This is a genomic window from Demequina ureilytica, assembly GCF_048553575.1.
Taxonomy (GTDB): Bacteria; Actinomycetota; Actinomycetes; order Actinomycetales; family Demequinaceae; genus Demequina.
In genome coordinates this window covers 1-40,800 of the sequence record NZ_JBLZIE010000001.1, presented here as the reverse complement: position 1 = coordinate 40,800, position 40,800 = coordinate 1, and the positions used below count along the sequence as shown (strand labels likewise).

The window sequence follows — 40,800 nt, the reverse complement described above, 5'->3', positions numbered from 1 at the left end:
GGGTCGCTCAGGCGACCCGCGGCCTCGTTGCTGTCTGGGCGCCGCTGCTGTGCGGGAGCGGCTGCCGGGACACCTGTCGTCGTCGGGACACGTTGTTGAGGGAGGCCGCGCGCGCTTCACGTCACCCGCGTCGATCCGGGCGCGCCTCGCGTGTGCGTGCCACACATTGCCCGCACCGCTGAGACAATCGCAGGCGTGAGCGCCCCCACCCGTCCCGGCGCGCCGCGGCCCGCCCCTCGGGCCCCGCGGCGCACTGCTGACGCGCGCGCTCCGCGGCGTCAGGGTCCCACGACGACGGCTTGGCGGACCCAGACCAGGCCCGGCGGACCGTCCGGCCCGGGTCGCTCCGTGCCCACTCCCGCTCCCGCGCTCAACCCGGCGCGGCCCCGCGGCTCCTGGACCGCCATGCTCACGTGGCGAGCCGCAGTGATCCTGCTGGTGGTCGCGCTCGCTATCGCGGTGGTGGCGCCGTCGGTGCGCGCCTACGTGGACCAGCAGTCCACGCTCGCCGAACTGCGCGAGGATGCCACCGTGGCTCAGGCCGAGGTCGACGACCTGAATGCCGAGCTCGCGCGCTGGGACGATCGCGCCTTCATTGTGGCCCAGGCGCGCGAGCGGCTCGCCTACGTGTTCCCAGGCGAGACCCCGTTCCGGGTGGTCGATGCGGAAACCGTCGACGGTCCCGCTGCGGGCTCGCCTGCGGCGGAGCGGCAGCCCGAGGTCGCGGCCGGCGCGCCCTGGTACGACAGGCTGTGGGACTCCGTCCTGGTAGCGGGCGGCGATGCCCCTGTCAAAGATGTTGAGCAGACGGAGCGCCCGGACGGCGCAACTGGCAGCGGCGAGGGCGAGGAAGAGGTCGGGGAGAGCGAGCCGCTCACCGACGTAGACTTCGGAGGGTGAGCGACACCCCTGCCACCGAGGCCGATCTGACCGTGTTGGCCTCCCAGCTGGGGCGTGAGCCGCGCGGGGTCGTCGCGATTGCCGCGCGCTGCGTGTGCGGCAACCCGACCGTGGTCCACACCGCCCCTCGGCTGCCCGACGGCACTCCGTTCCCCACCCAGTACTACCTCACCCATCCCGAGGCTGTCGCGGCCGTGTCGACGCTCGAGGCGCGCGGCACGATGCGCGACATGAACGAGCGGCTCGCGGAGGAGCCCGACCTCGCCCAGCACTACCGGCGGGCGCACGAGTCGTACCTCGCGGAGCGAGCCGAGTTGGGCGAGGTGCCCGAGATCGACGGCATCTCCGCAGGCGGCATGCCCGATCGTGTCAAGTGCCTACATGTGCTCGTGGGCCATGCACTGGCGGCGGGACCGGGCGTGAACCCCCTCGGCGACGAGGCCCTGGAGATGATCAGCGGCCACTGGCGTCCCGATCGGTGCACGTGCCCCGCGATGGAGACCGACCCGGACTCCGCTGTGTCCGCTGACCCCGACGCCTATGCCCAGGAGGCCTGATGCCCCGCGTTGCCGCCATCGACTGTGGGACCAACTCGATCCGCCTGCTGATCGCCGATGTCGACCTTGAGTCGAGCACCCTCACCGACGTGGTGCGCCGCATGCTCGTCGTGCGCCTCGGCCAGGGCGTGGACCGCACGGGGGAGTTCGCGCCGGAGGCGCTCGAGCGCACCCTCGCCGCAACTGCGGAGTATGCCGAGCAGTGTCGCGAGCACGGCGTCGAGTCGATCCGCTTCGTTGCCACGTCCGCCACCCGTGACGCGCGCAATCGTGACGCATTCATCGAGGGGGTGCGCGAGCGGCTGGGCGTTGCGCCCGAGGTGATCACAGGGAGCGAGGAGGCGCAGCTGTCTTTCCGCGGCGCCCTGAGCGCCCTTGATGCCTCGCGGCCGGGACCATACCTGGTGGTCGACTTGGGCGGCGGCTCGACCGAGCTGGTGCTCGGTGATCTCGCTCCCGAAGCCGTCCATTCGATGGACGTGGGCTGCGTCCGGATGACCGAGCGCCACCTGCACGACGACCCGCCGACCGCGCCGCAGATCGAGGCAGCGCAGGCGGACGTCCGGGCCGCTCTCGACGCCGCACTGGCCGAGGTTCCCCTCGGCGGCACCCGCACCCTCGTGGGTCTCGCCGGCAGCATCACCACCGTGACCGCACATGCGCTCGACCTCGACGAGTACTCGCGCGACGCGATCAACGCCGCCGAGCTGTCGATCGACGCGGCGGCGAGGTCGTGCGAGGCGCTGCTCGCCGCGAGCCACGAGGAGCGCGCCGCGATGCCCTTCATGCACCCGGGGCGTGTGGACGTTATCGGTGCCGGGGCGCTCGTGTGGCGCGAGGTCATGCTGCGGGTGAGGGACGAGGTCGCCGCTCAAGGCGGCACCCTCGACACCGCGGTCACCAGTGAGTACGACATCCTGGACGGAATCGCCTTCTCGGCCGCCGAGGTTCTCTGAGCCGTCGGTTGGCCTGAGCCGTCACGAGACCCGAGCCGCGCGTCTCGAGTCAACCCGGCCCGCGCATCGGGCGCCCTTCTTGTCGCCCCAGTCCCGTGTGAAGCCGACGGGCCGGATCAGTTGAGCCCGGCGGTGAGCGCCGAGCACGCCCCCCGCAGGCGCGACCGAGTTCATCCGGCCCGTCGAACGCCCGCCGGCCGTCTACCCGAGGCATGCCCCTCTTAGCAGGGGACCTCCGGCGATAGTTTTACCTAGACGAAACACAAGTGCGGTCTCGTACGAAACCTTCGTTGCCTAGCGTGGCAACGGCATCGCCCTCGGGGGCCCTAGGGGCCACTGCGGTGCCTCCCCTGATCACCATTCGAGGAAGAGGACCGCCGTGATGGCATCCATTTCTACCCGCTGGCGCGCGCTCGCCACGGGTGCCCTGGCAGCAACACTGCTGCTGCCCCCACTATCCGCCTCGGCTTCGGAACCCGCTGCCGCAGGCGCTCTCGTTACCGACCCTGTCGCCGCTGCTCTTGACGCCGGCAGCATTCCGGACCCGCTGGACCGCGGGCCCTACGCCCCCAGCACCATCCAGGAGACCAAGCTCGGGCTGGTGGACCTGCAGGAGCCGAACTCGTCGGGCGACGCGCCCACCGAGGGCACCTCCCAAGAGGCAGTGAGCCTCGAGATTCGCGGAGCGCTGTACGCGCCCGCCGACCGCACGGAGCCCTCGCCGGTCCTGCTGTTGGTGCACGGCAATCACGGCTCTTGCGACCAGGGACAGGACCGATCGACAGCCACCTGCGAGGTGTACAAGCGCAACGAGGCTGGCTACGCGTACCTGGGTGAGAATCTCGCCAGCTGGGGCTACACCGTGTTCTCGGTGACGCAGGATCAGCTGATGATGCGCCAGGACGGCTCCAGCGGCAAGGGCATGCACCAGCGCCGGATGCTCATCGCCGCGACCCTCGACGCGCTGAGCGCCGCCAACGAGCCCGGCGGGCTCGCCGACGACGAGCACACCACCATCGGCGACGCGGTCGCAGGCAAGCTCGACATGACCCGCATCGGCCTCATGGGTCACTCGCGTGGCGGCGACGCCGTCTCGAGCTTCATCGACTACAACCGCATCCGCACGGACGGACCGCGCTATCCCATTCGCGGCGTGATCTCCCTCGCACCGGTGGACTACGAGCGCAAGGCTCCGTACGGCGTGCCGTACATGACGATCCTGCCGTTCTGCGACGGCGACGTGTCGAACCTTCAGGGCGCGCGCATGTTCGAGCGCAGCCAGTACATCAATGGCGACAACCCGTTCCCCTCCATCCAGGTGTCCCACCAGGGCGCCATCCACAACTGGTACAACACTGTGTGGTTTGCGGACGGCATGGACGGAACGAACTCCAACGATGCCGCGTGCGGCGACAGCCGCCCCGTGAGCGACCAGAACGTGCGCGACAACAACCTGCGCCTGAGCGGTGCAGCGAGCTACGACCCGGCGTCATACGTGATCGACAACAGCGACACCTTCAACCCCGAGGTCAACACCAAGATCTCCGGCGACCCCGACCTCATGGGTGCGCAGGAGAAGCTCGGACTCGCGACCATGTCGGCGTTCTTCCGTCGCTACGTGGGCGGTGAGGGCGCATTCGAGCCCTACATGACCGGCGAGCTCTCGGACACGGAATCGCACCTGCAGATCCCCGCGTCAGCGTGCCCCGACATCACCGAGGGCGACACCGCCATCGCGTGTGAGGACCGCGTGCAGACCTCGTACTTCGCCCCCTCGGGCGAGCGAGTCGACATCATCCGGCCCGAGGTGGAGAACCCACTGGCACTCAACGCGCAAGGCGGGGCCCTGAGCGGCACCGGATTCGCCAACCCGTATCCCGACAACGGCGGTGTCGACCCGCGGCCGACGCCGGAGACGGGTTACGACTGGTGCAACCCCGAGCCCGATCAGTTCGCGCCCGGTGTGCTCGGCATCTCCGGCAACCCGGACGCGGAGAAGGCGTGCCCGCTCCCGAACCCCGACGCTGTCGGAGGACAGAACGGCATGCGCGAGAACTCGCCGGTGAACCTCTCCTACGGTCGCCAGTTGGCGCTCGCGTGGGAGGAAGGCACGCCGGCTTCTCTCACGGCGCAGATTCCCGCTGCATCGAAGGACGTCAGCGGACTCAAGGCGCTGACGCTTGCGGCAGACGTCAACTTCTTCGACTCACGCAACCCCGGCTACGTGGTGCGTGAAGCGGATGACCCTGCGTACAACCCCGAGGCCGAGGTGCTGTTCGACCCCGCCGCTTCCACGCAGGACTTCGAGATTGTGCTGACCGACACCGACGGCCACGAGGCGACGGTGAAGGCGGGGGACCCGCGTTGGGGCAACGCCCTGCACATGTCGACTGGTGACAAGACGCGGCACACGCACATCGTGCTCGAGCAGATCCGGGTGCCCCTCACGGAGTTCTCGGGCCAGGGCATCGACGTCTCGTCTTTGGCCAGCCTGGAGTTGCGCTTCGGAACCGAGGGCATGCCCGCCTCGGGATCGATCCAACTTGCGGATGTGAGGTTCCAGGAGGCTGCCTCCGCTGAGCCGCTCATCCTCTCCGACGGTATGACCCCGAACGCGGGTGCCGGCTACGGCGCCCCCGCGACCGGACCCGACCCGGCGGTGTTCCTCGCCGCATCGGACAACACCCCCGGTGAACTGAGCCTGCCCGACACCGTCGCCGACCCGGCTGCGAATGTCACGTGGACCGTCGACGACGACCGCTTGGAGTGCCCGAATGCTCAGTTCACGGGTATCCAGGAGGCCGTGGACTACGCCTCTCCGTGGGACACGATCGTGGTCTGCGAGGGTACATACGAGGAAAGCTCGACCCCGGTCGTCAGCCCTCGCATGCCACTCGCGGAGGGTGCGATGAACGGCCTCACGATCCGCAAGCCGCTGAAGATCAAGGGCGCGGGCGCCGACAAGGTGACGATCATGCCTGACCAGAGCATGACGACGTTGGCCGGCACCGCACCGTATCTACGCGACGGCGGGGGCAACGTCATCACCGTCTCGCGCCAGTCGCTCGGTTCGACCGACACCAATGAGCTCTTCCTTGACCTCTCTGGGGTCACGGTGACCTCTGGGTCGGTGTACGCGGAGGCTGGCATCGCCTTCCTCAACACCGCAGGACGGGTGTCGGACAGCATTGTCGGTCCGCTCAAGGTGGGCGCGAACGAGGACGAGCGCACGGCGAACCCGCACGGGTGGGGAATCGTGAAGACGAACTACCTGCAGGGCGCGGGGTCCGGCACGGTCGAGACCGAGCTCACGGTGGCCGACAGTGTGGTCACCGGCTACCAGTCGGGCGGCATCCTGTTCGACGGCGGTCGCGGTCCAGACGGCGACCCCGGCAATGACGCGGATGCCGGCATCCGTCAGCACGGTTACGTGAGCGACACCGTGGTCACCGGATCGGGCTCAGATGAGTTCGGACAGGTGGGCGTGGAGTTCCGTCACGGCGTGGACGGCTTCGTGAAGGAGAGCCGGGTGACCGGCAACTCGACCGAGCAGGTTCTGCTCGTCGAGGCTCCTGACGTCACCGTCTCCGAGCCAACGGCGAACGCGCCGGAGGGCGTGGGCACCGTCGTCGACGAGGCTCCCTCGGGCGCGATTATCGACCCGGGCGCCGACCTCACGGTCGGCCCGGGCACCGAGATCGAGCCGCTAGTGCGAGCGAAGGACGACTTCGCGGTCCTGTCGGTCGAGCTGCTGGCCGATGGCGAATCGGTGGCAACCACGAGCACGTCTCCGTACGCGTTCACATGGACGCCGTCCGAGGACCAGGCCGGCACTGACGTGGTCCTGACGGCTGTCATCACGGACTCGGCGGGACAGACGGTGACCACCAGCGAGTACGTCGTCACGGTCACCGGTGAGGACGAGCCCGCGCCATCGTTCGTGGATGTGGACGACTCGCTGGAGCACTACGAGTCGATCATGTGGCTGTCCACTCAGGGCATCACGAAGGGGTGGGAGACGGAGTCGGGTATTGAGTTCCGTCCGTTCAAGTCGATCACTCGTGATGCGATGGCGGCGTTCCTCTACCGCTATGCCGGGTCTCCGGATGTCACCCTTCCTGAGGAGTCTCCGTTCGTGGACATCACCACGGGCAACACGGAGTTCTACACGGAGATCATGTGGTTGGAGTCCACGGGCATCACCGAGGGCTGGGAAACCGCGGACGGCATGGAGTTCCGTCCGTTCGAGCCCATCACTCGTGATGCGATGGCGGCGTTCCTCTACCGCATGGCGGACGAGCCCGTGTGGGAAGACCCGACCGAGTCTCCGTTCGAGGACATCACGTCCACGAACACGGACTTCTACACGGAGATCACATGGCTGGAGTCCACGGGCATCACCGAGGGTTGGGAGACGTCCACGGGCGCCGAGTTCCGGCCCTTCGGCGAGACCACCCGTGACGCCATGGCCACGTTCCTCTACCGCTATGACCGGCTCGACAAGTAAGGGCTGAGCACAATCGAGGGCCCCGACACCGTGAACACGGTGCCGGGGCCCTCGTCGCGTCCTTGCCGCCGCCGATGGGCCGGATCAGCTGAGCCCGGCGGTGAGCGCCGAGCACGCCTCCCGCAAGCGCGACCGAGTTCATCCGGCCCGTCGGACGTCCGCCGGGGTAGGGGGAGCAGAGCACAGGGGTCAGCGGTCGGACACGTGTTGACCGGGGGCTGCACCGATGAGGCGATCCCCTGATTCGCCAACTCGGGCGCCGTCGCGGGATGATCGACCCCACGCCCCCGTAGCCCAACCGGCAGAGGCAACCGGCTTAAACCCGGTCCAGTACGGGTTCGAATCCCGTCGGGGGCACCCAGATTCGTCCATTCGGACGACGCCAAAGCGTGCGCGCTCGCAGTTATGATGAACCGGACCTAATCGAGGAGGACCCTGTGGCCAGCCCCGCCTTCAGCACCAACAGCGCTTTCAAGCCCGGCGCGACGTACGACCAGAACGGCAAGGCCGTCTCGGCCGCCGATCTGGACCACCAGTTCGGCCAGCCCGTAGCGGGCCCGGGCGACACCGGCCGCATGAGCTACGAGGGCGTGATCTCGAAGACCGCCGGCATGGTGGTGCTCGCGGGACTGCTCGCGATTCCCGGCTACATGTTCCCCAGCCTGCTGCTCACGATCGCCGCAGGCGTCATCGGCTTCGTGCTGAGCCTGGTGCTGATCTTCAAGAAGGTCACGCCCCCCGCGCTCGCGATCGCCTACGCGGCCGTCGAGGGCTACTTCCTGGGTGGCATCACCACGTACATCGAGACAGCGTTCGAGGCGCCCGGCGCGGGTCTTCAGGCCCTGATCGCCACGGCGTGCACGTTCGCGGTGTGCCTGTGGCTCTACCACTCGGGCCGCGTGCGCTACACGCCCAAGATGCAGAAGTTCCTGCTCATCGGCGGCATCTCGTACATCGCCTTCTCGCTGGTCAATGTCGGGATGATGATCTTCGGCGGCACCGACTCTGCATGGGGCCTGCGTACCGAGATCGAGATCTTCGGCATCCCGCTCGGCGTCCTGATCGGCGCCTTCGCGATAATCCTCGCGTGCGTCTCGCTCATCGGTGACTTCGACTTCATCGAGAACGGCGTGAAGAACGGCCTGCCCGCGCACTTCGACTGGAAGGCCGCCTTCGGGATCGTCCTGACGCTGGTGTGGCTGTACATCGAGTTCCTGCGCATCATCGCGATCCTGCAGGGTCGCGAGTAACGCACACCTGACACGGCCGATGCGGTGACCGCCGCATCGGCCGTTGCCACGCCGGCACCGCCGGCAAGTATGAAGCGCATGGAGGCGCCATGGCCCTGTTCGACCTCCCTCGGGACCAACTCGAGACCTACCGGCCCGAGATCCGGGAGCCCGCGGACTTCGACGAGTTCTGGCGTGAGACCCTCGCCGACGCCCGCGGCCGCGAGATGAGCGTCTCCCTCGCGCCTGGGCCCATCGCCATGGGCGCGATCGAGATCCAGGACGTCACGTATCCGGGATTCGGCGGCCACCCCCATCAAGGCGTGGTACGCCCGTCCCGCGGGAGTTGACCGCCCGCTGCCCTGCGTGGTGGAGGTCAATGGCTACGGCGGGGGCCGCGGGCTCGCGATCGAGCGCACCGTGTGGGCCGCCGCCGGCTACGCGCACCTCTACATCGACACCCGAGGCCAAGGCGCCGGGTGGGGCAGCGGCGGCGACACTCCGGACCCCGTGGGTTCGACGCCCGCGACGCCCGGGTTCATGACGCGCGGCATCACCGACCCCGCGGACTACTACTACCGCCGCGTGTTCACGGACGCGGCGCGTGCGTGCGACGCGGCGCGCAGCTTGCCCGGGGTGGACGCCGATCGCGTGATCTTCGCAGGCGCATCCCAGGGTGGCGGCATCGCGCTCGCGGTTGCGGGCCTGGTGCCCGATCTGGCTGGCGTGATGGCCGATGTGCCGTTCCTGTGCCACTTCGAGCGGTCCCTGGACCTCTCGAGCGAGTTCCCCTACGCCGAGGTCGTGCAGTACCTGGCCGTCTTCCGTGGGGAGCGCGAGCGCACGCTCGACACCCTGTCGTACTTCGACGGGGTCAACCACGCCAAGCGTGCGCAGGCGCCCACGCTCATGTCCGTCGCGCTGATGGACTTCGTGTGTCCGCCATCGACCGGCTACGCGGCGTTCAACTGGTATGGCGGCCACGCGGCTCCGGACGTCCGCAAGGAGATGGCCGTGTATCCGTACAACGGCCACGAGGGCGGCCAGGCGCACCAGACCACGCGTCAACTCGAGTTCGTGCAGTCGCTTGTCGGCTGAACTGACGTGAACTGAGCCGGGCACAAGCCAAGCGGCCGATGCGCGGGTCACCCGCGCATCGGCCGCTCGCTTAGTTCGGGCCTTCTTAGGCGGGGGAGTACCCCACCTGGCAGAAGCCGTGGTTGCAGTAGCCGCCCGGGTTCTTATACAGGTAGCCCTGGTGGTAGTCCTCGGCGTAGTAGAACGTGCCGTCGCCCGCGTCGCGGTCGCGCACGATCTGAGTGGTGGCCTCGCCGTAGCCCTTGTCCCGCAACAGCGCGTCGTACCGGTCGCGCGAGGCCTCGGCGGCTGCGAGCTGTGCGTCCGTGGTGGCGAAGATGGCGCTGCGGTACTGCGTGCCCACGTCGTTTCCCTGGCGGTTGAGCGTGGTCGGGTCGTGGTTCTCCCAGAACGCCGCGAAGAGCTCATCGAGAGTGACGGCAGACGGGTCGTAGACCACCTGGACAGCCTCGGCATGGCCGGTGCGCGCGGTGCACGTCTCGTCGTACGTGGGGTTCGGTGTCCAGCCGCCCATATAGCCGGCGGCCGTCGAGTACACGCCCGGGATCTGCCAGAACACCCGCTCCGTGCCCCAGAAGCAGCCCATCGCGACGTAGATGACCTCGTGGCCCTCGGGCCACGGGCCCTTCAGTGGCGTGCCGAGCACCACGTGACGGTCCGTCACCTCTATCGGCTGGTCACGGCCGGGCAGTGCCTCGTCCTTGGAAATCATGCTGGTCTTTGAACTTCCGAACATCGGTGACTCCTCTCCGAGCAGTGAACGCTGGCCGACACCCGCATGTTCCGCCTCGCGGCGAGGTGCAGGTTAGGCTCGCGTCATGCCCGAGAACTCCACTGAGAAGCGGCCCAAGTCGAGCGTGCTCTACACGAGCGAGGCTTCGGTGCTGGACAAGGTGCCCCTGACGCTGCGCGTGGCCGCGGCATGGTCCTGGCGCGCGATCGTGGTCGGCATCATCGTGGTCGCGGGCGTGTGGACATTCACGAGCCTGACGGCGCTGTTCGTGCCGCTCGTGATCGCGCTGATCATCGCCGCTCCACTCGAGCGACTCGTGACGCTGCTGGAACGCATCAAGTTCCCGCGTGCGCTCGGCTCCCTTGTCGCAATCCTCGTCCTGATCTCGGTGGCGGCTGGGTTGGGCACACTCGCCTCGACCGCCTTCATGTCCGAGTACGACGATCTCCGTGAAGCGGCCGTCGAGGGATTTGACACCTTCATTGATTGGCTGGTGACGGGGCCCCTCAGCGTGGACCAAGCCCAAGTGGACGAGCTGGTGGGCACCCTCCAGACGTTCTTCGAGGACAACGCACAGGGACTCGCCTCGGGCGCACTGTCCGTGGGATCCGCAATCGGCACCATCTTCGCCGGCATCGTCATCGCCCTGGTGGCCCTGTTCTTCTTCATGCGCGATGGTCGCCAGATCTGGCACTGGACCGCTGGGCTCGTTCCCGATGCGGCCGTCGAGCGCGTGGAGAAGGCCGGGCTGCACTCGTGGATCACCTTGCGCCGCTACACGCAGACCACCGTCTTCGTGGCCTTTGCCGATGCCGTCGGCATCGGCCTTGGGGCTTGGATCCTGGGTGTACCGCTCGCGCTGCCCATCGCGATCCTGGTGTTCCTGTTCTCGTTCATCCCGCTCATCGGTGCCACGCTGTCCGGCATCATCGCCGCGTTGGTCGCGCTTGTCGACGGCGGCTGGACCACGTCGCTGCTGATGCTGGGCGTGGTGCTGCTGGTGCAGCAGATCGAGGGCAACGTGCTGTACCCGTGGCTGTTCGGCAAGGCGGCGTCGATCCACCCGCTCGCGGTGCTGCTGACCATCTCTGCCGGAACCTTGACGCTCGGCCTCATCGGCGCGGTGATCGCCGTGCCCGTGGTCGCCACGATCTACGCATTCAACCGTGGGCTGCACCGCAAGCCCGACGAGGATGACGATGACGATCGTCCTCCCATCACGTCCCAGATCCCGGTGCTTGCGGAGCGCTCCAAGGAGGCCATCCAGCGTGCCCGCGGAGCGATGGCGCACACCGGTGAGGCCCGGGCCAGGCCCCAAGGCGCGTCGGAAGCGGGGGCGTCGGGGCACTCCGCAGCGGGATCCGAACCCGAGCCGCACAGCGAGCAGATCCCCACCCGAGGGCCCGACTCTCCCGACCGCTGAGCGAGAACGTGCCCACTGACGCCCCTCGTCGCGAACTGCCGCTGTACCAGGCCATCCGGTGCGACTATCACGCCGCAGGGCTGTGCGGCTCGTGCACCATCCTCGAGACCCCTTATGAGCAGCAGCTCGGAGACAAGCAGCAGCATGTCGCCGCTCTGCTCGGGCCTCTCGCCGCGAAGCTCGAGTGGTTGCCCGCGGTGTCCAGCCAGCAGTCGGGATTCCGCACGAAGGCGAAGATGGTGGTGGCGGGGACCGTCGAGTCGCCGACCATCGGCATCCTCGATGCGCGCGGTGAGGGCCAGGACCTGCGGGGCTGCCCGCTGTATCCGGCCGCTCTCGGGGCGGCCTTCCCCGTCCTGGCCGAGTTCGTGACCCACGCCCGCCTCGAGCCGTACTCGGTGCCCCACCGGCGCGGAGAGCTCAAGCATGTGCTGGTGACGCTGGCACCCAACGGTGATCTGCTGGTGCGATGGGTGCTGCGCTCCACGGAGTCGCTGTCCCGGATCCGCAAGCATCTGCCGTGGCTCCTCGAGCGGCTGCCGAGCCTGACGGTCGCGTCGGTCAACGTTCAGCCCGAGCACAAGGCGGTGCTCGAAGGGGACGCCGAGATCGTGCTGACCGAGCGCGAGACGCTGACGATGACCGTGAACGGCATCGATCTCCACCTGCGCGCTCAGAGCTTCTTCCAGACCAACACGGGGGTCGCGGCGGCCCTGTACCGCCAGGTCGCCCAGTGGATCGAAGATGCGCGCCCGGACAGCCTGTGGGACCTGTACTGCGGCGTGGGCGGGTTCGCACTCCACTGCGTGGGGTCGGACGGTGCCGGTGGCTACCGCGCGGTGACGGGCGTCGAGACGAGCGCGCAGGCGGTGGCGAGCGCTCAGCGCAGCCGCGACGATCTGCTGGCCGCCGGCGACGCGGCCATGGCGAGCGTCGAGTTCGTTACGGCCGATGCGGTGGCGTGGGCCACGCGCCAGGCAGAGGCTCCGGCGGCCATGGTGGTGAACCCGCCCAGGCGCGGGCTGGGTGAGGAGCTGTCGCGGTGGATCGACGCCAGCGGCGTCCGGACCCTCGTGTACTCCAGCTGCAACCCGACCACGCTCGCGCGCGATCTCGCGTGGATGCCGTCGATGACCGCTCGCGAGGCGAGGCTGCTGGACATGTTCCCGCACACCCGCCACGGCGAGGTGGCGGTGCTGCTCGAGCGTCGCTGACCCTCACCCCCACACCCCTGTCCGGCACTCATTGTCGTCTACGAGACGTGAGGCACCCCTATCCGGCACTCACCGTCCTTGAGGACGCTAAGGCGGGGAGAGGGGCGGCGTGGATCAGGGAGAGAAGGGCTCCACGGCGATGACCTTCACGGTGATGTTGCTGCCGTTCGGAGCTTCGTAGCTGGTCTCCTCGCCGGGCTTGAGTCCCATCAGCGACTCGCCAAGCGGCGACTGTGCGCTGAAGACCTGGATGTCGGTGCCCCCCGCGACCTCACGTGAGCCCACCAGGAACTTCATCTCGGAGCCGCCAACCTCTGCGGTCACGACGGTGCCGGAGGAGACCTCAGCGGTGCCGGAGGCCTCGCCCACGGTCGCGGTCTCGAGGATGCGCCGCAGCTGATCGATGCGCGCCTCCTGCTTAGCCTGCTCCTCGCGAGCGGCGTGGTAGCCGCCGTTCTCCTTCAGGTCGCCTTCCTGGCGACGCTCGTCGATCTCCTTGGCGATCGATGAACGGCCCTCGGTCACGAGGTGGTTGTACTCGGCCTGGAGGCGGTCGAACGCCTCCTGGGTCAGCCAGGTTCCAGTCGTCTCAGTCACGGGTGCCTCCTTGTGGACAGAATAGGACACCGTACCAAGGCCCCACGAACAAGTGAAATGCCCCGTATCCCGCGGATCGTCCGGGCGAGGCTACCGGGGTGTGCAGCCGCGCAGCAGGGCGGTGTTCGCCTCTTCGACGGTGGGGATCGTGAGGGTGAAGCGTTGCTCGTCGCCATCGGCGGGGTCCACGTCGACCTCGGCCACCCCTACCTCGGCATACTGCACGTTCATGGCGTGCGCGTAGCAGGTGACTGGCTCGTCCGCGTAGAGGTACACGTCGAAGGTGACCTCGGTCTCGGTGGCGGAGTTGACGGAGAACCCGACGTCCTGCCAGCGGACGGGCTGGTCCGCGGAGTCGAGGGCGAACCAGGCCACCAAAGCTGTCAGGACGGCGAGGCCGGCCACCACCAGCGCCCACCGGCCGCGCGACAGGCGTGGACGCGCGCCGCCGGCGTCGCGCTCGTCGGCGGCGCGGGCATCGGCGGAGGGATTGCTCATCATGAGGCAGGATAGTTCACAGACGAAAGGGAGTGGACGTGGCTGACTTCACAGGCGGGCCCGGGCTGCTCGCATTCATCGCGACCTTCGCGATGGTGGGCGCCGCGATTCTGTTGTTCCGATCGCTCGGCAAGCACCTTCGGAAGGTGCGCACCCATCCGCCGGCCGATGCTGGGGCCGGCTCGGTCTCCGCGTCGCCTGGCGGCGGGGCGGCCAGCGCGGGAAGCCCGAGCGAGGACGAGCCGCACGACACCGCGCAGAACGACACCGCGCAAAACGACATTGCGCTGAACGAGATCCCGCCACGTGACCAGGACGACGGGGACGCTCGAGCCTGACGCGCATCGGGCGCCTGTCGCGCCCGTCCGTCTCGCTGCTCCGTCTCGCCTGCGAGGCTAGCGCTCGACGGCGAAGATGACGATGGCGATCGCGATGTAGTGCGCCGTGAATCCGGCGATCGTGAGCGCGTGGAAGATCTCGTGGAAGCCGAAGTAGCGTGTGGATCCTCGGGGCCATTTGGTACCGTAGACGACGGCGCCCACGGTGTAACACAGGCCTCCCGCGATGATCAGGCTCACGACGGACGTACCGCCTGCGGAATAGAACGGGCCGATGAATCCCACGGCCACCCAGCCCATGGCCAGATACAGGGGCACGTACGCCCAGCGCGGCGCATTCAGCCAGAACACCCTCAGCAGCGTGCCCACGATCGCGCCCACCCACACCAGCGTCAGCACCACCGTACGGGTGGTGCCGTCGAGCAGCATGACCGTGAGGGGCGTGTAGGTGCCCGCGATGATGAGGAAGATGTTCGCGTGGTCCATGCGTCTGAGCACCGCGAGTGGCCGCGGCGCCCAGTTGCCGCGGTGGTACACCGCGGACGTGCCGAACAGCATCACTGCGGTGAGCGTGAAGATCGCGGTCGAGACGCGGCCGGGGAGTGTGGGGGCGAACACCACGAGCGCCATGCCGGCGATGAGGGCGAGGGGTGCGGCACCGAGGTGGAGCCAGCCCCTCAGGAGCGGCTTGCCGGGTGTGGGAAGGTTCTCAACCATGAACCTACGTTACCGTAGGTTAAGGTCGCTCACCGCTGACCGGGTATACCGTAGAGCCATTCGGTGTTCGCCACTGTGAGGAGACGGATGGGCCTGCGCAGCCTGCTCTACGGGCCGTACGAGCGGCAGCTGTCACGCACCCTCCGCGAGAAGGGCAACCCGCCCTGCCATATCGGTGTGATCCTCGACGGCAACCGGCGCTGGGCGCGGCAGTCGGGCGCCCCGGCCGCTCAAGGTCACCAGCGGGGAGCTGACAAGATCTCCGAGGTGCTCGGCTGGTCCGAGGAGGCCGGCGTGCAGGTGGTCACGCTGTGGATGCTCTCCACCGACAACTTGGAACGCGAGTCGGACGAGCTCAATGATCTGATCGAGATCATCTGTGCCACCGTCGAGCGGCTGGCGGACGACGGACGGTGGCGCCTCCAGCACGTGGGGTCCACCGACATGCTCCCGCCCGACGCGGCCGCGCGGCTGGCGGCCGCGGTCGCGCGCACGGAGACCGCCACCGGTCTGCACGTCAACGTCGCGGTCGGGTACGGCGGCAGACACGAGATCGCCGACGCCGTCCGGTCGATCCTGCGCGGCGGGGTCGACGCCGGGCACTCGCTCGAGGAGGTCGCCGAGTCCTTCTCCGTCGAGCACATCGCCGAGCACCTGTACACCAAGGGCCAGCCGGATCCCGATCTGGTGATTCGCACGTCGGGGGAGCAGCGGCTGTCCGGGTTCCTGATGTGGCAGTCCGCCCACTCGGAGTTCTACTTCTGCGACGCGTACTGGCCCGACTTCCGTCACGTCGACTTCCTCCGCGCGCTGCGCGCCTTCTCGCAGCGCGAGCGGCGCCACGGGCGCTGACCTCTCGTTCGCCATGCACCGGCGCTGAACCCCTGCCTGACGACGGCCGATGCGCGCGCTTGTCACGCACGTATCCCGGGGCGTACGTGACGACGGGCCCACGGGGCCCAGGTGACGAACATGTGACGCGCGGCGTGTCGCTCTCCGCCCCGCGCGGGCGGGCGTAGCGTCACTTTCGTGGGAACAGCACAACGCCGGCCCGACCCGGTACCGGCCTGACCTGAACGCCAAGGGGCGTTCGGTGCCCTGCGGCCTGACACGCGGGGAGCACTTGTGACCATCACTCAGCCCGACACCACACCGTCCATCAACGCCGCGATGGCAACCGAGCTCCGCACGTTCGTGCTGGACACGTCGGTGCTGCTGTCCGATCCGCGCGCGCTCAAGCGATTCGCGGAGCACGCGGTGGTGCTGCCGGTGGTGGTGATCACCGAGCTCGAGGCGAAGCGTCACCATCCTGAACTGGGCTACTTTGCGCGCTCCGCGCTGCGCATGCTCGACGACCTGCGTATCAAGCACGGCCACCTCGACCAGCCGGTCCCCTCCAATGAGTGGGGCGGCACGGTCCGGGTCGAGCTCAACCACAGCGACCAGAACGTGCTGCCGAGCGGCTTTCGGCTCGGAGACAACGACACGCGGATCCTGGCGGTAGCGGCGAACCTGAAGGCCGAGGGGTTGGCCGTCACGGTGGTCTCGAAGGACCTGCCCATGCGCGTGAAGGCATCCGCGTTGGGCATCGAGGCCGAGGAGTACAAGGCCGAGCTGGCCGTCGACTCCGGCTGGACGGGCATGCGCGAGATCCAGCTCAGCGATGAGCAGATGTCACAGCTGTACGACACCGAGTCGCTGGCGGCCCCCGCCGAGGAGCACTGCGGCGAGGACGTCACGAGCCTGCCCGTGCACACGGGGCTCACGATCCACTCGGCACGTGGCGGGGCACTCGGTCGCGTGACCAGCGACGGCGCCATCAAGCTGGTGCGCGGCGACCAGGAGGTGTTCGGCCTGCACGGCCGCAGCGCCGAGCAACGCATCGCGATCGACCTGCTGCTCGACGAGACCGTGGGCATCGTGTCGATGGGCGGCCGCGCCGGCACCGGCAAGAGCGCGCTCGCGCTGTGCGCGGGCCTCGAGGCCGTGATGGAGCGCCGTCAGCACAAGAAGATCATGGTGTTCCGGCCGCTGTACGCCGTGGGCGGCCAGGACCTGGGCTACCTGCCGGGTTCGGAGGCGGAGAAGATGAACCCGTGGGCGCAGGCGGTCTTCGACACGCTGGGCGCCATCGTCAGCTCCGAGGTGGTCGAGGAGGTGATGGCGCGCGGCATGCTCGAGGTGCTGCCGCTCACGCACATCCGCGGCCGCAGCCTGCACGACGCCTTCGTGATCGTCGACGAGGCGCAGTCGCTCGAGCGCAACGTGCTGCTGACGATGCTGAGCCGCATCGGCCAGGACTCCCGGGTGGTTCTCACCCACGACGTCGCCCAGCGCGACAACCTGCGGGTGGGGCGGCACGACGGCGTGGCCGCGGTTATCGAGGCTCTCAAGGGCCACGACCTGTTCGCCCACGTCACGTTGGAGCGTTCGGAGCGGTCCGCGGTCGCAGCTCTGGTCACCGACATGCTGGAAAGGCTCGACCTCTAGCGCTGAGAAGCCAAGCGGCCGATGCGTGGGTGACCCTCGCATCGGCCGCTTGGCTGTGTGCGGGGCTGGCTACAGCCCGAGTTCCTGGAGGTAAGGCTCGAGCTCGAGCCAGTTGATCTCATCGGGACGGTTCTCGTCCCAGATCTCCATGTACTTGTCCTGCTGCTCAGGAGTCAGCGCGTTCCACTTGCGCATGATCTCCTCCTGGTCGGCGTGCCAGTAGCCGACGATGCGGTACAGCTTGTGGTGGCGCGTCCACTCGCGGCGGATGAAGGCGCGAGCCTTGCGCGAGTGCGCGGATTCGCACGCGAGCCACACGTACGTGTCGCCCTCGGGGACGGGCAGGCGCTCCATGCAGGACAGCAGCGCGGACGGCCCGCGGCCGTTGCCCGATACCTTCCACTCGACCTCCACGGTCGCGGGGGAGGGCAGCGCGATGGCGTCGTCGAGGCTGATGAGCTCCACCACGACGTCGAAGTGCTCCTCGGGGCTGGCCTCCTCGAGGATTCGCGCGATGGCGGGCAGCCCGGTGGCGTCCGCCATGAGGAGTCGGCGCGTCGAGCCCTCGGGAGGTCCGTAGTACCCGTGCGCGGTGCTGATCGCGACGGTGTCGCCGATGGTCGCCTCGCGCGCCCACGTGGCGCCCCGGCCGTGGCCGTGAGTGACGATGTCGAGCTCGACGCTCGGCGTCTGGGGGTTCCAGCGCCGGATCGTGTAGTGCCGAGCGATGTCGTGGTCGTCCTCCCAGCCGGGCGCCGGGGCCTCGTCCGGAATATGGACGTGCACGAACTCGTCGGGCTGGCCGGTGGACTCCCAGGTGCGAAGGGCGTCGCCGGTGAGGGTCACGCGGCGCAGGTTGGGGCTGATCTGTTCTGCGGCGGCCACGTGGACCACGTATGAGTCGCTCATGTGCGTCTCCTCAGTCGAGGGGGAGGGGCCGATGCGGGAGGCGCCGGGTACGGCCCCGGCGCCTCCCCGGCGGGGTCAGCCCGCGTTGGTAGAGGTGGGAACCTCGGTCGCGGGGTCGCCGTCGAGCGCCGCCTCGAGCAGCGGCACGAAGCCCTCGAGCGTGTAGTGCACGGACGACGGTGAGTTCGCGAAGAACGCGCCCTCGAGCACGGGGTCGCCGAGCCAGATGTTTCCACCGGTCTCGGTCGAGGTGAGGGAGTCGAACAGCGGCAGGGCCTCGAGCTCATCCTTGGCCTCGGGGGTGGTGGCCACCTGCCACACGACCGAATCCAGGTCACTCAGCACGTCGAGCTGCTCCGCGCTGATCTGCAGCCATGCCTCGTCGGTGTTGTCGATCGCCGAGACGTCCAGGCCCAGGTTCGCGAGGAACTGGTTGCGAGTGTCATTGACGGCATAGACGAAGGCTTGGCCCTCGTAGTAGCCGCCCACCTGAGAGGTCATGCCCTCCCACTCGGGGTGTGCGTCGCGGACCTCGGCATACGCCGCGTCGATCTCGGTGATGATCTCCTCGGCCTTGTCGGTGGTGCCCGTCGCCTGCGCGAGCAGGGTGAGCTCGTCAGCGAGCGACACGCCCCACTCGGCGGTCTCGTTGCCCTCCGAATCGGTGGCCGGACGCGTCACGACGGGCGCGATGCCCGACAGGAGGTCGAACTCCTCCTGCGTCATGGTGTGGTTCGGGTACGTCGCGACGATGAGGTCGGGCTCGTACGCCGCGATGGCCTCAGCGTCGTAGGTCGAGGTGCCCGGCTCGAAGGTCTCTGGCTCGGCGCCAGCGGCGATCCGATCCTCCTGGGCCCACGGGCCGGTGCCCAGGTCGTAGCCCTGCCAGCTCACGGGCACCGCCACCGGGGCGACGCCGAGCGCGTACAAGTACTCGTGCTCGTGAGAGCCGAGCGTCACGACGCGCTCGGGTGCGTCGTCGATGACGACGTCGCCCATCACGGTGTCGAGCGTGACCGGGAATGCCTCGGTCGAGGTCTCCTCGGTGGTGGGGGCGGCTGAGCCGGTGGGCTCCTCAGTCGGCTCCTGGTCGTCGGTGCCGGAGGAGCAGGCGGCGAGGAGGAGGGCCGCGGCGGCCGTGACTCCTGCGGCGCCTGCGCGGCGCTTGGAGAAGGTGAACATGCTGTTCCTTTCGTAGGGAAGGGGGTCAGAGACGTGCGTGGGTCGGTGAAGAGGGGCCTGGCGAGGTGGTGGTCATCGGACGCCGCTGGGTCATCGAACACCGCTGGGTCATCGAACACCTCCGGGGCCGTGAGCAGGCACCACCATGGGCGTGCCCGTGACCGGGTCAGTGAGGACCCGGGCCTCGAGGGAGAAGACGCGTCGGATCAGGTCCTCCGTGAACACCTCGGCCGGTGCGCCCGCGGCCGCGATCTCGCCGTCGTGCATCGCCACCACGTGGTGGGCGTAGCGCGCGGCCTGGTGGAGGTCGTGAACCACCATCACGATGGTGCGTTGTTGGCGGCTGTTGAGCCGGTGCAGGAGGTCCATCACGTCGTACTGGTGGGCGATGTCGAGATACGTCGTGGGCTCGTCCAACAGCATGAGCGGCGTGTCCTGGGCCAGCGCCATCGCGATCCACGCACGCTGGCGCTGGCCACCGGAAAGCTCGTCCACGATCGAGTCCTGGATCTCGGTGAGCGCCGTCGAGTGCAGGGCCGAGAGCACGGCGGTCTCGTCGGTGTCGCTCCACGGCCGCAGGATCTTCTGGTGTGGCGTGCGGCCGCGCGCGACGAGCTCCTTGACGGTGATGCCGGCGGGCGCGATCGGAGACTGCGGCAGCAGCCCCACGCGGCGCGCCACCTCCTTCGTGTGGGTGCGATGGATGTCCTCGCCGTCGAGCAGGACCGTGCCCGAGCGGGGGGAGAGCAGGCGAACCAGCGACCGCAGCAGCGTGGACTTGCCGCACCCGTTCGGCCCGACGATGGCGGTGATCTGCCCGTCGGGGATGGCCACGTCGACGCCGCGCACCACGACGTGATCGCCGTAGCCGAGCACCACGTCCCGTGCCTCGAGCCTGCTCATGACTGTCCTCCTCGGGATGCGCGCCACACGAGCCACAGCAGGTACGGCGCGCCGACGGCGGCGGTGAAGATGCCCACTGGGAATTGGAGGTCGGGAGGCATCAGCTGAGATGCCTGGTCGGCGGCCAGCAGCAGCACGGCGCCCATGAGTGCGGACGGGACGAGGGCGACGCCGGCCGAGCGGGTGGTGCGGATGGCGAGAGCGGGCGCGACTAGCGCGATGAACCCGATGGGGCCCGCGACTGCGGTGGCTCCCGCTGCGAGCAGCACGGAGCACACCGCAAGCACGGAGCGCGAGCGCCCGACAGAGATGCCCAGCGCTCGCGCGGTGTCATCACCCATCTCCATGGTGCGCAGCGCTCGTGCGTGCCACAGCAGGACCGGGACCAGCACCGCCAGCGCCACCGCTGCAAACGAGACATGGGTCCATGTGCGTCCGGTGGTGGAGCCCACGAGCCACCCAAGTGCGTTGCCCGCGTCGTGGACGTCCATGCGGGTCAGCAGGTACTGCGTGGTGGCCTGAGCGACGAACCCGAGGCCGATGCCCGCGAGGATCAGTCGCAGCGGCACGATCACGCGGCGCCACGCGAGGATCAGGATCAGCGCGGACGTCACCAGCGCCCCCGCGGCTGCGCCCGCTGCGGTGATCCACAAGGACGTTGCGCTGACGAGCCACAGGGTGAGCACCGCGCCGGTGCCCGCCCCCACCGTGATGCCGATGAAGTCGGGGGACGCCAGGGGGTTGCGGGTGAGGGACTGCAGGATCGCTCCGGACAGCCCGAGCATGGCACCGATGAGGATCGCGGTGAGGGCGCGAGGCGCGCGCACCTGGCCCACGATGAAGTCTCCAGGAGGGCCGACCGAGAAGCCTGCCGCGGCACGGATCGCGTCCCAGACGGTCACGTCTGCCTTGCCGACGACGAGCGCAAACACGAACAGCGCCGCCAGCACGGCAGCGAGCAGCAGGCCCACGGCGAAGGTGCGGCGGTGGGTGGTGATGCCGAGCGGGCCGAGCGTCAGGGTCCTCACAGTTCCACCACCTTCATGCGGCGTGCCATGAGGGCGAAGATGATCCCGCCGATGAGCGCAGTGGTGATGCCGACCCCGATCTCGGAGGGAGGTGCGATGATCCGGCCGACCACGTCACACACGAGCACGAGCGCAGCGCCGCCCAGAGCGCTGACGATCAGCAGCCACGGCAGCGAGGCGCCGACCAGGGCACGCGCCAGGTGAGGCACGGCGAGGCCGACGAAGACGATCGGACCGGCGGCGGCGGTGGCCGCAGCGGCGAGCAGGGTGACGACGACGATGGTGAGCGCACGGATGCCGCCGATGCTGATGCCGAGCGCGCGGGCGGCGTCCTCCCCGAGCGCCACGGCCTGGAGCTGACGGGAGGCGAGCAGCGCCACGGCGATGGCGATCACGACAACCGGGATCAGAGCCGTGACGTCCTCCGACTGACGTCCCGTGAGCGACCCCGCGACCCACAATCGGTACTGCTCGAGCGTGGCCTCGTCGACGAGCAGCACGGCGTAGGTGATGGAGGTGATGAGCGCGGTGAGCGCCACCCCGGCGAGAGCAAGCCGCACCGGGGCGCCGGCCGCGGCTCCGCGAGCGCCGATCGCGTACACCACCACCGCCGCGATCCCCGCGCCGAGGAACGCGATGGGAACCTGCGCGGCGAAGCCGCCGCCCACGCCGAGAGTGAGGGCGATCACGACCGCGAGAGACGCGCCGGCGTTGATGCCGAGCAGCCCCGGATCCGCGAACGGGTTGCGTGTCAGCGACTGCATCAGCGCGCCCGCGACGCCAAGGGCGGCCCCGGCGAGCACTCCGATGAGCGTGCGCGATGCGCGCAGCTCCCGCACGATGAGCTGCTCGGGGTTCTCGGGGTCCAGATCGGTGAGCGCCACCCAGACAGTGCCGAGATCGATGGCGCGCGACCCGACGGCGAGCGACAGGGCGACGGTGACCAGCAATACCGCTGAGGCGGCGATCGCGATCAGGGCGCGCTGGCGCATGGGTCTCCTTGTGGGGGGCGGCGCGCACGTCCCGGTGCGCGAGTGAGGCTCGCCTAACCTAACCGAAGTCGCGCGATTAATACAACGCGCGGGTGTGGTAAATACGCCTCGGAAGCGAGGGGCGGCGCAGTCGCGAGGGGCGCCGGTACGGGATGACGACGATCAGCGATCGCCGACGAGACCGCGCCGGTGGCTATTCGGCGGGACTCGGGGAGGCCGCGGATCCGGGGCGCGTGTGGTCCGCGTCCATCTCCGGGGCCGGGCACGCATCGTCCTGGATGTCCACGTCGATGCCGTACAGCGCGCGGATCGCGGCGAGATACCGGTCGGACTCGCCCGCCTGCGCGTGCTCGCGGGCGCGGACGGTGGGGACGTGCAGGAGCGTCTTGGCGAACCGGCGCAGCGCCTGTTCGGTGGCGTCCGCCTGTGCGATGGTCTGCTCGGAGGCTCCCGCAGGGGGCTGCACCCGCGCGAGCTCTCTCTCCAAGAGTCCGAAGACGTGCTCGCGGAGCGCGACGACGGCGGGGTCGATGGACCGTGCGTGCTCGCCGTCGCCGAACCGAGCGACGGCGTGAGCGACGATCGAGCGCGCAGCGTCGATGGCTCCGACCGACTCCTCAGGTGCGTGGGCACCCACGGACTCGAGGTTGACGACGGTCACGCCGCGCATCTGCGCGACCCCGGGGGCGACGTCGCGGTGAAGCGCGAGGTCGACGATCGTCAGCGGGCCGTCATTCATGGCGCGTGCGGCGGTGACCATGGCGGGCGTCAGCACGATCGATTCGCCGCCCGAGCACGCGAGCACGAGGTCGACCTCGCTGAGCGCGCGGCGCATGCCGTCTCGGTCGAGGGCGGTGAGCCCATGGCGTGAGGCAAAGTCCTCGGCGCGGCCCGAAGGCGAGAACACGCCGTCGATCAACACGCCGCGGCTCAACAGCGAGCCCACACCCGTCTCGGCGAGGGCGCCCGTGCCGATCACGAGAGCGCGCGCACCCGGCCAGGTCACGGTCTCGGACGCGAGGTCGAAGGCGACGGACACCACCGAGCGGCCTGACGTGCCGAGACCGGTGGAGGAGGAGACCACGCGCGACGTGCGCAGCGCGGACTGGAAGAGCCGGTCGAGCAGGGGAGTGAGGTGGGCACCCGCCTGCGCGTCGATGTGGGCGCGGCGCACCTGCCCCGAGATCTCGCGCTCGCCGACCACCATGGAGTCGAGGCCGGTCGCCACCGACAACAGGTGCTGAACGGCGTCGTCTCCCTCGTAGGTGGCGAGAGCAGCCTCGATCGCGTCCCGCTCGAGCGCCGTGGACTTCTCGAGCTGGTCGATGATCGCCGCGCGGCCCGCCGCAGGATCGTCCGTCTCGAGGTACACCTCGAAGCGGTTGCACGTGGGCAGGACCACGGCACCGCGCACGGGGGACCCGCTCGCCGCAACAGCTGACCCGAGCACGTCGGATCCGACGCTCAACTGCTCCAGCAGAGTGAGGTCGCGGTTGCGGTGGCTGGCCACGAGAGACATGAGAACCACCTCTCCATTCTGACACGGCGCGGGAACAAGGCAGAATCGGGGCATGACGTCATCCGCGCTGCCCGCTGACCACCCGCTCGTCGATGGAAGGACGGCCGACTCCGCGCTCGTGGCCGCGCTGCGGGGAAGCCGGCCCGCGCATCGGCCCGTGTGGTTCATGCGCCAGGCCGGACGCTCCCTTCCCGAGTACCTCGAGGCGCGCGCAGGCACCGGCATGCTCGAGTCCTGTCTGACTCCCGCGCTCGCGTCGGAGATCACCCTTCAGCCGGTGCGGCGCTACGGCGTGGACGCCGCCATCCTGTTCTCGGACATCGTGGTGCCGATGCGCATCGCCGGCGTGGACGTCGACATCCAGTCGGGCGTCGGGCCGGTGTTCGGACGCCCCGTGCGGACCATGGCGGACGTCGAGGCGCTGCCTTCGCTCGGGATCGCAGGGGACCGCGGGTCCTTCGACCAGGGCCTCGACGCCATTCGCTCCGCCGTCGCCATCACCGTGGACGAGCTGGAGCACGTGCCGCTGATCGGATTCGCGGGCGCCCCCTTCACACTCGCGGCCTACATGGTCGACGGGCGGCCTTCGCGAGACCACATGGGCGCCCGCGAGCTCATGCACTCCGCGCCCGAGGTGTGGGACGCGCTCGTGTCCTGGACCTCGCGTGCGGCAGGACTGTTCCTCCGCGCCCAGGTGCTGGCCGGCGCCTCGGCGGTGCAGCTGTTCGACTCGTGGGCCGGCTCTCTTAGTGAGGCCGACTACGTGGAGCACTGCGCTGCAGGATCGCGAACCGCCCTGATGGCCGTGGCCGACCTGGCCGTACCGCGCATCCACTTCGCGGCGAACGCGGGACACCTGCTTGAGGCGATGGGTGCGGCCGGGGCGACCGCGCTCGGCGTCGACTACCGCACCCCGCTCGACGCGGCGTCGCGTATGACGGGCGGGCGCTTCGCGCTGCAGGGCAACATCGACCCCGCGATGCTCGCGGCCCCGGTTGATGCGCTCACCCGGCACGTCAAGGATGTGCTGGCGCGCGGGACGGAGGCACCGGGCCACGTCGTCAACCTCGGTCACGGGATGCCGCCGCACGCGGACCCGGACGTCGTCAAGCGAATCGTCGACTTGGTGCACGAGCGTGGCTGATCCGCAGCGATGGATTGTCGTCGGTGCCGGCATTGCGGGCCTGCTGGCGGCACGCCGGCTTGCGGTCGCGGGCCACGATGTGACGCTGATGGAGGCCGACGACCGCGTGGGCGGTCGCATCTCGACGGTGACGGTCGACGGCCTCGTACTCGACGCGGGCGCGGAGTCGTTCGCTACGCGCGGTGGTCATGTGGCTGCCCTCGCGTCCGAGCTAGGACTTGCCGACCGCATCGTCCACCCCGAGCGCCGCCCGGCGTGGGTGGTCACGCCTGACGATGCCTATCCGCTGCCGCGTGCGGGCTGGCTGGGGGTGCCCACCTCGGTGTTGGCACGCGACCTGCATCGCGCGATCGGATGGCGGGGAATCGTCCGGCTGCTCGGCGACCGGCTCACGCCGGTGCGCGGCGTGGACGACTCGACGAGCCTCGGAGAGCTGGCGCGTGACCGGCTAGGTGCGCGGGCCGCCGACCGCCTGGTCGCGCCGGTGGTTCAGGGAATCTACTCGCGACCTGTGGATGACATCGCGCTCGGGGACGTCGCCCCCGGCCTCGGCGTGGAGGTGGCCCGCAAGGGGGGCCTCGTGCGGGCGGCGGCCGCGAGGCGCGCCGCTTCTCCCGCCGGCGCCGCAGTGCAGGGCCTCGCTGGCGGCATGGCAACGCTCGTCGATGCGCTCGCGGCCGACGCCCGCGCCCGCGGCGTCGACATCGCCCTCGAGACGCCGGTGGGGGCACTGGAGAAGGCCGGGGACGGCTGGAAGGTGTGGACCGAGGGCCAGGCGCACCCGGTCGATGGCGTGGTGCTCGCGGTGCCGCGCCCCGTGGTCTCCGCACTGGTGCCGCACGTGGCCTGGGCGGAGGACCGCCAGGTGGCCATCGTGACATTGGTGCTGGACGCGCCTGAGCTTGATGCCGCGCCGCGCGGCACGGGCGTGCTCGCAGTGGGCAACGTCTCCGGCGCGAAGGCGCTGACGCACTCGACCGCCAAGTGGCGCTGGCTCGCCGAGCGCACGGGCGGTCGGCACGTTGTCCGGCTGTCCTACGGCATCGACAACGCCCGCGATGCGAGCGAGCACGCGCTCGCGGACGCCTCCGCGTTGTTGGGCGTCTCGCTGGGGGACAGCCAGCTGCGCGACATCGAGCGCGTGCAGTGGGCGGACTCGGCGCCCGCAGCGGTCGAGGATCGAGAGCCGATGCCGGGCCTGCACCTGGTGGGTTCCGCCGCCGGCCTCAGCGGCATCGCGGCGATCGTCGCGGCCGATGCGGCCTCGGGCCTGGGGAAGGCCAGCTACCGGTAGCAGGGCGCGGCACCGACGGATTTCCTTTCCGCCCTCTCGAGGACGAGAATGAGTCCATGGCTGATCAACCGCACGGATTCACCCTGTTTTCTGTTCTGGATGGGCTGCTCGACGCCCCCGACGAGGAGCTTCCGGAGGTCGTCGAGCATTTCGATGCCGCCGTCGAGGAGCTCGCGGATCACGACGTCACGCTCCGGGGCATCTACGACGTCTCCGGGCTGCGTGCCGACGGGACCGTGATGCTGTGGCTGCACGGCCCCGACCTCGCGGACCTGCAGCTCGCGCTGCGCGAGCTGCGCGCGACCGAGCTGCTCGCAGACACCAAGCTGACCTGGTCCGCCGCAGGCGTGCACCGTGCGGCGGAGTTCAACAAGGCGCACGTGCCCGGATTCCTGCGAGGAGAGCGTCCCCGCGACTGGCTGACGGTCTACCCGTTTGTGCGCTCGTACGAGTGGTACCTGCTGAGCGACGAGGAGCGCGGCACGATGCTCCGCGAGCACGGCATCAAGGGATCCGCCTTCAAGGGAGTGGTCGCGAACACGGTGGCTGCCTTTGCGCTGGGCGACTACGAGTGGCTGCTGCCCATGGAGTCCGACGAGGTCACTGACCTCGTGGACATGATGCGCGAGTTGCGATACACCGAGGCCCGTCGCCACGTGCGTGAAGAGGTGCCGTTCTATACCGGTCGCCGCGTCGAGACGGCCGAGGCCGTCGAGGTGCTGGCGTCATGACTGAGACAGCGCCCACCCTCGCCGCCTCCACCCGTACGCGGCCGGCCACCACGTACGACTGCATCTTGCTTGCCGGGTTCGGTGGGCCGGAGGGGCAGGACGATGTGATTCCGTTCCTGCGCAACGTCACCGCCGGTCGCGGAGTCCCGGACGAGCGCCTCGAAGAGGTCTCGCACCACTACCGCCACTTCGGTGGAGTCAGCCCGATCAATCAGCAGAACCGCGACCTCAAGGCCGCGCTCGAAGGAGAGATCGCGAGCCGTGGACTGGGGCTACCCGTGTACTGGGGCAATCGGTTCTGGGCGCCCTACTTCGCCGACGCTCTGCGCGAGCTGCACGCTGACGGTCACCGCAAGGTGCTGGTGCTGGTGACGACCGCGTTCTCCTCCTACTCGGGATGCCGCGCGTACCGCGAGGACCTCGCCACGGCGCTCGACGAGGCTGGGCTGACCGGCGAGCTGGAGCTCGACAAGGTGCGGCAGTACTTCGACCACCCCGGCTTCGTCGAGCCCAACGTTGACGCCGTGCGCGGCGGGCTCCGCGAGCTCGCGGCCGCGGGCAAAGGCGAGGCGCCGCACGTGATGTTCGCGACCCACTCGATCCCCTCGTCCGCGGCGGACGCCTCTGGCCCCCGCGAGACGCTTCCCGACGGCACCCCGGTGCCGGCCGGGGGCGGTGAGGAGTGGCACGCCGGCGGCGGCTGGTACGCCGCACAGCAGCGCGCCGTCTCCGCGCTCATCATGGAGCGCGTGGCCGACGAGTTCCCCGACGTGCCGTGGAGCCTGGTCTACCAGTCGCGCTCCGGCGACCCGTCTGTGCCATGGCTAGAGCCCGACATCAACCTCGCGATCGAGGCGCTGCCCGAGTCCGTCACTGGGCTCGTCGTCTCGCCGGTGGGCTTCGTCTCCGATCACATGGAGGTGGCCTGGGACCTCGACAACGAGGCGCTCGAGACCGCGGAGGGCCGCGGGCTGCCGATGGTCCGTGTCCCCACCGTAGGGGTCGACCCGGCCTTCGTGTCCGGCCTCATCGACTTGGTGGAGGAGCGCCACATGACGAGCGAGGGCGACGTGCCGCGCGCGCGCCCTGCGCTTACCGACATCGGGCCGTGGCAGGACGTGTGCCCCACGGACTGCTGCCTGGGACGGACGGCTAAGCCGACCATCGCATCGGCCGGCTGAACGCCCCTCTGCCCGACAGTCGGAACCAATCGACGGCCAAGACACCGCGCTCTCGCGCCCGCCACTTCTGCACACACATGTGACGCATGGGGCCAGCGAGGAGCGTGTGCCTGCGCTCCAGGCACTCGCCCCTCTCCTGTCACCGCCGTGTGCAGAAGTGGTGAAGCGACGACTCAGGCCGGTGCGGGCGCCGGCTCCAGCGTCCGCAGTCCATCGCGCCACGTGAGGTAGCCGCCGTCGAGATTGACGGCGTCGTAGCCCAGTTGACGCAGCAGCCGCGTGGCCGTGTGCCCGCGCTGACCCACCTGGCAGTGGACCACGACGCGGCGGTCGCGAGGCAGTTCCTGGTGGCGCGCGCGTAGCTCGTCGACGGGGATGTTGACCGGCTCGCCCCACGGCGGGACCACGGTGCCGCGCGAGTGCTCTCCGGCGGACCGCACGTCCACCACCAGAGGGGCGTCCTCCGATGCGGCCAGCTCGTGCCACTGGATCGACGGCGACTCGCCCATCGCGGCATTCTCGGCGACGTACCCGAGCATGTTGACGGGGTCCTTCGCGGACCCATATGCGGGAGCGTAGGCGAGCTCGAGGTCCGCCAGCTCTGAGGCGGTGATGCCGCCCACGATCGCCGTGGCGATTACATCGATGCGCTTGTCCACACCACCCTCGCCGACGCCCTGGGCGCCCAGGATCTGGTCCGTCTCCGGGTCTACGAGCAGCTTGAGCGCCATGGCCGATGCGCCCGGGTAGTACGCGGCATGGTCCATCGGGTGCGTGTGGATGGCTCGGTAGGCACGGCCTTCGCCGCGCAGGCGGCGCTCGGTGCGCCCGGTGACCGCGGCGGTGAGGCCGAACACGCCCACGACGGCGGTGCCGATGCTGGGGCGGCCGCGGCCGGCGTGGCCGGTGATCACGTCCGCGACGCGCCGACCGTGTCGGTTGGCGAGGTTGGCCAGCGGAATCAGCGCGGGGCCGTCGGCGAACGCGTCTCGCTTGGCGGCGGCGTCGCCCACGGCGTAGATGCCTGGCACCGAGGTGCGCATCTCGTCATCCACGAGGATCGCTCCGCGCGGGCCCAACTCGGCTCCTGCGGCGCGCGCGAGGCTCGAGTCCGGGAGCACGCCGATGGACGCCACCACCATGTCGGCGGGCAGCGTCTCCTCGCCGTCGGGACCGACCACGACCGCCGAATCTGGGCTGATCTCAGTCACCTGCGCCCTTGTCAGCACGCGCACGCCGTGGCTTTCGAGCCGGTCCTGCACTCGCACGGCAATCTCGGCGTCGAGGGCGCTGAGGACCTGAGGTGCGAGCTCGACCACGGTCACGTCGAGGCCGCGGTGACGGAGGTTCTCCGCGACCTCGAGCCCCACGAAGCCGCCGCCGATGACCACGGCCGTGCGCGCATCGGCCGTCTGCTCCGCCATGCGGTCCACGTCTGCGACATCGCGAAGCACGAGCGTGCGCTCGGCGCCCGGGATGTCAGGAACGATGGGGCGAGCGCCCGGGGACAGGACCAGGTGGTCGTAGGTCTCGAGGTAGGTGTCCCCGGTGACGGTGCGGACGGTGACGGTGCGCGACTCGGCGTCTACGTCGACGACTCGGCTGCGGGTGCGCACATCGAGGTTGAAGCGCGCATGGAGCGAAGTGGGTGTCTGGAGGAGCAGCGACTCACGCTCCGGGATGACACCGCCCACGTAGTACGGCAGACCGCAGTTCGCGAACGAGACGTGCTCGCCGGCCTCGAGTACGACGATCTCCGCGTTCTCGTCGAGGCGGCGCAGGCGGGTGGCGGCGGACATTCCGGCGGCGACCGCGCCGACTATGACGACCTTCATTGATGACCTCCAAGTTCGGGATGTGTTGCGATCACAATACCCCCCGGGGTATAGTTTTGTCATCTGGACGCGGCATGGGGTCGCGTCCGTCTTGAACGAAGGGAAGTTCCATGTGCTCACCGATCACCTGCCGCGAGTGCGGCAAGACCACCTGGACCGGCTGCGGACAGCACGTCGACTCAGTGAAGGCTCAAGTGCCCGCCAGCCAGTGGTGCGACGGGCACGAGGCTCCTGCGGGACGTAGCATCTTCCCGTGGCTGCGTCGCTAGACCCGGCCCCGGCGAACGGAGCGATCATGGCAGAACCCGAGACAGCACGCGCGGCCGTCAATCGACTCAAGCGCGCGCGTGGACAACTCGATGCAGTGATTCGCATGGTCGAGGAGGGGCAGAGCTGCGAGTCGACCGTGACCCAGCTCGCTGCCGTGTCGAAGGCTCTCGACCGCGCGGGCTTCATCCTGATCTCCTCCGGGCTCCGCGAGTGCCTGGACACCGACGAGGGCGAGGCCCGGGAGGACAGTCTGCGGCGACTCGAGAAGGTCTTCCTGTCGCTCGCGTGAGTGCCGAGCATTTTCGCAACGCCGGTATTGTGAAAAGCGAGATCTCGGACTAGCGTGACTTCCACGTTCAGTCCCACGATCGCGGAGCTCCCCATGCCGACTTCAGTGATAACGCTCGCTCACGTTGCGGCGCTCGCCGCAGCCGTGCCCCGGATCACGGTCTCTCTCGACACTCGGGGCGGGTCCACCGTCATCGTGGGCGACTTCCCCGAGGCGTCGATGTGCACCCACGCGTTCCGGCAGGTGGTGACCGAGTGGCCCGCCGATGCAGCGCATGAGCCATGTGTGGAGGCGATCCACTTCGACGGCGCGGAAGAGCGCGGGCCCGTGCTCGCGACCGGGGTCGAGCGGTGGTTCGTGAGCGAGCTCGACGCGCAGGCCGCCGTCGCCGCGTTGCGCGACGCAAGGCCGGACGGGCCGCGTATCGACACGCGCGTGCGGTTCGACCCGGTGCTGGCGTTGTCGGTGGTGAGGATGGCGTCGGATCGACTGTCGGCGGCCGAACTCGATGCGGCCGCGACGCTCGCCTACGCCGCCTGCCTGGCTGAGCACCTCATGGGAGTCAGCGCCCGCGTCACAGGCTGAGCCGCTGTCTGCTCAACGACCCCTGGGCTTCAGCTGTCGGCCGCCTCCTTGAACGCGCGCCGGGGCTCGTGGAGGCGGCCCATCGACACGAGGTCGCGCCGGAAGAACAGCGCGGCTGTCCAGTCCGCCACCACCCGTGCCTTGCGGTTGAAGCTCGGGATCTGCGCCATGTGATAGGTCCGGTGCATGAACCAAGCGGGCCAGCCACGGAGCTTGATTCCCATCACCTGCGCGACACCCTTGTACAAGCCCAACGAGGCCACCGTGCCCAGATTCTTGTGCCGGTACTCCTTGAGTTCACGTCCTTCGATGTGCTTGGCGAGGTTGGCTCCGAGCAGCCGTGCCTGACGCACGGCGTGCTGAGCGGATGGGGCGCACCACGCGCCCTCGCCCTGAGTCAGATCCGGCACCTGGGCGCAGTCGCCCGCAGCCCATGCGCCCGGCACGACGTCGCCGTCCTCGGTGGCGACCTGGAGTGTCGGAAGCACGTTGACGTGCCCCTTCGGGCCTGTCGGTAGGTCGGAGGCACCGATGGTCGGATTGGGCTTGACCCCGGCGGTCCACACTAGGGTGTCCGCCTCGAACCTGTCGCCGTTGGACAGCTCGATCATGCCGTCCACCGCAGACTCCAGTTTGGTCTCGAGATGCACCACCATGCCGCGCCTGCGCAACTCCTTGAGCGTGTAGGCGGCCATCTCGGGACCGACCTCGGGGAGTATGGCGGGCGCCATCTCGACCATGATGAACCGGAGATCCTCGGCCGACAGCTCGGGGTAATAGCGGAGCGCGGCACGGGCCATGTCCTCGGTCTCCGCGAATGCCTCGATCCCAGCGAAGCCGCCCCCGACGAACACGAACGTCAACAGCCGCGCCCGGGTCTTGGGATCTTCTGTGGAGGCTGCGCGCGCGATGCGGCCCAGGACGATGTTGCGGAGGTTGATCGCCTCCTCCACCCACTTGAAGCCGATGCCCTTCTCGGCCAGACCCGGAATCGGCAGCGTGCGCGGTACGGACCCCAGCGCGACGACCACCTCGTCGTACTCCAGGTCGAGGGTGTCGCCGAAGTCGGTGGCGACGCGGGCGCGGCGCTCATTGTGAGCGATCTCGGTGACCTTGCCCTGCACGACCCGCGCACCCTTGAGCTCGCGGCGCAGCGGCACCACGACGTGCCGCGCTTCAATCGAGCCTGCCGCCGCCTCGGGCAGGAACGGCTGGTACGTCATGTAGGGGCGACGATCCACGACCGTGATGTCCACCTGGTCCTTCGCCTTGCGCATGAGGCTGAGGGCGGTGTACAGGCCGACGTAGCCGCCGCCCAGGATGAGAATGCGTGTAGTCATGAGTTCCTCAGTGAGAGGGTCACGCCGGGCGCACCCAAGCGTGCGTACGTATATAAGGACAACGAGGTCTGCGGTGACATTCCCGGCCATCGTTCGATTCGTTCGATGGGGAGTGCGATCTCGTCAAATTGCATGTTATCGTTCACAAGCGAGGGTCTATCGGCCCGCCTTGTTGGCATCTCACGATGGAGTGATGGATACATGAAGACCACCTTGCCCACTCGATCCGCACCGCGGATCGTCTCTTCGGCCCTCGTTGCGAGCCTCGCGTTCGCGGCGGTCGGAGTTGCCGGGAGCGCCGCCTCGGCCTCGCTCCTGGACCCCCTGAGCGACGACGTCGCACTGCACTACGATTTCAGCGCGATCGACGGCACCACGATCGCTGACAAGAGCGGCAATGCGTTCGACGGCACCGTGAACGGCGCGGGCGCTACCATCGTCGACGACGCGATCGAGCTGACCAACGACACTTTCGTTGAGATTCCGGGAGCGGTCTTCGAGGGCAACGACACTCTCACCATCTCCGCGTGGCTCCGCAACGACATGCCCGCGGGCGGCAACTACGCCGCGCTGTACTTCGGGACCGCGGATGCGCCCCCGTCTCAGTACTGGCTTCTCAACCCCGCCAACCCTGACGGCGACATCAAGTCGGTCTTCACCGACGGCCTGACCACCAACAACCAGCCGTGGACCACCGAGGCCGATAACACCGGTCCGGCCTCCGTTGAGGGCTTCGCGCTCTACACAACGGTGATCACCCCTACGTCGATGACCAACTACTTGGACGGCGAGCTCACCGGCTCGACGCCTCTGACGCACACTGTGACGGAGTTCGGCACGGGCCTCCTCTCCTACATCGGCCTGACCCCCTACGCCGACGCCTACGATCCGGACAGCGGATTCAACGATCCTGTCTGGGAAGGCGCGGTGAGGGACCTCAAGGTCTACACCGCCGCGATGACCGACCAGCAGGCCGCCGCTCAGTACTACGAGGAGCTCGGAGACCCTGCGGCTTCGCAGACCGCCGTCGACGAGGACGCCGCGGCGCTCGCCGTGGCCTCACCTGTCGAGACCGACGTGGTTCTTCCGACCGCAGGCGACAACGGCTCCGAGATCACGTGGACGAGCTCGCATCCCGCGCTCATCGCCCCCAATGGCACGGTGACCCAGCCCTCTGCCGACACGGTGGTGACCCTGACCGCCGACCTGGCGCTTGGCGACGCGACTGCTCAAGAGACCTTCGACGTGACGGTCACCGGCGACGGTTCGGCCCCGTTGGTCGCACGCTACGACTTCACCGACGCGATCGACGACAACACCATTGATGACCTCAGTGGCAACGACTTCGATGCGACCGTGGCAGGCACCGGCGCAACCGTCGACACCGCCGCGGGTGTGCTGACGCTGCCCGGTGGTGCGAGCGGCTCCGGTGCGGGATACGTGAGCATTCCTGCCGATGTGTTCGAGAACCGCGACACGCTGACGATCTCGACGTGGCTGCGCAACCGCACCGGTTCGGGCAACTACGCCGCGATGTTCTTCGGCAAGGCTGCGAGCACCCCCCTGCAGTACTGGCTGCTGAACCCCAAGAACCCCGACGGCCGCTTCAAGACGGTGATGACGGACGGCAACCCCACAGCGAGCCCATGGAGCACCGAAGCTGGCATCACCACCGGCAACTCGTCCACCGCTCCTGAGCGGGTTCAGGGGCCGATCAGCCCCGTGAACGAGTGGATGCAGGCCACCACCGTGATCACACCCACATCGCTCTCCGGCTACCTCAACGGCGAACTGATCGGCACGGTCGACGTGACTCGCACCGTCTCGGACTTCGGCACCGATCTGGTCGCCTACCTGGGACGTTCTTCATACCCGGACATCTTCTTCAACGGCGACTTCCGGAGTGTCTCTGTCTACGAAGGCGCTTTGACGGATGAAGACATCGCCGAGGACTACTGGATGACCGCCGGCGACGAGGTCGTCGACGCTGCGCTAGTGGCCGGTGCGGACGCCATCGATCTCGACGGCACATCAGTCAAGACCGACGTGACGCTGCCGCTTGAGGGCGACAGCGGCTCGCAGGTGACCTGGGCGTCCTCGGACGAGGGCGTGATCGGCACCGACGGAACCGTCGTGCGGCCCGCCATCGACAACGCGACCGTGACGTTGACGGCGACATTCGAACTCGCGGGCCGCACCTACGTGCGCGACTACGAGGTCACGGTCATCGCTGACACCCCCGAAGCTGACCTGGCCTACGAGGCATCGGTGTTCGACCTGGGCGTCTCGGTCCTGTGGGATGACATCACTCTGGCCGACGCACTCGGCGAGAGCATCTCGATCGCCTGGGCGTCCTCGGACGAGAACGCTGTCTCGACAGACGGCGTGGTTACCCGCGGCGCTGCCGAGCAGGACGTCACGCTGACGGCCACGTTCTCCAATGCAGAGACGTCCGTCGAGCGCCAGTTTGACGTCACCGTCCTTGCGGAGGTCGACGGCTACCTCGGCAGCTACATTCGCTCGCCTCGTAACAACGACGACACTGCGAGCGTTCACCTGGCACTGTCTGAGGACGGCTCGACTTTCAAAGCGCTGAATGACAACAAGGGTGTGCTGTTCCCGTCCGCTGCCGATGTCCGTTCGGATGTCAACCGCGAGATCACGTCGCCCACCGTGTTCCACAACCCCGATGGCGGCTACAAGCTCCTCGCCACGATCCCCGGCACCACCGCCAATGACGCATACGTGTACGACACTGATGATCTGTCGACGTACGAGAACCAGACCCGCGTGACGTTCGCGCCGGGCACCGCCGGGGTTACCCGGGTGGAGGTCGAGTACGACAACGGCATCGGTGCTTACCGTCTGCTGTATACGGCGGGCGACATCGACTACGAGGTGACCACGGAGGACTTCTCGTCCTTCACCGCGCCTCTCGAGTCGGCCACCGCCCCGAGCTTCACGTCGGGCACGTTCCCTGCCGATGCGCTCGACACGGACTCGATCGGCATCACCGCCGCCGAGTACGACAAGATCGCCGTGGACCTGCTGCTGGACCGGGTGCGCTCGACCAGCGTGGACCCCTTCGCTCCGGTGACTGTGACGGCCGGCGATGACTCGGCGCTGCCGGGCTCGGGCATGGTGAATTACACCTCGGGCGAGCAGGTTGAGATGGGCGTGCAGTGGGACGACGTACCCACGACGCCCGGCACGCACACTGTCAACGGCACCGTGCAGGCGCCGCTGTACACGACCGACATGGACTGGCTCGCCGAGAAGCGCGCCGACCCGGACGTCACGGTTGGCGATGACGGCATGTACTACCTGACGGGCTCGTACCCGATGTTCCGTTCGGGAGACCCCGATGGGTATGACCGTGTGGTGCTGCGCAGTGCCGAGACCCTCGAGGGTCTGAATGCCGCCGCTGCCAATGAGGCGACGATCTGGCACGAGGAGGACCACGCGGGCTTCAACGCGTACGTGTGGGCCCCCGAGCTCGCCAAGATCGGCGACGACTGGTACATCCTCTTCACCACCTCGCGCAACACGAGCGTGTGGGACAAGCAGCCTGCGCTGCTGAAGTACACCGGCGGTGAGTTCGCCGGCGACGGACCGCTGTTGGCAGAGAACTGGGAGACCGTGGGCTACATCGAGCCCACCGCCACCGATTCGACCGCCTTCAGTGGCAACTTCGCGCTCGACATGACCCACTTCGAGCACAACGGCACGGACTACATGGTGTGGGCCGACAAGTTCGCACTGTCGACCATGCGCATGGCGTCGGTGGACACCGACAACCCGCTGCAGCTCACGAGCGACTCGATCCTGATCACGGAACCCGAGCACGCATGGGAGATCGAGAGCGAGTCCGGCACGCCGGTCAACGAGGGCGCCGCAGTCCTCAAGCACGACGGGAAGATCTTCATCTCCTTCTCGTCGTCGGCAGTGAACGCCTCCTACAACATCTCGTTCCTGTGGGCGGATGAGGACGCGGACCTGCTGGACCCGGCATCGTGGCACAAGGCCCAGTACCCGTACTTCGGTACCGGGGATGTGGCAGGCATGTACGGCATGGGCCACAACTCGTTCACCGTGGACGAGTTCGGCAACCCGGTCATCGTCTACCACGCCCGCTCGACGGCAGATACTGATCTGCCGGCAGGTTCGGCGACCGATGGTGGACTGTTCGACCCCCGCCGCAACGCGCACGCCAAGCTGGTGCACTTCAACTCCAATGGCATGCCGATCCTCGACATGTCGCAGGAGGAGGAGCTCGACCCCGCAATCGCGGACGCCCAGATCGAGGTCACGGTTGAGGGAGTTGCGGCTCCGGAGCTGGAGTCGATTGCGGTGACGCAGTTGCCGTCCAAGTCGGAGTATGTGGTGGGTGACGATCTGGATCTTGATGGTTTGGAGGTCACGGGAACGTGGACTGATTCGACCACTGAGGTGCTCACTTCTGATGAGTTCACGGTGTCGGGCTTTGATTCGTCGGTGGCTGCCACGGTGATGGTGTCGGTGACGTCGACGGATGATGCGTCGATCACGACGTCGTTCACTGTGACGGTGTCCGAGCCGGCTCCGGTGGAGTTCGCCGATGTCGATGAGTCGCTGGAGCATTACGACTCGATCATGTGGTTGGCGGATCGGGGTATCACGCAGGGCTGGGTTGTCGATGGTGAAACCCAGTTCCGTCCGTTCAACAAGATCACGCGTGATGCGATGGCGACGTTCCTGTACCGCTACGCCGGTTCGCCTGATGTGACGTTGCCGGCTCAGTCTCCGTTCGTGGATGTGGACGGCTCCTCTGAGCACTATGAGGCGATCGTGTGGCTGGCTCAGGAGGGTATCTCCGAGGGTTGGGACACCAACGCAGGTCAGGAGTTCCGTCCGTTCGAACCGATCACTCGTGATGCGATGGCGGCGTTCTTGTATCGCATGGCTGGCGAGCCGGCCTGGGTGGACCCGGTGAATTCTCCGTTCGTGGACATCACGTCCACCAACACGGAGTTCTACACGGAGATCACGTGGCTTGAGGACACCGGCATCACGACCGGGTGGCAGACGGACGAAGGAACGAAGTACCTTCCCTACCGTTCGACCACCCGTGACGCGATGGCGGCGTTCCTGAACCGCTACGACAACCTGCAGGGCTAGTACCACAGTTCGATAGCGATGGGGGCGTGCGCTTGCGCGTCAGGCGCACGCCCCCCGTCGCAGCACTACCTACTCGCACTACCAAGCACGGCGCACCACCGATGGCACACAAAGACGTGAGGAACACGATGGACAACGTATCGACCAGTTTCTGGAGGCGATGGGGCACCGTCGCAGCATCGGTGGGGTTGGCTGGATCGCTTGCGGTCGCAGCTGTGGTCCCTGCTCAGGCGGCTCCGCTTGCGGAACTCGATGCGGACGTGGTGCTGCACTACGGCTTTGCTGATGCGATTGATGACAACACGATCGACGACCTCAGCCGCAACGATTTCCACGGCACCGTGGTCGGCACCGGTGCGACGGTCGACACCACTGCGGGAGTGCTAACGCTGCCCGGTGGCGCCAGCGGTTCTGGTGCGGGTCACGTGTCGATACCCGCGGATGTGTTCGAGGGCCGCGACACGTTGACGATCTCGACCTGGCTGCGCAACCGCACCGCGTCGGGTAACTATGCGGCCATGTTCTTTGGCAAGGCTGCGAGCACCCCACTGCAGTATTGGTTGTTGAACCCTAAGAACCCCGAGGGCCGCATGAAGTCGGTCATCACCAACGGCAACCCCACCAGCAGCCCTTGGAGCACCGAGGCGGGAGTCTCGTCAACGACGACCGCGACCCGCGTTCAGGGACCGGTGACCCCCGCGAACGAGTGGATGCAGATGACTACTGTCATCACCCCCACCACGGTGACGGGTTACTACAACGGGGAGCTCGTGGGCGAGGTCCCGGTGACCCGTACGATCTCGGACTTCGGTACGGACCTGGTGGCTTACCTGGGTCGCTCGTCATACTCTGACCCGTTCTTCAACGGCGACTTCCGTGAGCTCACGGTTTATGAGACCGCGATGACTGCGCAGCAGGTCGAGGACTCCTACTGGACCGACGATGTCATCGACTCGACCCTCGTGGACGATGCCGAGGCCATCGCGCTGGACGGCACTTCAGTCACCAACGATGTGACTCTGCCGCTCGAGGGTGACAGCGGCTCGCAGATCACGTGGGCCTCGTCCGACGAGACCGTGATCTCCACCGACGGCACCGTGACCCAGCCGTCAGAGTCCGACGTCATGGTCACCCTGACGGCCACGTTCGAGCTCCGCGGTCGCACTCACACCGCCGACTATGACATCACCGTCCTGTCCATCTCCGAGGCGCAGGCTGTCGCCAACGCGGCCGCAGATGCGCTCACCATCGTCGAGCCGGAGGACGTGCGCGGCAACATCCACCTTGCCGACGAGAGCGACGGCGTGCCGGTGACATGGGCGACCTCGGACGCGGCAATCGTTGCCGCCGACGGCGTGGTCACCCGCCCCGCCACCGACACGACGGTCACTGTTACTGCGACGGTCACCAACGGAGAAGCGACCGCCCAGCGCTCATTCGACCTGACGGTGAAGGCCGCGATCGAGCTCGCACCGCTCGAGGGCTACGCGATGTCCTATTTCACGAGCAACTCGATTGAGGGAGAGAAGATCTACTTCGCGGCCTCCGACGGCAACGATGTGCTGTCGTGGGACGAGCTCAATGGTGGCGATCCACTCTTCGAGTCGGAACTGAGCACCATGGGTCTGCGCGACCCGTTCATCATCCGCTCTCCTGAGGGTGACACCTTCTACATGATCGCCACGGACCTCTCGGTGGGCCGCAACGGAGATTGGGACTACCACCAGCGCCAGGGTTCGAAGTACCTGGAGGTTTGGGAGTCCCACGACCTCGTGAACTGGTCGGAGCAGCGTCACGTCAAGGTCGCTCCGGACACCGCAGGCAACGCGTGGGCTCCTGAGGCCTACTACGACGATTCGCTCGGCGCGTATGTGGTGTTCTGGGCGTCCAAGCTCTATGCGGAGGACGATCCGGACCACACCGGCAGCACGTCGAACGTGATGTTGTACGCCACCACCCGCGACTTCGTGAACTTCTCCGAGGCTCAGGTATGGCAGGACGGCGGCTACTCGCGCATCGACTCCACCGTTCTCGAGGAGGACGGCGTCTATCACCGCTTCACCAAGATCGAGAGCCAGCCCTCCGGCGGTGCCGCGTGCATGAACAAGGACATCTCGCAGGATTCCTCGACGGTGCTGACGGCACCCCTTGACCAGTGGACGCCAGTGGTCGACTGCATCGGCGACCAGGCGGGCACGGGGAACCTTGAGGGTCCTTCGATCTTCAAGTCGAACCCCGGCGACGTCAACGGCGACTACTACTACCTCTTCGTCGACGAGTATGGCGGCCGTGGGTACATCCCCATGCGTAGCGCTGACATCGCCGACCCGGACTGGCAGGTGGCCGCAGCGACAGATCTTCCGGCCAGCCCGCGACACGGCACGGTCATCCCCGTCACCGCCTCGGAGCTCGCCTCGCTGCGCGAGCTCATTGAGGAGGAGGAGACCGCGCCTCCGGTCACGACGGACCCGGATGGCCAGGTATTGCGGTACGACTTCGAGGCGAACGACGGCACTGTGCTGACCGACGTCACCGGTAACGGATACGACGGTGCGATCGTGGGTGGCACCGAAGTGGCGGACGGTGCGCTGATGTTTGATGGCTCGGACGACTACGTCCACCTGCCGGACAACATCATGGCCGGCGTCGAGGACATCACAGTCGAGGCCGAGGTGCTTCTGGACGCTTCCCTATCGGATCAGCACTTCATCTATGGCCTGGGCAACACCGACAGCTCTGGTGACGGAAACGGCTACCTCTTCTCTGAGGGCAGCCCCTACCGCACCACGCTGTCGCTCAGCAACTGGAGCGGGGAGCAGAACACGTCCCAGGGCGCGCCCTTGCCACGCGACACCTGGGTGCACCTCACCTACACCCTGTCCGGAACGACGGCCACGCTCTACCTCGATGGAGTCCAGGTCGGCGCGGGAACGGTGACCGTCGACCCCGCGGATATCGGCAATGGCTTCACGACCGCCAACTACCTGGGGAGGTCTCTCTACGAGGTGGACGGCCTGTTCAGCGGAGGCTTCCGCGAGTTCGCCATGTACAACCGAGCTCTCACGGCGCAGGAGGTCGCGGACAACGCCGGCATCGTCGATTCGATCGAGTCCATTGCGGTGACGCAGTTGCCGTCCAAGTCGGAGTATGTGGTGGGTGACGATCTGGATCTGGATGGTTTGGA

General features: G+C 68.2%; 33 protein-coding genes and 1 tRNA gene. 22 read left to right on the top strand and 12 right to left on the bottom strand.

The window, feature by feature from the left end; translation table 11 throughout:
- Positions 1-348 precede the first annotated feature (348 nt).
- The 8 genes from ACNI3K_RS00170 (at position 349) to ACNI3K_RS00135 (ending at position 9,247) form a co-directional block, all read left to right on the top strand.
- Positions 349-900, top strand: a complete 552-nt coding sequence (locus ACNI3K_RS00170; protein WP_419389846.1) for an FtsB family cell division protein — start codon at positions 349-351, stop codon at positions 898-900.
- Positions 897-1,457 (top strand): DUF501 domain-containing protein, encoded by a 561-nt coding sequence (locus ACNI3K_RS00165; protein WP_419389845.1) that lies wholly within the window; start codon positions 897-899, stop codon positions 1,455-1,457. Before ACNI3K_RS00170 ends, ACNI3K_RS00165 begins: the two co-directional genes overlap by 4 nt.
- A complete protein-coding gene (locus tag ACNI3K_RS00160) occupies positions 1,457-2,413 on the top strand; it encodes a Ppx/GppA phosphatase family protein (RefSeq protein WP_419389844.1) in 957 nt (318 codons plus the stop codon). Before ACNI3K_RS00165 ends, ACNI3K_RS00160 begins: the two co-directional genes overlap by 1 nt.
- 382 nt (positions 2,414-2,795) lie before the next feature.
- The gene (locus tag ACNI3K_RS00155; protein WP_419391075.1) at positions 2,796-6,920 is read left to right on the top strand and encodes an S-layer homology domain-containing protein; all 4,125 of its coding nucleotides are present in this window, start codon (positions 2,796-2,798) and stop codon (positions 6,918-6,920) included.
- Positions 6,921-7,203: 283 nt separating this feature from the next.
- Positions 7,204-7,277, top strand: a tRNA-Leu gene (locus ACNI3K_RS00150).
- 80 nt (positions 7,278-7,357) lie between these two features.
- Complete coding sequence (locus ACNI3K_RS00145; protein ID WP_419389843.1) at positions 7,358-8,170, top strand: Bax inhibitor-1/YccA family protein; 813 nt, start codon at positions 7,358-7,360, stop codon at positions 8,168-8,170.
- Between the two features lie 89 nt (positions 8,171-8,259).
- Entirely contained in the window at positions 8,260-8,499 is a 240-nt protein-coding gene (locus tag ACNI3K_RS00140; protein WP_419389842.1) for an acetylxylan esterase, read from the top strand.
- Between the two features lie 16 nt (positions 8,500-8,515).
- Positions 8,516-9,247 carry an acetylxylan esterase gene (locus ACNI3K_RS00135; protein ID WP_419389841.1) on the top strand — a complete coding sequence of 244 codons (732 nt, stop codon included), beginning with the start codon at positions 8,516-8,518 and terminating at the stop codon, positions 9,245-9,247.
- 85 nt (positions 9,248-9,332) lie between these two features.
- Here ACNI3K_RS00135 and msrA read toward each other — a convergent pair whose 3' ends face one another.
- Positions 9,333-9,983, bottom strand: a complete 651-nt coding sequence (msrA, locus tag ACNI3K_RS00130) for a peptide-methionine (S)-S-oxide reductase MsrA (RefSeq protein WP_419389840.1) — start codon at positions 9,981-9,983, stop codon at positions 9,333-9,335.
- An 82-nt stretch (positions 9,984-10,065) separates the two neighbouring features.
- Here msrA and ACNI3K_RS00125 point away from each other — a divergent pair, with 82 nt between their 5' ends.
- Both ACNI3K_RS00125 and rlmC read left to right on the top strand, forming a co-directional pair.
- The gene (locus ACNI3K_RS00125; protein WP_419389839.1) at positions 10,066-11,403 is read left to right on the top strand and encodes an AI-2E family transporter; all 1,338 of its coding nucleotides are present in this window, start codon (positions 10,066-10,068) and stop codon (positions 11,401-11,403) included.
- A gap of 53 nt (positions 11,404-11,456) precedes the next feature.
- Positions 11,457-12,617 carry a 23S rRNA (uracil(747)-C(5))-methyltransferase RlmC gene (gene rlmC, locus ACNI3K_RS00120; RefSeq protein WP_419391074.1) on the top strand — a complete coding sequence of 387 codons (1,161 nt, stop codon included), beginning with the start codon at positions 11,457-11,459 and terminating at the stop codon, positions 12,615-12,617.
- Positions 12,618-12,731: 114 nt separating this feature from the next.
- On the opposite strand, the gene greA is transcribed toward rlmC, so the two are convergent.
- Complete coding sequence (greA, locus tag ACNI3K_RS00115) at positions 12,732-13,214, bottom strand: transcription elongation factor GreA (protein WP_419389838.1); 483 nt, start codon at positions 13,212-13,214, stop codon at positions 12,732-12,734.
- 90 nt (positions 13,215-13,304) lie between these two features.
- The gene (locus ACNI3K_RS00110; RefSeq protein ID WP_419389837.1) at positions 13,305-13,712 is read right to left on the bottom strand and encodes a DUF4307 domain-containing protein; all 408 of its coding nucleotides are present in this window, start codon (positions 13,710-13,712) and stop codon (positions 13,305-13,307) included.
- A gap of 38 nt (positions 13,713-13,750) precedes the next feature.
- Between ACNI3K_RS00110 and ACNI3K_RS00105 the strand changes: the two genes are divergently transcribed.
- Positions 13,751-14,050, top strand: coding sequence for a hypothetical protein (locus tag ACNI3K_RS00105; RefSeq protein ID WP_419389836.1), 300 nt, complete (start codon positions 13,751-13,753; stop codon positions 14,048-14,050).
- Between the two features lie 57 nt (positions 14,051-14,107).
- On the opposite strand, the gene trhA is transcribed toward ACNI3K_RS00105, so the two are convergent.
- Positions 14,108-14,767, bottom strand: a complete 660-nt coding sequence (gene trhA, locus ACNI3K_RS00100) for a PAQR family membrane homeostasis protein TrhA (protein ID WP_419389835.1) — start codon at positions 14,765-14,767, stop codon at positions 14,108-14,110.
- Positions 14,768-14,854: 87 nt separating this feature from the next.
- Here trhA and ACNI3K_RS00095 point away from each other — a divergent pair, with 87 nt between their 5' ends.
- Both ACNI3K_RS00095 and phoH2 read left to right on the top strand, forming a co-directional pair.
- Positions 14,855-15,619: an isoprenyl transferase gene (locus ACNI3K_RS00095; protein ID WP_419389834.1), complete on the top strand. Its 765-nt coding sequence runs from the start codon at positions 14,855-14,857 to the stop codon at positions 15,617-15,619.
- A 318-nt stretch (positions 15,620-15,937) separates the two neighbouring features.
- Positions 15,938-17,257, top strand: coding sequence for an RNA 5'-3' helicase PhoH2 (gene phoH2, locus ACNI3K_RS00090; RefSeq protein WP_419391073.1), 1,320 nt, complete (start codon positions 15,938-15,940; stop codon positions 17,255-17,257).
- Between the two features lie 69 nt (positions 17,258-17,326).
- On the opposite strand, the gene ACNI3K_RS00085 is transcribed toward phoH2, so the two are convergent.
- From ACNI3K_RS00085 to ACNI3K_RS00060, 6 genes are all read right to left on the bottom strand, one after another.
- On the bottom strand, positions 17,327-18,166 hold the full coding sequence (locus ACNI3K_RS00085; protein WP_419389833.1) for a siderophore-interacting protein: 840 nt from the start codon (positions 18,164-18,166) through the stop codon (positions 17,327-17,329).
- 75 nt (positions 18,167-18,241) lie between these two features.
- Positions 18,242-19,348, bottom strand: coding sequence for an ABC transporter substrate-binding protein (locus ACNI3K_RS00080; protein WP_419389832.1), 1,107 nt, complete (start codon positions 19,346-19,348; stop codon positions 18,242-18,244).
- A 108-nt stretch (positions 19,349-19,456) separates the two neighbouring features.
- Positions 19,457-20,251 (bottom strand): ABC transporter ATP-binding protein, encoded by a 795-nt coding sequence (locus ACNI3K_RS00075; RefSeq protein ID WP_419389831.1) that lies wholly within the window; start codon positions 20,249-20,251, stop codon positions 19,457-19,459.
- Positions 20,248-21,279: a FecCD family ABC transporter permease gene (locus ACNI3K_RS00070; protein WP_419389830.1), complete on the bottom strand. Its 1,032-nt coding sequence runs from the start codon at positions 21,277-21,279 to the stop codon at positions 20,248-20,250. The genes ACNI3K_RS00075 and ACNI3K_RS00070 overlap by 4 nt, the downstream gene beginning before the upstream one ends.
- On the bottom strand, positions 21,276-22,271 hold the full coding sequence (locus tag ACNI3K_RS00065) for a FecCD family ABC transporter permease (protein ID WP_419389829.1): 996 nt from the start codon (positions 22,269-22,271) through the stop codon (positions 21,276-21,278). Before ACNI3K_RS00065 ends, ACNI3K_RS00070 begins: the two co-directional genes overlap by 4 nt.
- A gap of 193 nt (positions 22,272-22,464) precedes the next feature.
- Positions 22,465-23,790, bottom strand: a complete 1,326-nt coding sequence (locus ACNI3K_RS00060) for a glutamyl-tRNA reductase (protein WP_419389828.1) — start codon at positions 23,788-23,790, stop codon at positions 22,465-22,467.
- A 52-nt stretch (positions 23,791-23,842) separates the two neighbouring features.
- Between ACNI3K_RS00060 and hemE the strand changes: the two genes are divergently transcribed.
- Genes hemE through ACNI3K_RS00040 form a run of 4 tightly spaced genes read left to right on the top strand, consistent with a single transcriptional unit; the run spans position 23,843 to position 28,140 of the window.
- A complete protein-coding gene (gene hemE / locus ACNI3K_RS00055; RefSeq protein ID WP_419389827.1) occupies positions 23,843-24,934 on the top strand; it encodes a uroporphyrinogen decarboxylase in 1,092 nt (363 codons plus the stop codon).
- A complete protein-coding gene (locus ACNI3K_RS00050; protein ID WP_419389826.1) occupies positions 24,927-26,228 on the top strand; it encodes a protoporphyrinogen/coproporphyrinogen oxidase in 1,302 nt (433 codons plus the stop codon). The genes hemE and ACNI3K_RS00050 overlap by 8 nt, the downstream gene beginning before the upstream one ends.
- Before the next feature lie 56 nt (positions 26,229-26,284).
- A complete protein-coding gene (gene hemQ, locus ACNI3K_RS00045) occupies positions 26,285-26,959 on the top strand; it encodes a hydrogen peroxide-dependent heme synthase (RefSeq protein ID WP_419389825.1) in 675 nt (224 codons plus the stop codon).
- The gene (locus tag ACNI3K_RS00040) at positions 26,956-28,140 is read left to right on the top strand and encodes a ferrochelatase (RefSeq protein WP_419389824.1); all 1,185 of its coding nucleotides are present in this window, start codon (positions 26,956-26,958) and stop codon (positions 28,138-28,140) included. The genes hemQ and ACNI3K_RS00040 overlap by 4 nt, the downstream gene beginning before the upstream one ends.
- A 173-nt stretch (positions 28,141-28,313) precedes the next feature.
- On the opposite strand, the gene ACNI3K_RS00035 is transcribed toward ACNI3K_RS00040, so the two are convergent.
- Entirely contained in the window at positions 28,314-29,975 is a 1,662-nt protein-coding gene (locus ACNI3K_RS00035; protein ID WP_419389823.1) for an FAD-dependent oxidoreductase, read from the bottom strand.
- A 110-nt stretch (positions 29,976-30,085) separates the two neighbouring features.
- Here ACNI3K_RS00035 and ACNI3K_RS00030 point away from each other — a divergent pair, with 110 nt between their 5' ends.
- From ACNI3K_RS00030 to ACNI3K_RS00020, 3 genes are all read left to right on the top strand, one after another.
- Entirely contained in the window at positions 30,086-30,244 is a 159-nt protein-coding gene (locus tag ACNI3K_RS00030) for a DUF8730 family Cys-rich protein (RefSeq protein WP_419389822.1), read from the top strand.
- Between the two features lie 26 nt (positions 30,245-30,270).
- Positions 30,271-30,534, top strand: coding sequence for a metal-sensitive transcriptional regulator (locus ACNI3K_RS00025; RefSeq protein WP_419391072.1), 264 nt, complete (start codon positions 30,271-30,273; stop codon positions 30,532-30,534).
- 93 nt (positions 30,535-30,627) lie between these two features.
- A complete protein-coding gene (locus tag ACNI3K_RS00020) occupies positions 30,628-31,119 on the top strand; it encodes a hypothetical protein (RefSeq protein WP_419389821.1) in 492 nt (163 codons plus the stop codon).
- A gap of 29 nt (positions 31,120-31,148) precedes the next feature.
- On the opposite strand, the gene ACNI3K_RS00015 is transcribed toward ACNI3K_RS00020, so the two are convergent.
- Positions 31,149-32,459 carry an NAD(P)/FAD-dependent oxidoreductase gene (locus tag ACNI3K_RS00015; protein WP_419389820.1) on the bottom strand — a complete coding sequence of 437 codons (1,311 nt, stop codon included), beginning with the start codon at positions 32,457-32,459 and terminating at the stop codon, positions 31,149-31,151.
- Positions 32,460-32,660: 201 nt separating this feature from the next.
- Between ACNI3K_RS00015 and ACNI3K_RS00010 the strand changes: the two genes are divergently transcribed.
- Together ACNI3K_RS00010 and ACNI3K_RS00005 are read left to right on the top strand one after the other, a co-directional pair.
- Positions 32,661-37,616, top strand: a complete 4,956-nt coding sequence (locus tag ACNI3K_RS00010; protein WP_419389819.1) for an immunoglobulin-like domain-containing protein — start codon at positions 32,661-32,663, stop codon at positions 37,614-37,616.
- 128 nt (positions 37,617-37,744) lie between these two features.
- Positions 37,745-40,800 (top strand): LamG-like jellyroll fold domain-containing protein (locus tag ACNI3K_RS00005; protein ID WP_419389818.1); only part of this gene is annotated, 3,056 nt, incomplete at its 3' end.

Coding starts and splice junctions, on each gene's coding strand:
- ACNI3K_RS00160 (WP_419389844.1), top strand. CDS start 1,457: ATGCCCCGCGTTGCCGCCATCGACTGTGGGACCAACTCGATCCGCCTG.
- ACNI3K_RS00155 (WP_419391075.1), top strand. CDS start 2,796: ATGGCATCCATTTCTACCCGCTGGCGCGCGCTCGCCACGGGTGCCCTG.
- ACNI3K_RS00140 (WP_419389842.1), top strand. CDS start 8,260: ATGGCCCTGTTCGACCTCCCTCGGGACCAACTCGAGACCTACCGGCCC.
- msrA (WP_419389840.1), bottom strand. CDS start 9,983: ATGTTCGGAAGTTCAAAGACCAGCATGATTTCCAAGGACGAGGCACTG.
- ACNI3K_RS00125 (WP_419389839.1), top strand. CDS start 10,066: ATGCCCGAGAACTCCACTGAGAAGCGGCCCAAGTCGAGCGTGCTCTAC.
- ACNI3K_RS00110 (WP_419389837.1), bottom strand. CDS start 13,712: ATGAGCAATCCCTCCGCCGATGCCCGCGCCGCCGACGAGCGCGACGCC.
- trhA (WP_419389835.1), bottom strand. CDS start 14,767: ATGGTTGAGAACCTTCCCACACCCGGCAAGCCGCTCCTGAGGGGCTGG.
- ACNI3K_RS00095 (WP_419389834.1), top strand. CDS start 14,855: ATGGGCCTGCGCAGCCTGCTCTACGGGCCGTACGAGCGGCAGCTGTCA.
- phoH2 (WP_419391073.1), top strand. CDS start 15,938: ATGGCAACCGAGCTCCGCACGTTCGTGCTGGACACGTCGGTGCTGCTG.
- ACNI3K_RS00085 (WP_419389833.1), bottom strand. CDS start 18,166: ATGAGCGACTCATACGTGGTCCACGTGGCCGCCGCAGAACAGATCAGC.
- ACNI3K_RS00080 (WP_419389832.1), bottom strand. CDS start 19,348: ATGTTCACCTTCTCCAAGCGCCGCGCAGGCGCCGCAGGAGTCACGGCC.
- ACNI3K_RS00075 (WP_419389831.1), bottom strand. CDS start 20,251: ATGAGCAGGCTCGAGGCACGGGACGTGGTGCTCGGCTACGGCGATCAC.
- ACNI3K_RS00065 (WP_419389829.1), bottom strand. CDS start 22,271: ATGCGCCAGCGCGCCCTGATCGCGATCGCCGCCTCAGCGGTATTGCTG.
- ACNI3K_RS00060 (WP_419389828.1), bottom strand. CDS start 23,790: ATGTCTCTCGTGGCCAGCCACCGCAACCGCGACCTCACTCTGCTGGAG.
- hemE (WP_419389827.1), top strand. CDS start 23,843: ATGACGTCATCCGCGCTGCCCGCTGACCACCCGCTCGTCGATGGAAGG.
- hemQ (WP_419389825.1), top strand. CDS start 26,285: ATGGCTGATCAACCGCACGGATTCACCCTGTTTTCTGTTCTGGATGGG.
- ACNI3K_RS00040 (WP_419389824.1), top strand. CDS start 26,956: ATGACTGAGACAGCGCCCACCCTCGCCGCCTCCACCCGTACGCGGCCG.
- ACNI3K_RS00035 (WP_419389823.1), bottom strand. CDS start 29,975: ATGAAGGTCGTCATAGTCGGCGCGGTCGCCGCCGGAATGTCCGCCGCC.
- ACNI3K_RS00030 (WP_419389822.1), top strand. CDS start 30,086: ATGTGCTCACCGATCACCTGCCGCGAGTGCGGCAAGACCACCTGGACC.
- ACNI3K_RS00025 (WP_419391072.1), top strand. CDS start 30,271: ATGGCAGAACCCGAGACAGCACGCGCGGCCGTCAATCGACTCAAGCGC.
- ACNI3K_RS00020 (WP_419389821.1), top strand. CDS start 30,628: ATGCCGACTTCAGTGATAACGCTCGCTCACGTTGCGGCGCTCGCCGCA.
- ACNI3K_RS00015 (WP_419389820.1), bottom strand. CDS start 32,459: ATGACTACACGCATTCTCATCCTGGGCGGCGGCTACGTCGGCCTGTAC.
- ACNI3K_RS00010 (WP_419389819.1), top strand. CDS start 32,661: ATGAAGACCACCTTGCCCACTCGATCCGCACCGCGGATCGTCTCTTCG.